40 protein-coding genes and 1 pseudogene are annotated in these 51,839 nt (G+C 56.2%); 20 read left to right on the plus strand and 21 right to left on the minus strand.

What is annotated here, in order from left to right:
- The 3 genes from ACSQ3I_RS25735 to gmd all read right to left on the minus strand — a co-directional run.
- On the minus strand, nt 1-1,207 hold a 1,207-nt coding region (locus tag ACSQ3I_RS25735; protein ID WP_436003687.1), incomplete at its 3' end, for a VCBS domain-containing protein.
- A 356-nt stretch (nt 1,208-1,563) separates the two neighbouring features.
- The gene (locus tag ACSQ3I_RS25740) at nt 1,564-2,508 is read right to left on the minus strand and encodes a GDP-mannose 4,6-dehydratase (RefSeq protein WP_436003689.1); all 945 of its coding nucleotides are present in this window, start codon (nt 2,506-2,508) and stop codon (nt 1,564-1,566) included.
- A gap of 75 nt (nt 2,509-2,583) precedes the next feature.
- Entirely contained in the window at nt 2,584-3,561 is a 978-nt protein-coding gene (gene gmd, locus ACSQ3I_RS25745; protein ID WP_436003691.1) for a GDP-mannose 4,6-dehydratase, read from the minus strand.
- Nucleotides 3,562-3,952: 391 nt separating this feature from the next.
- On the opposite strand from gmd, the gene ACSQ3I_RS25750 reads away from it, so the two are divergent.
- Both ACSQ3I_RS25750 and ACSQ3I_RS25755 read left to right on the plus strand, forming a co-directional pair.
- The gene (locus ACSQ3I_RS25750; protein WP_436003693.1) at nt 3,953-5,677 is read left to right on the plus strand and encodes a type I secretion system permease/ATPase; all 1,725 of its coding nucleotides are present in this window, start codon (nt 3,953-3,955) and stop codon (nt 5,675-5,677) included.
- 137 nt (nt 5,678-5,814) lie between these two features.
- On the plus strand, nt 5,815-7,128 hold the full coding sequence (locus ACSQ3I_RS25755) for an HlyD family type I secretion periplasmic adaptor subunit (RefSeq protein ID WP_436003695.1): 1,314 nt from the start codon (nt 5,815-5,817) through the stop codon (nt 7,126-7,128).
- Between the two features lie 58 nt (nt 7,129-7,186).
- On the opposite strand, the gene ACSQ3I_RS25760 is transcribed toward ACSQ3I_RS25755, so the two are convergent.
- Nucleotides 7,187-8,341 carry an acyltransferase family protein gene (locus tag ACSQ3I_RS25760; protein WP_436003697.1) on the minus strand — a complete coding sequence of 385 codons (1,155 nt, stop codon included), beginning with the start codon at nt 8,339-8,341 and terminating at the stop codon, nt 7,187-7,189.
- A gap of 241 nt (nt 8,342-8,582) precedes the next feature.
- On the opposite strand from ACSQ3I_RS25760, the gene ACSQ3I_RS25765 reads away from it, so the two are divergent.
- The gene (locus tag ACSQ3I_RS25765) at nt 8,583-10,517 is read left to right on the plus strand and encodes a DUF4214 domain-containing protein (RefSeq protein ID WP_436003699.1); all 1,935 of its coding nucleotides are present in this window, start codon (nt 8,583-8,585) and stop codon (nt 10,515-10,517) included.
- 83 nt (nt 10,518-10,600) lie between these two features.
- Here the strand turns inward: ACSQ3I_RS25765 and ACSQ3I_RS25770 are convergent, their stop codons facing one another.
- Nucleotides 10,601-12,526 carry a DUF4214 domain-containing protein gene (locus ACSQ3I_RS25770; RefSeq protein WP_436003701.1) on the minus strand — a complete coding sequence of 642 codons (1,926 nt, stop codon included), beginning with the start codon at nt 12,524-12,526 and terminating at the stop codon, nt 10,601-10,603.
- Between the two features lie 379 nt (nt 12,527-12,905).
- Between ACSQ3I_RS25770 and ACSQ3I_RS25775 the strand changes: the two genes are divergently transcribed.
- The 3 genes from ACSQ3I_RS25775 (at nt 12,906) to ACSQ3I_RS25785 (ending at nt 16,207) form a co-directional block, all read left to right on the plus strand.
- Nucleotides 12,906-14,060: a glycosyltransferase family 4 protein gene (locus ACSQ3I_RS25775; RefSeq protein WP_436003703.1), complete on the plus strand. Its 1,155-nt coding sequence runs from the start codon at nt 12,906-12,908 to the stop codon at nt 14,058-14,060.
- Between the two features lie 84 nt (nt 14,061-14,144).
- Entirely contained in the window at nt 14,145-14,945 is an 801-nt protein-coding gene (locus tag ACSQ3I_RS25780; protein WP_436003705.1) for an ABC transporter permease, read from the plus strand.
- Complete coding sequence (locus ACSQ3I_RS25785; protein WP_436003707.1) at nt 14,942-16,207, plus strand: ABC transporter ATP-binding protein; 1,266 nt, start codon at nt 14,942-14,944, stop codon at nt 16,205-16,207. Before ACSQ3I_RS25780 ends, ACSQ3I_RS25785 begins: the two co-directional genes overlap by 4 nt.
- Here the strand turns inward: ACSQ3I_RS25785 and ACSQ3I_RS25790 are convergent.
- Genes ACSQ3I_RS25790 through ACSQ3I_RS25805 form a run of 4 tightly spaced genes read right to left on the minus strand, consistent with a single transcriptional unit; the run spans nt 16,177 to nt 22,262 of the window.
- Entirely contained in the window at nt 16,177-17,271 is a 1,095-nt protein-coding gene (locus tag ACSQ3I_RS25790) for an acyltransferase family protein (protein WP_436003709.1), read from the minus strand. The two genes, ACSQ3I_RS25785 and ACSQ3I_RS25790, sit on opposite strands and share 31 nt — an antisense overlap.
- A 25-nt stretch (nt 17,272-17,296) precedes the next feature.
- On the minus strand, nt 17,297-19,699 hold the full coding sequence (locus tag ACSQ3I_RS25795) for a glycosyltransferase (RefSeq protein WP_436003711.1): 2,403 nt from the start codon (nt 19,697-19,699) through the stop codon (nt 17,297-17,299).
- Nucleotides 19,696-20,784, minus strand: coding sequence for a glycosyltransferase family 4 protein (locus ACSQ3I_RS25800; RefSeq protein WP_436003713.1), 1,089 nt, complete (start codon nt 20,782-20,784; stop codon nt 19,696-19,698). The genes ACSQ3I_RS25795 and ACSQ3I_RS25800 overlap by 4 nt, the downstream gene beginning before the upstream one ends.
- Entirely contained in the window at nt 20,784-22,262 is a 1,479-nt protein-coding gene (locus tag ACSQ3I_RS25805; protein WP_436003715.1) for a class I SAM-dependent methyltransferase, read from the minus strand. Before ACSQ3I_RS25805 ends, ACSQ3I_RS25800 begins: the two co-directional genes overlap by 1 nt.
- Nucleotides 22,263-22,712: 450 nt before the next feature.
- On the opposite strand from ACSQ3I_RS25805, the gene ACSQ3I_RS25810 reads away from it, so the two are divergent.
- Nucleotides 22,713-24,431: a DUF4214 domain-containing protein gene (locus tag ACSQ3I_RS25810; RefSeq protein ID WP_436003717.1), complete on the plus strand. Its 1,719-nt coding sequence runs from the start codon at nt 22,713-22,715 to the stop codon at nt 24,429-24,431.
- Between the two features lie 158 nt (nt 24,432-24,589).
- Nucleotides 24,590-25,652: pseudogene (locus ACSQ3I_RS25815) on the plus strand (IS3 family transposase); the annotation flags it as partial.
- 244 nt (nt 25,653-25,896) lie between these two features.
- Here ACSQ3I_RS25815 and ACSQ3I_RS25820 read toward each other — a convergent pair.
- Complete coding sequence (locus tag ACSQ3I_RS25820) at nt 25,897-27,738, minus strand: DUF4214 domain-containing protein (RefSeq protein WP_436003719.1); 1,842 nt, start codon at nt 27,736-27,738, stop codon at nt 25,897-25,899.
- Between the two features lie 379 nt (nt 27,739-28,117).
- Here ACSQ3I_RS25820 and ACSQ3I_RS25825 point away from each other — a divergent pair, with 379 nt between their 5' ends.
- On the plus strand, nt 28,118-28,483 hold the full coding sequence (locus tag ACSQ3I_RS25825; protein ID WP_436003721.1) for a helix-turn-helix domain-containing protein: 366 nt from the start codon (nt 28,118-28,120) through the stop codon (nt 28,481-28,483).
- 111 nt (nt 28,484-28,594) lie between these two features.
- Here the strand turns inward: ACSQ3I_RS25825 and ACSQ3I_RS25830 are convergent, their stop codons facing one another.
- Nucleotides 28,595-30,037, minus strand: coding sequence for a hypothetical protein (locus ACSQ3I_RS25830; RefSeq protein WP_436003723.1), 1,443 nt, complete (start codon nt 30,035-30,037; stop codon nt 28,595-28,597).
- 384 nt (nt 30,038-30,421) lie between these two features.
- Nucleotides 30,422-31,429 (minus strand): hypothetical protein, encoded by a 1,008-nt coding sequence (locus ACSQ3I_RS25835; RefSeq protein ID WP_436003725.1) that lies wholly within the window; start codon nt 31,427-31,429, stop codon nt 30,422-30,424.
- A 266-nt stretch (nt 31,430-31,695) separates the two neighbouring features.
- Here ACSQ3I_RS25835 and ACSQ3I_RS25840 point away from each other — a divergent pair, with 266 nt between their 5' ends.
- The 10 genes from ACSQ3I_RS25840 (at nt 31,696) to ACSQ3I_RS25885 (ending at nt 41,152) form a co-directional block, all read left to right on the plus strand.
- Nucleotides 31,696-32,238: a DNA methyltransferase gene (locus ACSQ3I_RS25840; protein ID WP_436003727.1), complete on the plus strand. Its 543-nt coding sequence runs from the start codon at nt 31,696-31,698 to the stop codon at nt 32,236-32,238.
- Nucleotides 32,239-32,298: 60 nt separating this feature from the next.
- Entirely contained in the window at nt 32,299-32,760 is a 462-nt protein-coding gene (locus tag ACSQ3I_RS25845; RefSeq protein WP_436003729.1) for a hypothetical protein, read from the plus strand.
- Nucleotides 32,757-33,212 (plus strand): hypothetical protein, encoded by a 456-nt coding sequence (locus ACSQ3I_RS25850; RefSeq protein ID WP_436003731.1) that lies wholly within the window; start codon nt 32,757-32,759, stop codon nt 33,210-33,212. The genes ACSQ3I_RS25845 and ACSQ3I_RS25850 overlap by 4 nt, the downstream gene beginning before the upstream one ends.
- Before the next feature lie 175 nt (nt 33,213-33,387).
- Nucleotides 33,388-34,473, plus strand: a complete 1,086-nt coding sequence (locus ACSQ3I_RS25855; protein ID WP_436003733.1) for a hypothetical protein — start codon at nt 33,388-33,390, stop codon at nt 34,471-34,473.
- A gap of 152 nt (nt 34,474-34,625) precedes the next feature.
- Nucleotides 34,626-35,429, plus strand: coding sequence for a hypothetical protein (locus ACSQ3I_RS25860; protein WP_436003735.1), 804 nt, complete (start codon nt 34,626-34,628; stop codon nt 35,427-35,429).
- Between the two features lie 538 nt (nt 35,430-35,967).
- On the plus strand, nt 35,968-36,984 hold the full coding sequence (locus ACSQ3I_RS25865; RefSeq protein WP_436003737.1) for a hypothetical protein: 1,017 nt from the start codon (nt 35,968-35,970) through the stop codon (nt 36,982-36,984).
- Nucleotides 36,985-37,071: 87 nt separating this feature from the next.
- Entirely contained in the window at nt 37,072-37,422 is a 351-nt protein-coding gene (locus ACSQ3I_RS25870; protein WP_436003739.1) for a hypothetical protein, read from the plus strand.
- Nucleotides 37,422-39,488, plus strand: a complete 2,067-nt coding sequence (locus ACSQ3I_RS25875) for an ATP-binding protein (RefSeq protein WP_436003741.1) — start codon at nt 37,422-37,424, stop codon at nt 39,486-39,488. Before ACSQ3I_RS25870 ends, ACSQ3I_RS25875 begins: the two co-directional genes overlap by 1 nt.
- Nucleotides 39,481-40,209, plus strand: coding sequence for an ATP-dependent Zn protease (locus ACSQ3I_RS25880; RefSeq protein WP_436003743.1), 729 nt, complete (start codon nt 39,481-39,483; stop codon nt 40,207-40,209). Before ACSQ3I_RS25875 ends, ACSQ3I_RS25880 begins: the two co-directional genes overlap by 8 nt.
- A gap of 604 nt (nt 40,210-40,813) precedes the next feature.
- Nucleotides 40,814-41,152 (plus strand): hypothetical protein, encoded by a 339-nt coding sequence (locus tag ACSQ3I_RS25885; RefSeq protein ID WP_436003745.1) that lies wholly within the window; start codon nt 40,814-40,816, stop codon nt 41,150-41,152.
- A 437-nt stretch (nt 41,153-41,589) separates the two neighbouring features.
- Here ACSQ3I_RS25885 and ACSQ3I_RS25890 read toward each other — a convergent pair whose 3' ends face one another.
- The 3 genes from ACSQ3I_RS25890 to ACSQ3I_RS25900 all read right to left on the minus strand — a co-directional run bounded on the left by ACSQ3I_RS25890 (nt 41,590) and on the right by ACSQ3I_RS25900 (nt 44,875).
- Nucleotides 41,590-42,792: a DUF4214 domain-containing protein gene (locus tag ACSQ3I_RS25890; RefSeq protein WP_436003747.1), complete on the minus strand. Its 1,203-nt coding sequence runs from the start codon at nt 42,790-42,792 to the stop codon at nt 41,590-41,592.
- A gap of 363 nt (nt 42,793-43,155) precedes the next feature.
- Nucleotides 43,156-43,500 (minus strand): ArsR/SmtB family transcription factor, encoded by a 345-nt coding sequence (locus ACSQ3I_RS25895; protein ID WP_436003749.1) that lies wholly within the window; start codon nt 43,498-43,500, stop codon nt 43,156-43,158.
- 82 nt (nt 43,501-43,582) lie between these two features.
- Nucleotides 43,583-44,875 (minus strand): GGDEF domain-containing protein, encoded by a 1,293-nt coding sequence (locus tag ACSQ3I_RS25900; RefSeq protein WP_436003751.1) that lies wholly within the window; start codon nt 44,873-44,875, stop codon nt 43,583-43,585.
- Nucleotides 44,876-45,324: 449 nt separating this feature from the next.
- On the opposite strand from ACSQ3I_RS25900, the gene ACSQ3I_RS25905 reads away from it, so the two are divergent.
- Nucleotides 45,325-46,506, plus strand: a complete 1,182-nt coding sequence (locus ACSQ3I_RS25905; protein WP_436003753.1) for a DUF4214 domain-containing protein — start codon at nt 45,325-45,327, stop codon at nt 46,504-46,506.
- Nucleotides 46,507-46,984: 478 nt separating this feature from the next.
- Here ACSQ3I_RS25905 and ACSQ3I_RS25910 read toward each other — a convergent pair whose 3' ends face one another.
- The 6 genes from ACSQ3I_RS25910 to ACSQ3I_RS25935 all read right to left on the minus strand — a co-directional run bounded on the left by ACSQ3I_RS25910 (nt 46,985) and on the right by ACSQ3I_RS25935 (nt 51,679).
- Complete coding sequence (locus tag ACSQ3I_RS25910; RefSeq protein WP_436003755.1) at nt 46,985-47,968, minus strand: replication initiator protein A; 984 nt, start codon at nt 47,966-47,968, stop codon at nt 46,985-46,987.
- Nucleotides 47,961-48,176 carry a hypothetical protein gene (locus ACSQ3I_RS25915; protein WP_436003757.1) on the minus strand — a complete coding sequence of 72 codons (216 nt, stop codon included), beginning with the start codon at nt 48,174-48,176 and terminating at the stop codon, nt 47,961-47,963. Before ACSQ3I_RS25915 ends, ACSQ3I_RS25910 begins: the two co-directional genes overlap by 8 nt.
- A 751-nt stretch (nt 48,177-48,927) precedes the next feature.
- The gene (locus ACSQ3I_RS25920) at nt 48,928-50,139 is read right to left on the minus strand and encodes a replication initiator protein A (protein WP_436003759.1); all 1,212 of its coding nucleotides are present in this window, start codon (nt 50,137-50,139) and stop codon (nt 48,928-48,930) included.
- 85 nt (nt 50,140-50,224) lie between these two features.
- The gene (locus tag ACSQ3I_RS25925; RefSeq protein ID WP_436003761.1) at nt 50,225-50,656 is read right to left on the minus strand and encodes a hypothetical protein; all 432 of its coding nucleotides are present in this window, start codon (nt 50,654-50,656) and stop codon (nt 50,225-50,227) included.
- 58 nt (nt 50,657-50,714) lie between these two features.
- Nucleotides 50,715-50,987 carry a hypothetical protein gene (locus tag ACSQ3I_RS25930; protein ID WP_436003762.1) on the minus strand — a complete coding sequence of 91 codons (273 nt, stop codon included), beginning with the start codon at nt 50,985-50,987 and terminating at the stop codon, nt 50,715-50,717.
- Nucleotides 50,987-51,679, minus strand: a complete 693-nt coding sequence (locus ACSQ3I_RS25935) for a division plane positioning ATPase MipZ (RefSeq protein WP_436003764.1) — start codon at nt 51,677-51,679, stop codon at nt 50,987-50,989. Before ACSQ3I_RS25935 ends, ACSQ3I_RS25930 begins: the two co-directional genes overlap by 1 nt.
- Nucleotides 51,680-51,839: the final 160 nt, after the last annotated feature.

Raw genomic sequence — 51,839 nt, forward strand, 5'->3', positions numbered from 1 at the left:
AAATCGTCACTTCAATTTTATGCGAGGTGCCGTCAGCAGACGTGACGGTCAGTGTTTCAGTAACTGTTTCGCCTTCTGAAAGTTTGTCGTAGGCAAGCTTCTTCTCGCCTTCTGTTGCGAGTTGATAGGTCCAATTGCCTTCACTTCCCTCGGAATTAAAGGTGAAACTACCATATACGCCATCCGTGCCCGAAGCCTCGCCAAAGGTTTCGGTACTATCCACATCGGCAACCGTCACAGTGCCTGACGCAACACCTTCAACGACTTCATAGCTTTCCGCATTATCGGTAAATGTCGCGTTGTCGTTGACGCCATGAACACTGATGGTGACAATCTGATTCGTGCCGTCAGCCGACTGAACAATGATGGCGTCCGTGACGGTAACGCCGCCATGCAGCGCTTGTACCGTGGACGAGTTGTTGTCGATCGTGTAGGTCCAGTTGCCTTTGATATCGATCGTCAGCGAACCGTAAGTGCCTTTATGAGTGGCTTCTCGGAAACCTTCGGTGCCGTTCGGGTCAGTAGCGGTCAACGAGCCCTTGGCGATACCAGTATATTCGACTTCACCCAAAGCAAGCTTGTCAATGCTTAGTTCTATGGCTGCACCGTCTTCGATGACGTCGCCAGTGATGGTACCTTTGATAACAGCAGGTGTGTTTACCGGGAGGCCGCCATTTCCGCCGTCTGGCCCCTGACCTTCATCGGGAAACAGGCGAAGGATAGCTTCGTCTGCATTCGCTGCGGTGCCTGGATTCTGCGTGTCGATGGAGGCGATGTATTCACGGCCAACCGTGATCGCGTCTGCACCATTATAAGCCGCAAGTTCGTTCGCCTGATCGAGATGGGTCGTGAACAGATCGGCTGCCGCGATTTTGGCATTTACGGTATCAAGGTCTTCGTTTTGGGCACCATCAAGAATCGCAATTGCGATGTTGTTGATGTTAAGGCGACCGGCTTCAAGCTCGCCCACAAAGTAAGCAACGCCTTCAGCTTCGCCATCGCGTTCAAACAGAGACTGATAGATCGAGTTCACGATCTGCTCGTTTGTCATACCAGAAAAGCGGCTCTGATATTCCTCAGTCGAGGCCAAGTCGCCGATTCCGGTCAAATCTGCTCCATTGCTCGTTTTACCGTTGTAAAATTCGAGGCCTGCCGGGTCGGCAGGACGACCGAAGAGCGCGACATAAATTCCCTGGATACTCGCCATGACTGGCCCCCTCAGACCATAAAATCCTTACGTGAGGAATTACTAAGCCCATCCGAATTGGTTAATCAATGGTAAAGTTTAGGATTGGTTAAGTGTCCCAAAAAAGGTTTTAGTGATGCTATCGACAGTGAGGGAAATCCATGTATTGCACGGTTTTTTGTAGATAATGATTTTTTATACAAACAACGATTTTTACTTGAATAAAACATTTTAAGCTTGAGAATGTTTTTTGAATATTTAATTACCTAAAAATTTTGCCGATAACAGCGAATAAATTTTCAAATATAGATGTTGACGGTTTGTGAGCGACGCCGAAATAGCGCAGCGCGCTAGGCAAGACTTATTATATTTATGATTCAATTGAGCTGTTTTAGACGGATGGCATCAAGAATATCCGCCAGCGTCTGCGCCAGCGGAATAATGGGACTCCAGCCGAGTAGCGTTTCCGCCTTTCCGCAGTCGCCGGACATTACCGGAATATTGTTGGGAAGATAGCGGTCTTGGTCGATTTCTACGGTGATGGGAACCCGCGCCATGCTGGTCAGAAGCGCCAGGATATCGGCGATCTGCATGGGTGCGCCGGTAGACAGATTGAAGGTCTCACCGGCAGCGAGGTCATCCCGGTCTGCCGCTTTAAGATATGCATGGACGATGTCGCGCACATCGAGAAAATCGCGGCGGGCCTCGAGATTCCCGACCCGTAGAATAGGGTCCTGCTGCCCCGCTTCGATCCGTGCGATCTGGTTGGCGAAGGCCGGCACGACATAAGATGGTAGCTGCCCGGGACCGGTATGGTTGAACGGCCGGAAGATCGCCGCCTGCAATCCATCGCCCGCCATCTGCCGCAGCATGATATCGGCGGCAGCCTTAGTCGCGCCGTAGGGCGACATCGGTTCGAGGGCAGCATCCTCGGAGAGCGGGACCTCGCTGCGGTTGAAGGCGGCGCCATAGGCTTCGGAGCTGCCGGCAAAGACGAAGCGCGCCGCCGGCACATGCCGCAGAACGGCCTGCGCCAGATGGAAGGTGCCCATGAGGTTCACCTGCCAGGCAGTGTGCGGCTCATCCTTAGCCTGGCGTGGTGCGGCAATGGCGGCGAGGTGAATGACCGCGTCCGGCCTGGCGGCGGCAACCGCCCGGTCGACGGCTTCGGCATCGCGCAGGTCGGCGGCGCTTGCCGTCTGCGGATCGACGAAATCGACCGGCTCGAACCTGTCGCCCCATAGAGGAGATGCGACCGCCCGGATCAGCGTGCCGCCGACGAAACCGCGAGCCCCGGTGACGAGAAGACGACGCTTTGACATGCCCGGACCTTTAGCTTCGGACCCCAAATGTTTTCCGCCGCCGGGGAGGGGAGGGCCTCCCGGCGGTGAAAAGTCTCAAGCCTTGCGGTGGCGCGCCATGTCGGCATCGACCATTTCGCGGATCAGCTCTTCCATGGAGATGCTGGTTTCCCAACCGAGCTTGGCCTTGGCCTTGGCCGGGTCGCCGAGCAGGATTTCCACTTCCGCCGGGCGAAACAGCGCCTCGTCGATGACCAGATGGTCGTCAATGTTGAGGCCGACATGCGAGAAGGCGATCTCGCACATGGTGCGCACGGTCGAGGTGCGGCCGGTGGCAACGACGTAATCGTCGGGCGTCTCCTGCTGCAGCATCAGCCACATGGCGCGGACGTAGTCCTTGGCATGGCCCCAGTCGCGCTTGGCGCTGGTATTGCCGAGGCGCAGCTCCTTGGAGAGACCGAGCTTGATGCGGGCAACGCTGTCGGTCACCTTGCGGGTGACGAACTCGATGCCACGCAGCGGCGATTCGTGATTGAAGAGGATGCCGCTCGAGGCGTGGATACCAAAGCTTTCACGATAATTGACGGTGATCCAGTGGCCGTAGAGCTTGGCGACGGCATAAGGCGAACGCGGATAGAAGGGTGTCGTTTCCGACTGCACCGGCTGCTGGACGAGACCATACATCTCAGAAGACGAGGCTTGGTAGAAGCGGGTATCTGGCTTGGCCAGGCGGATTGCCTCGAGCACGTTGGTGACACCGAGACCGGTGACGTTGCCAGTCAGGACCGGCTGCTGCCATGACGAGGCGACGAAGGACTGGGCGGCCAGATTATAAAGCTCGTCCGGCTTGATGTCCGTGACAGTGCGCACCAGGCCCGACAGGTCGAGCAGGTCGCCGTCGACGATGCGCACGTCCTTTTCGATACCGAGCCACTGCAGGCGGCTCAGATTGACGTCCGAAGTGCTGGAGCGCCGCGCCAGACCGTAAACGTCATAACCCTTCGACAGAAGAAGCTGCGCGAGATAGGCGCCGTCCTGTCCGGTGATACCCGTGATCAATGCCTTTTTTGCCACGTCAAACTCCTGATCGTCCTGCCTTAACTTTGCCCGACTGGTCGACAATAGCGGGCGCAAGGCTGTTGGCTTTGGGGGAGCCTGTTATAGAAAGCATATGCCATGTTCAAGCAGGAAGGCTTTATTCCAGGAAGATCCGGTTTCCCACGAGGTGGATGGGGTGGACGATTTGCCGCTGGCAGGATGGCGGCATTGCGCCGCGACCGCGTTGCCTTTATGGGAAATTAGTGATTGGCGGGCATCTTAACCGATTAATCAAATAAAGCAGCTACGCATAGCTTTCGTTTCTTAATAAACGGTGGAGCCTATGTTAGGCTGTTCAACAGTAAGCGGATTCTGAAGTTTACAGGCCGCGGCTCAGTTCTGGCATCGCGATTGGAAGAATTGCCGAATGAAAAATGAGAATCCGTTTCAGGTTGCACTGACGACATATCGTTCAATTCTCTTCGCAACGATCATGTTCAGTATCGCCATCAACGCTCTGATGTTCGTCGGTCCGCTCTACATGTTGCAGGTCTATGACCGCGTGCTGCACAGTCGGAGCGAGATGACGCTGGCGATGTTGACCTTGATTGCGCTGGCGATGCTGATGGTCTACGGCCTTCTGGAGTGGCTTCGTTCGCGCGTCTTGGTGCGCGCTGGCCTGCGGTTCGACCAGATGATCGCCAAAGGCGTCTTCACCCGTGTTGTCACCAGCACGCTAAAGCAGCCGCAGGCACGATCGGAATTTGCTCTCGGGGATATTGATCGCCTGCGCGAATTCTTCACCGGTTCCGGCCTTATCGCCATCTGCGATGTGCCGTGGATCCCCGTTTTCCTGGTCGTCTGTTTCCTCTTCCACCCGATTGTCGGCTGGATTGCAACTTGTGGCGCCCTGATCATCTTCGCCCTTGCCATCGCAAACGAGTTCATGACGAAGAAGCCACTGGCTGAAGCGGCCGGTCATTCCCAAGCGGCGCAGCACTTCTCTAACTCGACCCTGCAGAATGTTGAAGTAATCCGTGCCCTTGGCATGGAAACTAGCCTGCGTGGCCGTTGGAATGCCATGCATCGTAGTATGCTGGAAAAGCAGGCAAGTGCTAGCGATCGTGCTGGTGGACTACTGTCTACCTCCAAATTCGTACGTATGGCGCTGCAGACGATTATCCTCGGTGCCGGCGCCTATCTCGCGATCGAAGGCGAAATATCGCCCGGCTCGATGATCGCCGCATCGATCATGATGGGTCGCGCGCTGTCGCCGGTCGATCAGGTCGTCGGCCAGTGGAAACAGTTCATCGGCGCCCGCCTTGCCTACAAGCGTCTTAACCAGATCTTCCGCGAAGTTCCGGAGGAGATCGAGCGCACCGAATTGCCGGCTCCGACCGGCAATTTGACGGTAGACCAGCTGATCGTCGTTGCGCCTGGTTCGAGAACGCCGCTGCTTCAGGGTGTCACTTTTGCTGTCAAGCCGGGTGAAGCCGTTGCCGTCGTCGGCCCAAGTGGTGCAGGCAAATCCAGCCTGATCCGATCACTGGTCGGCGTATGGCAGCCTCTTTCCGGCGCCATCCGTATCGACGGTGCAGAACTCCAGCACTGGAACAGGGACGAACTCGGCAATCACTTGGGTTATCTGCCGCAAAGCGTCGAACTGTTCGCTGGTACGATTGCTGAAAACATCGCACGCTTCAAAGAGGGCGCAAAAGCAGAAGACATCATCAAGGCAGCCCAGCTCGCTCGCGTGCACCAGATGATCCAGAATCTGCCGGACGGATACGAAACCCAGATCGGTGTCGGCGGTCGTCAACTTTCGGGTGGCCAGCGCCAGCGCGTCGGCCTTGCCCGCGCCCTGTTCGGCGATCCGGCGCTCATAATCCTCGATGAGCCGAATTCGAACCTTGACAATGAAGGTGAAGAAGCATTGGCCCAAGCCATCGCCGAGCTAAAATTGCAGGGCAAGGCGATCATTGTCGTCAGCCACAAGATGAGCTTGGTCGCTCTGACAGACAAGACACTTATTCTGGCCGACGGCCGGATGCGCGCCTTTGGCCCGACACGCGACGTTCTCCAGCCGAAGCCAGCAGTTCCCGCGACCGCGCCGGCACAAATCGAAAACGGGCAAAACCGCAATATTGCCTGATCCGTCAGGTAGGATGATGACATGGCGAATGCGATCCCGGAGACGGGGTCGCCGGAGCTGCTCTCTCCATTTGTTGTTACGCAGTCCAAAGATAAACCGCATCGGGTTTTCCGGAGTTGCTTTAGATAGGCCGTAAGATGAAAAAGAAAGACGACAAGCAGAGCAAGAATTTCTCGCCCGCGCCCTATATCACGGCCGGATATGCGACGATCTTTCTTGGACTGGGTGCCTTGGGCACGTGGGCAGCGACAGCTCCCCTGGCAAGCGGCGTCGTCGCCGGCGGAACGGTTTCGGTAGAAACGAACCGCAAGACGATCCAGCACCTGGAAGGCGGTATCATATCCGAAATCGTCGCCAAGGAAGGTGAGGTCGTCAATGTCGGCGATCCCCTCATCAAGCTTGATCCGACGCAGGCACAGGGCAACTACACTGTTCTGCGGACGCGCCTGACGCTGCTGCGGGCGACGGAAGCCCGTCTTCTGGCGGAAAGCATCGATGCCTCCGAGGTCAAGTGGCCGGAGGGATTGGAAGAACTCGACGCCGCGTCCGCGAAGGATGCGATCGCCCTGCAACAGACGCTGTTCCAGGACCGGAAGCGGACCAAGGATGGTCAGACCGCAATCCTGAACGCCCGTATCGATCAGCTCAACGAAGCGGTGAAAGGGCTCGTCCAACAGCTCGGCGCCGTCAGTAAGCAGATCAACTCGATGCAGAGTGAGATCGACCGTCTCACCAAGGGCCAGAAGACCGGTGTCGTCGGCACGAACCAGTTGTCGCAGATGACGCGCGGTCAGCTCGAGCTCGACGGCAAGCATGGCGAAATCACTGCCGAGATCGCCAAGCTGCGCCAGACGATTTCCGAAACCGAACTACAGATCGTGCAGATCCGCCAGGAATTCGTGGAACGGGCCGGCGGCGAACTGCGCGACATCCGCGATCAGCTTGCCGAAGTCTACGAACGCACCACCGTTGCCAAGGATATCCTGAACCGCACCGTCATTCGCGCGCCGGTGCGTGGCATGGTTCAGAACATCCGCGTTCACACGACACACGGCGTCATCCGTGGCGCAGAACCGATCCTTGACGTCATTCCGCTCGACGACAACCTGATCGTCAACGCCAAGATCCGGCCGATCGATATCGACAGCGTCAAGCTCGACACGGAAGCGGAAGTGCGCTTCTCCGCCTTCTCCAGCCGCACGACTCCGGCGATCTTTGGAAAGCTGACCGTCCTTTCGCAAGACGTCATCGAACCGACCCAGCAGGGCCAGGAACCTTATTACATGGCTCGCATCGAGGTGGATGACAAGGACGTACCGCTGGAGATCCGCGGCCGCCTTCTCCCCGGCATGCCGGCCGACGTCATCATCGCCACGGGCGACCGGACCTTTGCGGAATACATCATCAAGCCGCTGACGGATGCCTTCCATAAAAGCATGCGCGAGAAATAATAGCTTGCTGATTATCTCCGGCCTAAAGCCATGATTGTGGCTTTAGGCAAAACCATTTTTAATTATTAAAAGCTGCTGTAATTTTGTATCGAATATATTCCTTAGCCCACACGAATTTTTCCTCGACAATGGAGAATATAATTGCGTTTTGCAATTTATCTACCAACCACTTCGAAAATTTTACCTCGACAAAATGATATGTAATTATAGATAATACGATAGATATTGAAAATACTAAAAATATAGCGAGCCATCCGCCGAACGGATTTATAATCCCAAATACATTTTTTGTATAAATGTAAATCCAAATTGCGGTTGGATGCGAAAGATAGAGTGAAAACGAAATATTTCCTAAAAATAGGACGGCTCTTGGAATGGCAAAATTCATATTTTTGCTTGCGATCGTCAATATAAATAAGAATATTATGACTGTCGTACCAACGCCATGAATACCATGATTAAGTTTCCAATGGAAAGTATATTGCGTTATCAGAGCTATTATGGCTGCTGCGCTGAGAGATATTGACCAATATTTGTTTGGAAAAGAAAAATTTGAACGGTAGATAAGCCCTATCGCCATTCCTGCCAGAAATAGAAAGTTCAGCGGATTGGTCGCAATAGCTAGAGCGGGAAAATTTTCCAACTGTTGATAGTAGGGGTCAAATAGAGGAATACCGGTAAGAATCCGAGGAGCAAGGATAGTCACTATCGATACAAAAACAAGGAATCTGAAAAAGCTCTCTTTAAAAAATAGAGAAACAAAAACCGCTATATAAAAATACACTTCATATTGGATCGACCACCCTACGATCAAAGAGGGTGAAAATATATTTGGATAAGCTGCATTATGCTCTGGATAAAAGGCTAGGCTGCGGATCAGCAGATCCCAACTATGCCGGTCTGAGGCCACCTCCATAGCCATGATTGTAAGAGTATAAACGGTATAGAGTGGAATGATCCGTGCCGCTCGCTTTATAAAAAAAAGGCGCGGCGATATCGTTAGTCCGTCGCTACTATAGCAAGAAACAACCATGACAAAGCCGCAGATCACAAAAAATAAATCTACAGCCATTGTTGAGGCTGGATAAAAAAGAAGCGTTCCCAGACCGCTTCCATATGGGCTGACAAAGAAACTGCAATGCCAGAGCAGGACTCCTATCGAAGCAATGCCCCTCAAGGCCTGGACGACCTCAATGCGTGATTTGTGATACATATGCCCAAGCCTTTTTGGGCCCATAAATAATGAGTAACCTTGCGCGAGACTGCAGTTCTTTTTTCCGTATCAAGCGCGGAGTAATTTAAAGCGTAAAAATCGTAATTTCATAAAATTTGAAAATATATTTAATTATTGTCGAAAATAAATATTGTTTAAAATTAATATTGATAATTTTTGTTTGACATTTTTATTAATTTAAATCTTATAATTCCATTATGTAATAATTAATGGGGCAGTTATGGCATCTTCCTATTTCTATCGTGAGGGTTATGCACCGGATTACGATCTCCTTACAATGATGTTGGATCCGATAAGTTTGAATTCTGCGCGATCTCTCGATTTTTCACAGCGTGGGACGCATTACATCAGAGTTGATAAGCCGCTTATAGGTGATGTTTACTCTATATTGAGCGACGCGCGCATCGAAAATGATGGAGATACATCTGTGATTCGCAATGAAACACAGATTAATAGCGTCCGATTGATTCAACTCTTTTTTGGTACTGGCGGCTATTACGCCGAGTTCGAAAACTCCAGTTCACAGAGAGTGCTAGACAATACATTGGGCATTTATAATCCTGGCGGAGACAATATGTCCTACATGGACAAGCTGACCGTCAATCCTGGTCAAGCCGGCGGGAGCTTTACGCCCTTCTTCTTTCTCGTCATCAACGGAGGAGCTATAGGCGGCGGTTCTGGTCGCGCGCTTGTGGTAGAAGGAGATGCTACCGGAGTCCGAGAGCAAAGCTGGGGCGATTGGCTGGACGGAAGTCCGAGTGGGCCGGGCGAGGATCCCGGCGGAGAGCAACCAGAGGAGCCGGTGAATGATGATACGCTGCATGACGCCCAGGATCTTCTTGCGGATATTCAGGCAGAAATTGCGTTTCGTGAGCAAATCAGCAACCAACTTTATTTGGAGCTGGAAGCTGCACGGGAGCTACAGGCACTTAATGAACTGCGATTGGAGGGGCTGTCTGATGAACAACTGGGGCTGATTGCTTTACAAACACTGGAAACTCTTGGGATTGCGGGCACTTGGGCAGAAGCATATCTCTCCGTTAGCCGAGCGCCGACCGGTGTATTTTATAAAAGCTTTGGCGACACGAAAACCGCGGTTGAACTGCATTATGCGCTTCTCGATGCCTCTCAAAATCCTGATTGGCAAAGCTACGCAAAACTCCATGAAAAGAACACAGCTTATGTAGCCAAAGCAGCCGAATACAAAGGCCAGCTTGGGAACTATCTGAAGGCGCTGCAGGTCACGAAGAAGACTGAAGAGTTTTATCAAAATACCAAGGACAATTACAAAGACGCCTCTTCTGTCCGTGACAACATGTATGTTGTGGAAACGGAGATCCAACGCTTAACGGCCCTACAGGAGAACCTGACTGCAACACTGATTGACAACCGAAACACGATCGTCGAACTTCAGCAAACTGCAAATACGATTGTCGAGAGATCTCCTGAAGCCACAAATACCTATCTTTTTGGCACCGGTCACCAACATACGACCGGCGGACGACCACTGCTTCACGAAGAGCGGGCGGCGGTAAACTCTGCAACTTTTGTTGAGATGGTAACGTTGACCGCCGACTATCAGTCAGTGCTAGCTTCGCAAGGCGATGTCATGGTTTTCGGAGCAGATTCTCGACATGATAGGGTCGATATTGGAGCTTCATTCACTGACTTCGAGATCACAACACCCGGTGGCGACTGGGGCATGTTTGAAAATAGCCGATTGAGCCTGATCACTCAGGATGTCGAGCGTGTTAGTTTCCGAGATTTGACGATCGCCTTTGATGACGATGGGATGGCCGGAATTGGCTACCGAATTTACCAGGCAGCTTTCGATCGGGTGCCCGATTACGTTGGCTTGGGTCATTGGATCCGTCAGCTCGATTCAGGCGTAAGTCTTTTGAACGTTGCTGCCGCATTCGTGGGATCCGACGAGTTTCGGGCTGTATATGGAACCAACCCGACAGCAAAAGCCTATATTGCGAAGCTTTATCAGAATGTCCTTGGACGCGAAGGAGAGGCTGATGGCGCGGCCTTCTGGGAAGAGCAACTTGCTTCCGGCGTCTCGGCAGCTCAAGTGCTTGCACACTTTTCTGAAAGTCCCGAGAACATTTCTGGCGTTGCATCATCCATTGCGGATGGGATCTGGTACATCTAGTTCAGCGATAATCATGACGGGAAAGCAAGACTGCCTTCCCGTCATGACCTAAAAATCCGCAACAACTTTGTCGCTAAACCCGATTAAGCCCAGACATCCACCCACTGCTGCTGGGTTACGGCAACCAGATCGATGCCATCCACCTGGATGGCGCCGTGAGATGGGGACTGTTCGTTTGCCAGGTTGGCGCGGTTCTCGTCGCTGACCGAGATCGCCACCAGCACGTCGGCGCGGCTCTGGCCTGCGGCCAGGGTATCGACCCAGTAGGCAACGCCGGCAGCCTCGCCGGCCCGGTCGAGCACGTTCTGATACAGTACGTTGACGAAGGCTGCGTCATCCATCCCGGCCGGATTGCCGAAGCGTTCCCCGAATTCGGCGCTGGCGACGATGCCGGAGGCCAGGACCGACAGGCTGGCGCCATGGTCGAGCACATCCGACCAGTACTGCAGGCCGGACGGATCGATCTCGCGGTCAAGACCGGCGCTGTAGACGAGGGAGATGTTTTCATGCACGGCGGAATTTGCATCCTCGGCGATCACCGCATCCGATCCGCCGATGGCATAGATGCCGTCCTTGAGGGCCAGATAATCGATATCCGTCGCCTTGATGGAGCCGCCCTGATACGTAAAGACCAGGTTGGCGCCCTGCTTGACGATGTCGAGGGCAGCCAGGGTGGTGTCGATCACCAGCGTGTTGAGGCCGGCATTGCCCTGCACCGTATCGTTGCCCCGGCTGGCGACGAAGACATCGTTGCCGGTGCCGCCGATCAGGGTGTCGTCGCCATCGGTGGTAATGGTCGGCAAGGTCGCGCTGATCCACTCGGCCTTGTTGAGGCCGAGGAGTGATAGTTCATTGCCGATCGTGCCGCCGGCGAGGATGTTGTTTCCTTCCAGGCCCTCGAGCCTGTCATTGCCGGCTCCACCGACGAGAACGTTGTCGGCGGCATTGCCCTTGATCGTATCGTTGCCCGAACCGCCGATGGCATTTTCGATCAGGGACCGTTCGTCACCCTGGTAGAGATAGGCGAAAGCGACATTGCCGGGCGCTGAATGGCCGTCCCCCAGATTGGCGACCTGGGAATTGCCGAAATTCGCCCAGCCGCCCGGCGCCAGGTCGATCTTCAGCGCGCTCGTATATTTCGAGAGGTCGACCGTATCGCGGCCGCCGCCGTCCCAGATCGTTTCAAAAACCTTGTTGCCGCCGGGAGCGCCCTGGCCGACGCCGTTGATGAATTTCTCACCGCTCGTCGCACTCCAGGAATAGACCGTGTCTTCGGACCGCGTGGTGTAGTTGGCGCCGTAGAGGTATTGGACGGCAGCGATGTCACGCAGCATCGGCGATTGGGCATAATCCCAGGTTCCGTTCGAATAACCGTCCCGACCGTCGTTGGCATAAGAAGAATAACTCATGATCGAGTAGGCCATGGCGTCGATCGTGCTTCCCGCCGTGCTGCCGCCGAAATTCAGCGTGGTCCCGGCTGCGGTGGCGGCCTCCACGTTGATGCTGGCATCGGTGGCACTGACCGTGCCGTGAACGAGACCTGCGCAGCAGGGGCACAGGCTTTTGCCGGTCACATCCTCGGCGCTGTAATTGCCGGTACCGAGTTTGTTTTCATGCGGATGCGACAGACCGAGCGCATGGCCGAGTTCATGGATGAAGGTGTGATAGGCATAGTTGCCCGCCTTGGGGGTGCCGTAATAACTCGCCGAGGTGCCGAACCAGACGTCACCGGCTTCGCCACTGGTTCCCGGCGCATAGGCCCAAGCCGTTTTGGGGGCGCTCGACATGGCAATGCGAATATCGGCGGTGGAGCCCGAGCTTTCCGAGATCTTCAGGTCGATGAGTTCTGCCCAGGCCGCCATGGCGTCCTTCGCCGCGGTAATCTGGACGCCGCTCAGCGCTTGATATCCCTTGGCCGTTTCGCCCTGACCGTACACGCTGGAATATTGGCTGGCCGATGTGGTGAAGCCGAAGGTGACGCCTTCATCTCCCCAAGAAGTCCTATTCAACAGAGCGTCAACAAAGGTTTGACCAGTTGCTTCAACTTTTATTGTTTTGACCATTACCCTGTTTCCGTCTGTTTTTGTTTGTACAAACAGTACAAGATAAAATTTGAGATACATTTTATCTCAACGATCGCATTTTATGATCGATATATACTTTAAATTAACTTTAAAAATATTGCTTCAATCAACCTTTATTTTGAATTTACAGCGAGCTTTGCTTACCCGTCGTTAAGCATGCCACGGTGCATCCGTTCGATATGACAGGCGGAAGGTAAAGGTGCCGGGACGGGAACCCGCCTTGTCACAACAGGCAGAGACGTTTAGAGAGCCTGCACACGCCGGCATCAGGCCGTTCTGAGCGAACCGACGGAGCACAGCTTTCATGAAGATCATCTTGTCGGTGCAGCCGATCCGGTTTCCGATGACCGGGATCGGACGCTATACGCTGGAGCTCGCCCGGCATCTCGCCGACATCGACGATATCGAAGACTTGAAATTTTTCGGGGACGAGCAATTCGTCGATGGCTTGCCGACGCCCGGCAACAGCCAGTCGCGGCCGGCCTCGGTGATCACCCGCATCAAGCATCGCCTGGCACGCAATCCGGTCCTGCTCGATATCTATCGCAAGCGGGTGCACAAGCGCCGCGGTAGGGCGCTCTCAGGCAAGGACGACTACCTCTACCATGGCCCGAATTTTTACCTGCCGCCGTTTCCCGGCCGCTCCGTCGTCACCATCCATGACCTGTCGGTCTTCACCATGCCGGAACATCATCCGGCCGAGCGGGTGATGTTCATCCGCAAGGAGGTGGAATTCGCGCTGAAACAGGCGACGATGCTGATCACCGATGCGGAATACACGCGGCATGAGGTGGCTAAGTATTTCGGCTGGCCGATCGAGAAGGTTCGGGCCGCAGCACTCGCCGGCGGCGCGGAGTTTTATCCGCGTGACGCCGAGACCACCGCACCGGTGCTTGCCCGCTACGACCTGACGCCGGGCGGTTACGGCCTTTACACCGGCACGATCGAGCCGCGGAAAAACCTCGTGCGACTGCTTGATGCCTATGGCCGCATGCCGCTTGCGCTGCGAAAGCGTTTCCCGCTCGTACTTGCCGGCTACAAGGGCTGGAACAACGAGGAGACGATGGCGCGTATCAACAAGGCGGAGAAGGAAGGCTGGGCGCGTTATCTCGGTTTCGTGCCGAACGACGACCTGCCCATCCTGTTTGCCGGTGCCCGGCTGTTCGCCTTCCCCTCACTCTATGAGGGTTTTGGCCTGCCGGTGCTGGAAGCCATGGCCTCCGGCATCCCGGTGGTGACCTCGACCAGTTCGACCTTGCCGGAAGTCGCCGGCGATGCGGCGGCGACCTGCGCGCCGGAAGATGTGGAAGCGCTGGCCGGCCTCCTCGAACGTGGCTTGGACGATGAGGCCTGGAGAAGCCAAGCCATCGAAAAAGGCTTCGCTCAGGCGGCAAAATTCAGCTGGCAACGTTGTGCGCAGGAGACTGCCGCGATTTACCGCAGCGCGCTGGCCCAATAATCCGTGCATGAACGGCCGTTTCGCACTAAGAAATCCCGAACCAAGCCGCGAGGCGAAAACCTGACGCATGCCCATGGGTAATTCATGACTGGCCGTTTTGCCGACAGTATCCTCTGGCGTTACCGCTATTTCATCCTGACATCAATCCAGTCGGATTTTCGCGCCCGGGTGGCGCGCAGCCGGCTCGGCCTTGTCTGGATCGTCATCGCACCGCTGTCGCAGGTGGTGATTTATGCCTTCGTGCTGTCGTCATTGATGACGCAGCGGCTGCCGGGCATCGATACGCCCTTTGCCTATTCGATCTACCTGATGGCCGGCTTCCAGGGGTGGTTCCTGTTCATCGAGATCGTCAACCGCTGTCTGACGATCTTCATCGACAACGGTAATGCGTTGAAGAAGATCTCATTCCCGCGCATGGCCCTGCCGGTCATCGCCGTCGGCGCGGCGATCCTCAACAACCTGATCTTTTTCGTGCTGGTGGTCGCCGCCTATCTTCTGGTGGGCTACCATCCCGGCTGGTCGCTTCTCTGGTTCCCCGTCCTGCTGATCGTCACCAGCGCGCTTGCGGCCGGTCTCGGACTGGTGCTCGGCGTGCTCAACGTGTTTATGCGCGACGTTGGGCAACTGGTCGCCATCCTCCTGCAGTTCGGCTTCTGGCTGACCCCGGTCGTCTATACGATCGACATCCTGCCGCCGCTCTTCCAAGATGTCGTGCGGCTCAATCCGATGTTCTGGATGATCGACAACTATCATCGGGTTCTTGCCTATGGTGAAGCGCCGAACCTCATAAGCCTGACAGCGATCGCCGCGGGTGCCGTGGCGCTGCTCGGCCTGGCGCTCGTTCTGTTCCGCAAGGCCAGCGGCGAAATGGTGGACGTCCTATGAGTAACGATCCGGTCCTGACCGTCAGCGGCCTCGGCAAGGTCTTCCGCCGCTACCGGCGCGAGTTGCACCGCGTGCTGAACTGGTTTTCCTTCAAGATTCCGGCTGCGGAAGAGCGCTGGGTGCTGCGCGACATTTCTTTCGAGGTCGGCGCCGGCCAGGCGCTCGGCATCGTCGGGCGCAACGGCGCCGGCAAATCCACACTGTTGAAGATGATCACCGGCACGACGCGGCCGAGCGAGGGCGGCGTGCACATCCGCGGCCGGATTGCCGCCATCCTCGAGCTCGGCATGGGCTTCAACTACGATTATACCGGCCGGCAGAACGTCTTCCACGCTTCCGGCCTGATGGGCTTCCAGCATGCCGAGATCGAGGCGGTGATGCCCGAGATCGAGGCCTTTGCCGAGCTTGGTGCCTATTTCGACCAGCCGATCCGGGTCTATTCCAGCGGCATGCAGGTGCGGCTTGCCTTTGCCGTGGCGACGGCGTTCCGGCCCGATATCCTGATCATCGACGAGGCACTCGCCGTCGGCGACACCTATTTCCAGCACAAGAGTTTCGACAAAATCAAGCAGTTCCGCGAGCAGGGAACGACGCTGATCCTGGTGTCGCACGATCGGCTTGCCTTGCTCAGCCTCTGCGACCGGGCGATCCTGCTCGACAACGGCCGGCTGGCGCTCGACGGCGATCCGGAAAGCGTGCTCGATTATTACAATGCGCTTCTCGGCCGCAAGGAGGGCGAGACGATCGAAACCCGGTTGCAGGAGAATGGCCGGATCCAGACGATTTCCGGATCGCGCCAGGCGACGATCGAAACTGCTGCCCTCCTGAACGGCGAGGGTGAGCCCGTCGATACGCTGGAAGTCGGCGCCGAGGCGGAAATCGTCGTCACCGCCAAGACCCATGCCGCCGTTCCGCGACTGGTGCTGGGCTACGCGGTCAAGGACCGGCTCGGCCAGACCATGTACGGCACCAATACCCATTACAGCGAGCAGGCGCTCGAAGGTCTCGAAGCCGGCGAAACGATCGAATACCGCATCCGTTTCCCCATGACGCTGGGGCCTGGCACCTATTCCGTGGCATTGGCGCTATCGGGTGCGGAAAACCATCTCGGCCAGAATTACGAATGGCGCGATCTCGCGCTGATCTTCAGCGTCGTCAATCTCCATGAGCAGGTTTTCGACGGCAAGATTTTTATGCCCTCGACCATCACGGTGGAGAAGGCGCCGAAATCTCAGCCGGCGAGATCGGCCGCACGCGTATAACGCAGCCGCATGTCTAGGAACGGCCGCTCGATGATGCCGTAGGACAGCCGCGCGAAGACGAGCGTGGCAACGAGCACCAATAGCCCGTTGAAGGCGAGCGCCGGATAACCGATGCCGCCGATCGGCCCCAAGAGCTCATGGGCGACGTAGATGATCATCGCGTGCCACATGTAGAAGGAAAAGCTCCATTCGCCGCCCTTGCCAAGCGCCCGGCCCAGCCATGCGGGCCAGGGCAACCGCGCTGCAAGGTAAGAAACCACAACGCCGGCCCAGAGAATGGCTTCCACCGTGCCCCAGATCACGCCGAGCGGCTGTTTCGGCTCTGCAGAAAAATAGCTGAGCCAGCGCGCCTGGAAGGCGGCTCCGAGGAAGACGAGGACGAGGGCGCCGGCGAGCAGCGGCTTGCCGTGACGCTCCAGCGCCGGCTTCAGCCTGTCATAGGCGATGGCGGCCAGCATGCCGACCAGGAACTGGTCGAAGCGGCCGACCAGGGTCGAATAGAGCATGTGCTTGCTGTTGTCCGTCGCGAAATAGGCGGCGAGCTTGATGACGAACAGCAATGCGATCGCCTGGAAGAGATAGGCAGGCCCACGTTCCCGGGTGAAGATCGCGAGGAAAGGGAAAACCAGGTAGAAGGCGAATTCGACCGAAATGCTCCAGGCCGGGCCGGTGGCGAAATGCCAGGAGGTCGGCGCATCGCCGATATTGGTGACGAAGAGATAAAGCAGGTCCGCCGCCTCGAAACGGTCGCGACCGATCGACACCGCGACGACGAAGACGATGACGAACAGCGGCGCGATGCGCAGGATGCGGTTGCGCAGGAAGGAAGCGTAACGGATCTCCTCGCTCGCCAGCGCGATGGTCATGAAGATGAAGCCGGAGAGCACGAAGAACAGGGCGACACCGGTATGGCCCTCGGTGATCAGGCCGAGATAGGGGCGGTCCGGATAAGGCTTCCAGTTGCCGGCATAAAAATGGAAGAAGTGGAAGCAGAAGACGAGCAGGGCGGCGAGCAGCCGCAGATGATCGATCTCCGGGATGTAGCCGATGTTGCGGGACTGCATGGCGCGCCCTTCCTTCTGCCGGCCGTCAGCCGCGCGTCAAACTGAAACCCGTTTCGACGAGCCGAGCGGCAAAACGTTCGGCAATCACCTTCCAGGAATAATGTTCCTCGACCAGATGGCGTGCCGCCGTGATCATGCTGTCCAGCTGCGTTTCTTCGAGGTTCTGCAGCTTTTCGAGCGCCCCGGCCAGCCCGCCATCGGCGGCGATGAAGTGCTGGTCCGGCTCGATGGCAAGCCCTCGGGAGCCGAACATCGTCGAGATGACCGGAATGCCGGCGGCGAAATAATCGAGCATCTTCAGGTTGGTACCGGAACCGGAGCGCATCGGATTGAGCGCCACGTCGGCGGCCGCCAGCAGGCTGTTGCGGGTCGCATCGTCGACCTGGCCCAGCAAATGAACATTGGCCGGCCGCTTGCGATCCTTGAACGGCGTGCAGGCGCTGCCCATGATGATGAACCGGGTTTTGGGCGCGGCCTCTGCGTCACGGAGGATGTCTTCCACGGCCTCCAGGTTGGGACCGTGCCAGCTGCCCATGAAGATTGCCGTCTGGCGCTCGCGGATGCCGGTGCGCTCCTGGATCTGCCGGCGCCGTGCAAGATTCGTATAGGGAATCTCGTCGAGGGCGACACCGTTCGGCACCTCGTAAAGATAGGCCCGGGTCGGCCCGTAGATCGACTGCAGCTCCTTCAGGTCGCGGTCGGCGCAGGCAAACACCCGGTCGGCGGAAATCCAGCACGTCCGTTCGGCCGCCTTCACCTCTTCGAGCAGCGGATCGGCGGCCGGCTTGCCGGCAAACATCGCCGATTTCAGCGTCAGCTCGACATCCTGCGCCTCGTACCAGAGCGGCTTGTCGGGTGCGGCCTTGCGCAACGCCTTGATCATGTAGGGATGGCAGGCGACGACGGCATTGCTGGTCATTGCCGACAGTTCGAGCGCATCGTCGAAGGCCGGCGTCAGGCCGATCAGCGTATGGGATGCAATATCGCCGATCGGAATATGGTCGATGACGTTGGAGATATCGCGCTCCGCCTCGGCATGCGCATCGCTTTTCGGGATATGGATCTCGACCAGGCCGGGGGCGATCTCCTTCTCGCTGCGGATATCGGTGGCGATGCCGAGCGAAATGATGTCGATATCGAAGGTCTCGGCCAGGTTCTTGTAGAGATGGTAGACGCGCGCCTGGCCGCCGTTCATCGGCGGGAAGACGCGGAAGGTGGTGGCAACCGTCAGTTTTGGGCGCGGGGCAGGGCGGGCGGCGACCGTGCGCGGCATGGCCTGCAGCAGGCCGGTTGCGACATTGTCCCAGGTAACGGCGGCAATCTCCTGCTTCGCCGTCTCGCCCATGCGTCTGGCCAGCGCCGGGTCGCGCGCAAGTTCGCTGATGCGTTCGCCGAGCGCCTTTGCCGAGGGCGCTGTGACGAAGCCGGTCTCGCCGTTACGGACGAATTCGCAGGGGCCGCCGGAATCGGCGAAGGTCAGGACCGGCTTGCCGCTCTTCATCGCCTCGATGGTAACGAGGCCATAATCCTCGTCATAGGGAACAAAGGGCACGGCCAGCGCATCGGCATAGAGTGCCGGCATGTCGTTATCTGCGACGAAGCCCAGGAACTGGATACGCTTGTCATCGCCGGCCAGCGCCTTCAGCCTCGCCTCATCAGGACCCGTACCGGCGATCAGCAGCGGGATATCCTCCGGCACATGCTTCATCGCCTCGACGATCAGGTCGACACGCTTCGGGCGATCCAGGCGGCTGCTGGTGAAGAAGTAACGGCTGTCGCCTTCACGATAATCCGTGCGGTGCGGCGGCGGATAAAGCACATCGACGATGGCGTCGGCGGGAAAATAGCCCTTGCGTTTGCGAACCGTGCCGGCGATCGTCGCATAACGGCGCATGCGCTGCGGCGAGAGCGCCGCGTTGTCGAGGAAATGCACGATGGCGCGAATGAGCGGCCCCGGGAAAGCAAAGACGCTGTCCGGCAGGCCGGCATCCTTCAGGGCGCGCAGCTTGTCGAACAGTTCCGGGATCTGTTCCGGATCCGGATAACGGCCGCCGGCATCCGACATCCATTCGACGAGGCCGCGCAGTTTCGGCTGGCTGAGCACGGCATTGTCATCGGCCGTTGGCGCATAGGTGTCGTAAAGGCCGCGCAGGCGATGCAGCATATAGCAGACATGATTAGGATGATTGACCATCCAGGCCGGATATTTGCCCGAGATCACGCAGTCATAGGCCGACAGGTCGAGCTTGAAGAAGGTCTCGTAGGAGGCGACCAGATCCCAGAAGGACCCTTCCGGCGACAAGAGCGCGACGATGTCGCACTCATGCTCCGTATGTTTCTGGAAATGATCCTGCAGCCCCGACCAGAGGTTTTCGGCACCGCCGAGTGCAAAAGGAACGGGATGCGGCGTGACGATGGCGATCTTCATGGCGCAACTCCGCTCTGTTCAATCGGCGGGATATCGGCAAGCAGAGTCTCGACCACGTGGCTCCAGGTGATATCCATGGCGTCGTAACGCGCCCGACCGTTGCGGCCGAGTTCGGCGGCCTTGCCGGCATTGGCCATCAGCGTTTCAAGCGCCTCGGCAATCGCCTGCGGCTCCGGCGCCGTGACGAAGCCGGTTTCACCGTCGAGCACAAATTCCAGCGGCCCGCCGGAATCGCTGCAGGTGATCACCGGCTTGCCCGACAGCATCGCCTCCAGCGTCACATAGCCGTAGTCCTCGTCGAGCGGCCCGAAGAATACCGCCGTCGCATGGGCATAGAGGTTGAGCATGTCGGCACGGCTCACGGCGCCGACGAACCGCACACGATCGGTGAGCCCAAGCGTCTCGGCCATGGCCTCGAGATGCTTACGCATACTGCCGGTTCCGGCAAACACCGCCTGCACCGGCGAGCGACAGGCCGCAAGCGCCTTCAGCATCAGGTCTTGGCGCTTCAGTCCCTCAAGGCGGCTCGGAACGAAGATGTAGGGCAGGGCCGGTTCGAGCCGGAATTCTTCGGCATTGGCTGGTGGATGGTACAGCGCCTTGGACTCGATGCCATTATACTGGCGCAAGCGGGCACAAACCCGTTCGGCAATAGTATAGACAGCGCGTGCACTGCCTGATGCTACACCGCCCAGGCTTTCATTGTCACCTTCGATGATGCGCTGGCGAAGCGCATCGGTTTCCTTCTTGCCACGCAGCCAGCCATAGGGGGTGCCGTAGAGATCGTAGGCCGAACGGTGCTGATGCAGCAGCCAGATACGCTTGTCGGGATGGCGGATCATGTAGGCCGGGAATTTCAGGCAGATCATCCGGTCGATCTGGCCGCCACCATAGGGCAGGAAATTGGCCGACAGGCAATGGTCCATGGTCTTCGCCGCCGCATCCATCGGCTCGAAATAGAAGGGCATGGAGATCTTGTGGACCGAATGCCCGGCCGCCCTGACGGCCTCGACCAACCCGTCGACCAGGAACTCGGCGCCGCCATGAATGCCGGGCGTATGAACCGTCGCGATCCCGACCCGCATCAGTTCTGCCCGCTATCGACCGGTTTCTGGGCGTAGACGGCGTAATCCGGCGGCTGCCGGAACCAGTCGTTGACCTCGCCGGGCGCAAAACCCGTTTCCGCTTGGCTCAGGTCGCAATCCGCCTCGCCGCGGATGATGCGGGTCTCGCCGTAACCGCGCGCCTCGGCGATGAAACGCAAGAGATCCGGCGGCAGGGGCTTGTTGTGGGTCGGGTCGTAATTGAAGGTACAGGCGCCAACCACGAGATTTTCCGGATTGGGCGTCTCGAACAGCACGATGCCGCCGGGCATCAGTGCCCGCCGCGCCTCGTCGAACAGCGTCACCAAGTCCTTGAAGGCAAGATGCTCGACGATATGGAAACCGGTAACCGCCGCCAGGCTGTTTTCCGGCAACGAGCGCAGATAGGCGATGGCATCGCCATCCAGCACGTCGAGGCCGAGCGCACGGGCCTCCGCCACCATCGAGACGTTGAGGTCGACGCCGCGGGTGGCGATGTTGTTCTTGCGCAGGAGCGACAGCCATTCGCCGCGACCACAGCCGATATCGAGCACCACGCCGCCGGCGGCAACCGGTGCCGTCTGCTTGAAGATCGGCAGGTAACGTTCCGACCGCTTGCCGATCTCGACCGTCGAGCCGCGAAAACGGTTTTCGAAGGCAACGTAGAGGCTGTCGAGGGTATGATCGTCGAGCGCCTCGACGGATTCCTGGATCGCCGGCTTTTCAGGCAGCACGGCGCGGGCCTCGTCGATCAGCCGACGGAGTTGCAGGCTTTCCTCGACGATGAGCTGGCGCGTCGCCTTGATCTCGGAGAGCGCCTTGGCGGCATCTTCGCGGGCGCTCAGCGAAAAATCCCTTGAATCGGCGGCATCGCGCTCGGTGATATCCATACGCATATCGACATGGGCCTGGTTCTTGCGAATGGCCGACAGCGAGGTATTGACCGACGAGATCAATTCGACATGCCGCTGCGCCACCGTCGCGAGGCGACGATTGGTCTGCGACCGCACGAGGAAATTCATGAAGGGCGCGAAAAACTTGCCGACGACGGGCAGGCCGGCAAGCCTGTCGAGGATGGCGGCCGGCATCAGCCAGCGGATCTTGACGCCCCGCTCCTTGCCTTCGGTCGAACGCCGGAGCGCCGACAGAACCCTGACGACGCCGATATGGCCGCTGCGCAACGCCGGCAGGTAATAGGAACCGCCGACACCATCCATCTCGCGGCCGAGCACGACACGATAGGCATTGCGCAGGAAGGCATCTTCATCGAGCGCTGCAAATTCCTCGATCGTATAGAAGGGCCGGCCGAGCGGGATGACTTCGCTGTCATCGGGCTCGACGATCATCGGAACGGAACCGAGCCCGCCCTGGCGCCGCAACTGCCGGCTTTGCTGCTCCGCCTGATCGACGGCCTCCACCTCGGTGCGGACACGCTCCAGGATCGCATCGATGGTTTCGGGGCGGTTTTGATCTGCGTCCATAGCTGGGCCGAACTCCATAGCAAGTCTTCTGCCATCGCTCTAGCGGGCTTGGGAGGAAGGCGCAACATTGGAACTATCATAAGGTTCGAATGAAATATCGGAGCGCGTTTCACGCTGATACAACCCATATCGATACATGGCCATGAATATATCGCATAGATTGGGTTTCATTTTTTGCTGTGACCAATCTCACAATCACTCTGAACTTTTAGACTAAACTTATATTTTATAATTCCAAATTAGGTACTTAAATTATTTAATAAATAAATTAAAAATACATACTCTCAAATCTTGGTCAGAAAAGATATTAATTTTTTATATTGTCAATATTTTTTTTCGCCTTTTTTTGGTAAGTTAACCAATCCTAAACTTTACAATTGATTAACTAAATCAGATGGGTTTAATAAAACCTCATCTCGCATGAAGCGAGCGTGTAAGAGGGAGTAAATCATGGCTACCATCCAAGGCATTTATGTCGCGCTCTTCGGTCGTCCTGCCGACCCGGCCGGCCTCGCATTCTTCAATGAAGCAACGAATAACGGCGCTGACCTGACCGCAATTGGCGACCTGGCATCGACCACTGAATATCAGGCTCGCTTTACCGGCATGACCAATGAGCAGATCGTTAACTCGATCTACCAGTCTCTGTTCGAGCGTGATGGCGAAGCCGCTGGCGTCGACTTCTACGTTGGCGAACTCGAAGCCGGCCGCCTCACCATCAACAACATCGCTATCGCTATCCTTGATGGAGCACAGAACGACGACCTGACGACCGTCAACGCCAAGATCGCCGCTGCTAACATCTTCACCACTCATCTCGACCAGCAGGTTGAGATCGACGCCTACGCTGGTGACGATGCTGCTGCTATCGGCCGCACCTTCATCGACGGCGTCACCAAGGACGATGCTGGCACTGAAGCTGAAGCTGATGCTGCAATCCTTCTGCTGCTCGGTCAGGGCGGTCAGGATCCGGATGGTGGTGATGGCGACGGCGCCGGCAACCCCGGTGGCATCATCTCCGAGATCAGCCTTCATCAGGGCCTTACCCTTGCTGAACTTCCTGCCCAGTACACGCTGGCAGTTGGCGCAACCGCTGAAGACCTTGGCGATATCTCTGTTGCCGATTACGGCAAAATTGCCGGCATCATTGCTGGAGCAGAAAACGCTGCTGACTACTCCGCTGTTGGCTATCTCTTCGAAGTCTCTGACTCGTTTGCCAACATCGAAGCCGACTCTTCGTTCCTGACCGATGCTGGCCTGAACACCGCTGGCGGCACCCAGAGCGGCTACTCGATCACCGACGCAACGCTCGACCTGACGCTTGACACGGACGACGCGACGCTTCTTCACGGCGCCGATAACTTCGATGCCGGCTTGCACGATTACGACATCGTTGATGACTTCGCTGACTTTGCCACGCTCGACGCCGCAGTCTATACTGATGCGGATTATGTCACAGTAAATGGCTCGGGTGATCCTGACGTTATTACGGGGCTGGGCGCCCGCAATGGTCTCACGATCAACGGCGGCGCTGGCGCTGACGTGATCACGTCTCCGTCTGGTGGTCCTGGCGGCGAAGATGATCACATCTTCGACGGTGGCGCAGGCGTAGATACCATCAACCTGGCGGTTAACGTAGGTGACGACATTATCGTTCTGGCAACATCCAATGCCAATCGCGACATCATCAACAACTTCGAAACCGGCTTTGACGACCTTCGGGTAGCTGATGCTAACGTTACGGCCGATATCAGCGGCGGTATTGCTTCTGGTCAGTTTGAAAGCTTTACGGCTACTCCGAACGGCTTCCTCAATTTTGGCAACTTCAATCTTGCATCCCGCACAACAAGCGCCGACGCAATTGTAGAGTTCAATAACAACTTTAGCTCTGCATTCGACGCCACGGTCACTGGGGCTGATATGCTTGATGCCCTGAATGACTCCATTTTGCCGACGTCGGCCGCAGGCATCGCCGTGGGCACTGCTGGCTGGGCTGGATACTTGATCGCATACGCTGACAACAATGCTTACGTGTTCTATGCGAACGATGCCAACAGCAATAGCACACTTGCAGAAGGTGAAATTCAGCTTGCAGCAACAATCACCGGTGTTGCCGCAGGCGGCCTGGGCGTCAGCAACTTCGTCAATGACGGCATGGCTGTAATCTGACCTTATGTGCATAAACTACGGAGGCGGCCCACGGGCCGCCTCTTTTTTGTTTTCATTCCTTCACCCTCGCCGACAGAGGTGGCTGGGGAAAATTGAACGGTTGAGATAAGTGGCTTTCGGCTTTTGAACACGGCAGTATGCCGGGAACAGGAGCCATGATGACGAAACGACCCTGGCGCAACCACAGCCCCGCCTTTAAGGCGAAAGTCGCGCTCGCCGCGATCAAGGGCTAAAAGACAATGGTCGAGCTCGCCCAGCAGTTCGACGTGCATCCGGACCAGATCAAGCAATGGAAAGATCATCTGCTCGACGGCGCTGTCAATGCCGCGTGAATTTTCTCCAGAAGTGCCGAAGTAAATTCCCCATTTGTGCCGACGTGGACGCCAGGGAGAATTGAGGATTTTTCGGCGGCCGCCCTTGTGGCTTTTGAGGTGGGGCAAAGGCCGGACTGCTGAGCGGAAAACGATGATCGACCGGAACCACAAACTGTCAGTCTCCCGCCAGACCAAGATACTCGGCATCAGCCGTGGCAGCGTCTACTACCTGCCGCAACCGGCCTCAGTTGTCGATCTGGCCCTCATGCGCCGGATTGACGAACTGCATCTGGATTATCCTTTCGCCGGCAGCCGGATGCTGTAGGGGCTTTTGAATGCTGAAGGCCATAACGTCGGTCGCCTGCACGTGCGGACGCTGATGCGGAAGATGGGCCTCAAGGCGATCTATCGCCTTCCAAACACCTCCAGACCCGCACCGGGTCACAAGGTCTATCCGTATCTACTCAAGAACCTCGCCCTCACCCGACCCAACCAGGTCTGGGCGATGGACATCAGTTATATGCCGATGGCACGGGGCTTCGTTTATCTCTGCGCTGTCGTCGACTGGTTCAGTCGTCGGGTTCTGTCATGGAAGCTGTCGATCACGCTGGAGATGGCGTTCTGCATCGAAGCTGTTGAGGAGGCGTTGTCCCGCTACGGAAAGCCGGAGATACTCAATAAGGACCAAGGCAGCCAGTTCACGTCCCTCGACTTCATCAAGCTGCTGAAGGATGCCGAAATCAGCATCTCGATGGACGGCAAGGGAGCGTGGCGGGACAACGTCTTCGTCGAGAGGCTCTGGAAATCGATCAAATACAAGGAGGTCTATCTCCACGCCTACAAGACCGTGTCCGAGGCCCGCACTGCCATTGCCCGGTATCTGACCTTTTACAATGGCATACGCCCGGATTTGTTGGTTTCCACGCGGAACTGAGCCGGTTTAACAAGCACACCGAAACTTATCTCAATTTATCAGTTTCGCTTATGCGTTCTACTTGGATGACATTGGTGAGAACGCCGGCCGCCCAAGAAATTAAACTTCATTTGCATGCTTCGATTGGCATGCATACCACGTTGCTGTGGTTTTTGACTGGTAAAAAACAAAAAGGGGGAGCCAATGCCCCCCCTTCTAACTTCATGTTCTAAGTATATTAGGCGATTACGCCGAAATCAGCAGCGCTGATATCGCCGAGGCCCTTACCGTCCAGGATACCAATGACGCTCACGCCACCTGCAGTGCCGGTGCCGTTCGCATCATAAACCAGCCAGGTTTCCGTGCCGATTGCAACTGCAGCAACGTAAGCAGCAGCAGCAGGAGCAGCTGCACCAGCAGCAGCAGTTTCAAAGTCGGAAACCAGTGCATCGGTGTCGGTCAGGGTAACTTCGACATAACGACCAGCAGCGAGTGCACCCGGGAGATCCAGGTTACCAGCGGCGACCGTCAGGCCAGCACCTGCAAAAGCAGTTGCATCGAGGATGATCTGATCGTCAGCAGACGTGAAGTCTGTGATGTGATCCTGGTTTGCCAGATCCTTGAATGCGACGCCTGCCGCACCTGCAGTACCGAGAACGTCGAATACGAACGAGTCAGCGCCAGCACCACCCGTTGCAGTGTCCGTATCGGTCGCAGAACCCGAAACGAAGATAACGTCGTTTCCAGTGCCACCATTCAGCGTATCATTGCCGAGGCCGCCATCAATGATGTCGTTGCCGGCGCCACCGTCGATCGTAACTTCGCTAGCAGCGGTCGCTGCAGCAAAGTTAAACGTGTCGTTGCCAGAACCACCCGTAACGGCAACTTCACCCGTGACGGCACCGCTCGTGTAGGTGATGTCGCCCGTTGCGGCAGATGCATCAAACTTCGTAAGATCAGTCGAAGTGTTGATGATCGTTGCATCACCTGCGCCGGTAACGGTGATGGATGCTACTTCCGTGAGGGAAGAAATATCCACGTCTGCAGTGTTTGCGGTACCAAGGGCAACAGTAGCTGCTTCAACCTTGTCGCCATCAGTTACAACGAAAGTTACGTCACCAGCAGCATTGGCATTGTTAGCGGCAAAGTTCGCCGTCGATGCACCAGCCAGATCAGCATATTCAATGTTTACGTTGTAAGCAGCGGTCGCACCCTCAAGACCAAAAACCGTAGCAAGCGCGGCGCCGGTATAGGTGTTGGCGGTGTTCTGAGCCCAAGCCTGCTGGAGGCCCGTAACCTTGCTCAGATCAAGAGTGTTGTTAGAGCTGTTGTTAATGCGCTCAATGCCGCTGATAACCGGAGCAGGAGAGGTGTTGATAAGGCCGTTGGCCGAAATGACCAGCGTATCAAAACCAGCACCGCCCGTCAGCGTATCGACAGAGTCAAGCGCGTCGGCCGTGATCGCACGGAAAGTGTCATCGCCGGCGGTACCGACTACGGTGTCAACACCACCTGTGGCGACGTTCGTCGTGCTGGTCAGCGTGAATACCTGACCCGGAGTGCCTTCGCCGGTAACAACGCCTTCGACTGCAGTAGCAACCTGTTCAGCCGTCGGAACCGTTGCTTCATCAGCAGTGATCGGAGACAGGAACTGGCGGCCGAGGTCGGCAGCGATATCGCCGCGATAGGCAGCAATTTCGTCCGGCGTATCAAGAGCAGCGGTGAAAGCGGTTGCAGCTGCGATCTTGTTGTTTACCGTTGCAAGGTCATCACCCTGAGCGCCATCAAGGATAGCGATAGCAACGTTGTTGATGTTCAGCTCGCCGCTGTTCAACGCGTTAACGAAGAACGTCAGACCAGCCAATTCCGGGTTACGGCCGAACAGCGACTGGAAGATTTCCGTTACAATACCGGCATTATCCATGCCTTCGAAGCGGGTCTGGTATTCAGCAGTCGATGCCAGATCGCCGATCGCCGTCAGGTCAGCGCCGTCGTTCGTGGCTTCGTTAAAATACTGAAGGCCAAGCGGATCAGCCGGACGGCCGAAGAGAGCGATATAAATACCTTGGATAGTTGCCATGGTAATAGGTTCCTCTAATGGTGAGACCAACTTAGGTCGAGTGTTTGATATCCCGATCATTGGCGCACGTCAATAATGTGGCTGACAAAAAAATGCATCGACCACGACGAGTAATCACTTTACCCCCCGCCTTACATATTTTTATGCGATCAGCCTGGAACAAAGGTCACATCAATGAGTTATATATAGCTATGCGACGATTTTCCGTGATATTTTATCAAGATTCGGAAATTCCGGGCTTCATTCACTGATACAGCCTTTAACCATTGCGGCTCAAATGTTGAGCGCGGCACTGGACAAGCGCTGTGCGCCGTGCTCTATATACAGTGAAATTATAACCCTTGGTGGCACTCTTTCCACACCTTGCAGGCACGCCGTTATGCAGTCTCAAAAAAAAGCTTTAGAAAGCAATGAAATCGCGCTATTGCGCCGCGAAGCCGGTAAGTGGCTTAAAGATAAACGAGAGGAGGCCGGCCTCAGCCAGCGTGCCCTCGCTGCTGCAATCGGCTTTGAATATTATACGTTCATTTCCCAGCTTGAATCTGGTCGTGGCCGTGTGCCTGCCGAACGTTACGAAGCATATGCCCGCGCACTCAACATCGAACCGCGGGAATTTGCCATTACAATGATGAAATATAATGATCCCCTGACCTACGAATTGATCTTCGGTAATTCGGAGCAAGGATCGAAGGTGGAAGAGATGGAGCGTCGATTGCGCCGCTTAGAAAGCGTGCTTGGCAAATAAATGCTCCCTGTGTAGCGATTGCTACATGCGTGTTCGTATTTTACTGATAAAAAGGCCGCCATTTTAGGCGGCCTTTTCTTTGCAATCTTTTTCGCGGATTTATTTGCAGGCTCAGGAAAACAACATCGCGATGTCGTCAATCAGGTCTGCCTGTCCGACCACTGAAATCGTGCTTCCGTCGGACATAACATTGGTCCAGAGGCCTATGTCTCCCGAGGAAAGGTCTGCCATGTGATCCTGCTCAATCAACACCTTTCCGCCGCTATATTCGACCTCGTAGCGTCCCATATTGTTCATAAAGTGTTGGAGCATATTCATCACCTCGGCATTCCCGAGTGTGGTCTGCATATAGAAACCTATGGATGTATCGAGATCATCCAAAGATGACAGTGAGATATCAAGTGGCTGAATACCAATTCCGCTACCCGGTAGAATATCTCCCTTATCGACCTGTGACGGCGAAACTGTGAGGGTTTCACCTTTCGTTAGCACTTGGAAATTTTGCCCCAGAAGATCTTGCAGTGTTTTAATCGATTCGGGTGTTGCGAGAACCGCAGTATTCGTATTTCCCTTCTCGACCTTGTCCGTTACTGCTTCCCCTTGGCTAATGGCCATCTGGCCAAGGCTGGCGATTGCAGGCTCGGAAACTTGATTCTGTACAGGCGCAACGGCGATTCGCAGGACTTCACCGGCAAAACCCTCTTCGAAGGCATGCTTGAGTTGAATTTCTTCGGCCGCGATGACAACTGGCGCCATCGTACGATTGGCTTCCGTCTCCTGCATGGTCGCGGAGTGCACAGCGTGTTCAACCCGCGCGTTTTCCGCCGTATCGTCATGAACGGCGATTTTACTAGCTTCCGGCAGCAAGGCTACCAGCTTTTCGCTTGAGAGAGATGCCGTTTCCTGCTGATGCTGTTGCTGCGCAGCATGAAGGTTTATCAGAATTTCACCAGTCAAGATGGCGCCGGCAAGCGAAGCCACGGCGCGTGGAGAATCAACCGTCTCAAACAAACGGCCCAGCGCGCTCTGCGCGCGAAGAAGCAAGGTCGGGTCGCTTTTCTTCACGACTTCGGGAGAAGCGATCTTCTCACCAGCCACGCCCATGTCCTTAGCATAGGCTACGCCACCGTTATCGAGCTTGAACAGCAAAAAGATCGCCGAAATCGACATGATGATCTTGGCTGCCGGATGCAGCACAACGTTGCTGTTGCGCTCGGTGCGGACTGCCAAATGCTCACGGACAGCGCTTTCAAAGTTGACGATGAGTTCGGCGATCGTTGAAGCCTTGAGTCGGATTCCCAGCGTCTCGCAGATCAGAATGCAACGGTTGTCTATGCGGGCGACGTGCATGAACACGTCCTGCGTGGTCAGATCGTAAAAAATGAGCCACGGTTCTTCTACGTCCGTCAATCCGCGATCGATTCCGATCCCGGCGCCGTTTTCGACCAAAAGCCGGTGAGCCCGGTAGAAATCGGCAATTTCCTGTTGCGACCAGTCCTGGCCTTTGGCTGGCGTCCGGTTTTTGGAAAAGCTGGGAAAAGAAAGAACGCGCATCTATCAAATTCTTTATTCGCCGCCTCATGGGCAAGCATGCCGAGAGGCGAAACCACAGGTCATTCAATATTTAAGCGAGAATGAACAGGATGGCAATCTCTCCAAATCTAGTTGCCTAAAGATCGGACATTGAACCGCGCCGGCTTTGCTGGAGACCCAGCTCGTGAGAAGCAGGGTCTATGAGAAGCAAGACGCCGAACAAATTCTCTTGAAGTCCGCGCACGGGCCGTTGAATCTTCCCCAGGTGCTGTGGCCACCGATCTTCCGGCGCGCGTCATCGCCAATATTCCTTCCGACGGTCGAAAGGGGATTTTGGTGATCAAGTGGCTCGCCAGACAGCCCGTCTTGACTGCCTGGTTCGACATCTCGCTCTCGGCGGGCTACTTAATCTTCGCAATATTCTTTAAGAACACCATTCAGATATCGTTTAAAAGAATCCTCGTCTGTGTGCCAATAGCCATCTGCCAACAGCTCTCTGATAGCTTGCAAGCGTTCACTATCGGACTTGTAGTGCAAGGGAAAACCGTCCGGGAAGGTCTTTGTAAGCAGCGAATATAGAAATCTTCGCTTGCCCTTAGGCTGTTTTTCGATATCAATTTTCCATCGACGGAAGCCAGTTATATTAGGTCGCTCTTGGGCAAAGCCGGATTTTTGTGAGAAGCAGCTCCTGACCTCGCGAGCGAGGAAGGTGATATCCTCATATATCGGAGCGTTCCCTGGCTTACAGAGGATAGTTCCGCCGTTTTCGCTCCGCCCGAACTCAAGAAACTGCCACTCGCCTGCCTTGATCTGAGTTAATTGGCCGTTGCTCCTCCTTCTGGCTGTAGCCTTTACCATTTCCCCTTCAACAAGCATTTCCCGTAACTTCTCAAACCACTTCATGTCGCTGTAGTCAAAACGATGGCCGTCAAAGTCGAAGCCTGCGGCGAACAAGCTGGTTTTGCCGAGCGCAACCAGGTCATATCCACGTCGGGATTGTTGTAGGAAAGCAGGCTTGTCAATGGGCCAGCGGTAGACATTCTGATTCTCGATCCAGATCGAGCGTCCCCTCCAAAACTCTTCACGGTGGCGCAACACAGAGTTCAGTTCTTTTCTGGATATCCAGGCGGCAACCATCTCAGGAGACCACATCGCGATTACAGGAGGTGAAGCCGGCGGACGAAATCTTACCTCCAGCGGTTCACCGCCATTTTTGATCGCCGCTTTCTCGGCGTCCTTAGGAGTGACTTCGCCGGTTCGGACTTTTTCAAGCAAATCGTTACGAAACTGAATGTATTTCACTGTTCCTTCCTGCGTGCCGCATTCTTGCTGCCAGCTCAAAATCGGAACGCCGTCATCGTCGTATTCGGTAGCACTGGGCGTACGGTTCATGGCCGAGAAGTCAAATTTCATGTGCAAGGGCTCCGATTGAAAGCACCTTGAACAAGCCATCCTAACAACCTCTCAATCGCTATCCTTACTAAAAAGCTGACAGGAAATCGGGACCATTTCTTGAATACGAAATGCGTTGAGACCGGTAAATCCCATTCTCCAGCGCGCATTTATGCGTCGGCAACGAAGTGCATTTCGGCATATTTCCCAAATTTTCCCAACCCGCCCCTGCGCATCGATCCTATTTCGGTATTTTACGTTCAGAAATTTAATAGTGAGGTTTCCAAATGGGAAAAAACTTTCTTGTAAATGCCGTTCTGCATTTGAACAAAACCATTCAATATAGTGATATTTACTCAGATTCACTTGATGATCATTATGCTCGCGTCCCCGGCGACGAGGGGAATGATATGAGAACCTCTTTTCCAGGCGAGCGGTCATCAGCGGTCGTGCATGATCTATGCACCATTCCCCACGATCAGTCTGAAACCATTTTGCTGCGGCTTGCAAGCGGAAGTGTCGATCTGATCTTTTCGAACCCGCCATACAACATCGGCAAGGAGCATAAGCGCTCCATGGTGGCCTATCTCGCTCAGATGAGGCCAATCGTCGAAGAATGCCAGCACGTCCTGTCGGACCATGAACCGATGTGCTGGCAGCTTGGAAACTATGTTCACGCCGGCGAGATGCTCGCGCTCGAATTCATCCCGATGCTTCGTGCCCTCGGAACGAAGATGCGCAACCGCGCCATTTGGTCGTTCCGTTTCAAGTCGCGGGTGGTCGGTCTTCGCAACACGTGGCAGGCAAGCGCCATTCACTCTCAACGCTAATCAAACCCAAAAATGACTGTGTCGTTAAACAAGTGCCCCCACGGCGCTGAAGGAGTATCTATGTCCTGGAATCTTCCTGCGATCACCGCCGAGCTTCACCGCAAGGTCAAATCAGAATTCTCGTGCGCACTCGACCCGGCGATGGATTTCGCTGCCGAACTCGCATTCCTGGGACTCGATTATCCGCTGGGTGGAGAGACGATCTACATTACGCGGCGGAACGGGATGAACATCTTCCCTATCCCGACCGACCCCGAAATCGCGCGCATTCGCCTGCCAAGGAAAACTTCGGCGGGGAACATCATCGCGGCACTGCATTTCTGCCCGCTGCCGGCACGCATTCTACAGACGACCCATGATTTGCAGATGACTGGGAACGGTTTGCCGGACTGCAGCACCGTGGTGATCGAACAGGCGACCCGGGCCTTTCTCGCGACGCTTCGGGAAACGCGAAGTGATGTGTTCCAAACCTGGTTCGGACAGGCGTTCGCTATCGCAACCGGCGGAAAGTACAGGGCATGATCTTCTCACCTGAAACCATGGCATTGGCAGACGAGGCTCACGAAATCACCGGCTCTTCTCGCGCTCTGCTCGATTACACGTCCGGCCGCAAAGGAGATCTCTGCCTGGACGGTATGACGCTGGTGGCTGCCCCGAACGATACATTGCATTTGCGCATCGGCCCTGCAAACCCAGGTTCGATCGCGATCGATATGCCGCCGGGCACGATGATCTCCGATTTGCGCGCTGCAATGTGGTTTTATCCGCTGCCAGCCCTCATCCTTGACATTCTGCGCCAGTCTCAAGCGGCCGGCAAAACGCTCTGCGCGCATGAGGAGGCGATAATCGCATCGTATCGGACTGCGTTTCTCGATTGCCTGGTCCGTGGTGACTGGGTCGCGCGGCGTGCCGCGTACATGCAGACGCAGGAGCACTGGCAGCATCGCTGCGTGACCGGGACCGGTCCGTCATGACCTGATTCTGTCGGTGCCCTGCTGCCACAGGCGTGAATTCGCACGGCGAAGCAGGGCCTGACGATCCATCCAACGTGAATGCTTCGTTTTGACGCCACCGGGCACGGGGAGGCGTGAGGGAGAAGCATTGCCAAATGCTTCGGCCACCAACGCATCAAGTTCAAAGGAGTATCCGATGCGCACCAAAATGCAGGCCCTGAGGGCGAAAGCAAACAAAGTCGTAAAACTCATGATCGAAGAAGAGCACCAGCCGTTGGTGACGGAAGTCGAAGGCAATATCGCTTCGATGGTCCGTAAAAACACGGATGGAGCATATCTTCTCGGCCAACAGCTTGCCCGGGTAAAGGCTGTATTGCCCGAGAAAACGTTCGGGAAATGGGTGAAGCAGCGCTGCGGCTACACACCCCGTCAGGCGCGCTACTATATCGCCATCCACGAACACCTCCAGGCGTTCCGTGATCGCCTGGTCGCAGCCGGAGTTTTGCCAACGGTACTGTTCGTGCTGTCGAGCGCTGAGCTTGAGAAGATCGAAGCTGTACTGGCTGCCTTCGAACGTGGCGAGCGATTGACCGTTGGTCAGGTCAAGCTGATGGTGAAGCCGCTGACGGACGCTCCCGAAAAATCGAGCGCGTCCGGTGGTGCGGCAGGTCTGCGCCGCGCGGTCGAAGCCAGGGTCAAGGTGGATCTGGGTGTCATCAACAAACTCGTCAAGCGATCATTGAAGGCTGTGGAGCTGCTGGTCACCGACATCCGCAAGGGCAAGCACGTGGCAAAAACCAAGCTCGCGGCAGCCGTCGAGACAGACTGCCAGAAAGCCGGCATTCTGCTGAGTGGCGTGATTTCTCCCCGCGGCTCGGACGCTCCGCTTGCGGTCGAATGGGAGAAGGCGCGACAGACTATTGCCCGCCTCGGCGATTCTCCCCGCTATCCCGGTCGAGAGGAGTTCGCGGACTGGCTCGTCGAGCAGGTGCTGCCGGCGCTGCGCTTTGTCGTTCACGGTGAAGCGCTTCCCGGGATTGGCATTGCCGACAAAATCGCTGAAGTCTCCAGCGATTCATCGATCGAGGATCAAGAAGCACATGCGGTGGCGCCCGCCCTCAATGCAGATCCGGCGATGCCCGAAGGCTTGTCGGAACTCGAGCCTGCGCTTCAGGCGAACGGCGAGCCAAAGGGATGGTGGCAGCACCGCCAAAGCCGTGAACTCGCCGTCACCAATGGCGCGGAAGATGTGCCACTCCTGACCGACGTCGCCGTGATCTGATCGGCTGCAACCCATGCCGCGCGGTGCGACCGCACAACGCGGCAACTCTCTCCAATTCCGCAATCACATAACCAACCCGACAATCATATTGCCGGCAAAGCCTCGCCGGCAGCTATCGACCAAGAACTCCCACGCAAACAGGACGACACAAAATGGCAATGAAAACGACAATCAAGGAAATGAGCATGAGGGACAAATCGACGAACAGGAAGGCTCCGAACGGCCCTGGGGAATTTCGTCGGCATACGCCGATCAGCGAACCAGAGGTAACGAACGGCAAGGACACACCGATCAGCTCTATTGTCGCGGAACTCTTCCGCATCATGGGAACCGATACGACGACCGATATCGGGCAACTCCCACGACCTGGACAGGGATTGCAACTGGTCGGACAAGCGTTGATGTGCGGGTCAAACGTCGCGCTGGTGTTTCATGCTGACGGTGAAATCGAGATCTATTACGAGCCGATGCTGCTCGCGTTTCTCGAGAAGTTCGAGATGTCCTCGCGTGCTCAACTGCGCGGTCTGCGTGCGTTCGAGCGTACCGAGAGACAAAGGGGGCTCGACACCGTGATCCTCGCGGGCCGCTGGACGCCACCGTTCACCACGCGGCGAAGCTGGATGTTCCCCTACCTGGTCGGCAGGAGGTTCCACGACGAAGTCACCTACGCACCGTTTCTCTACAATTCTTGGTGCATGAGTGAGGCCCTCCCATTCATACCTCAAATCTTGCAACTTGATGCTACGCCTGACCTGGAGTACCTCGTCAATCAGACCCAAGGTGTGATTGACGCGGGTAACTTCCGCTTTGAGGAGATCGACGGCATTCCCCTGATCGAGGGTATCCTATGGTCTGTCATATCCAATCGTCACCCGGATGGCCGGATGATTGCCGGTTTTCGCACGATGTCGAAACACAAGACGTTGCTGCCGGAACTCCGGTCGAAGATGCTCTGACACTGCAAACCAAATGACAGTTTGATGCCCGGATGCTCTGTTGTGTCCGGGCATTTTTGTGCCGCGTGCGCCGTTAACCATACCGGAGCTCTATGTGTTCCGGATGCGTTCTACCGGCTTGCCGGGATGGCTTCTCCGGGCTATGTCGACAGTGCCTTCAGGAAAATCGTGCTCCTGCAGTCACTTAGCAGCCCTCGCCGATGCGTCAACATCGAACGAGGGCCTGACCCGCAACCTTGGTAAGAAGGATTTGGGCTATGTTGACCCATACCTGCTTCGCTTCCGCTCCGGAAGCTCCTCCCGCGATTTCTCCTGCCGAAACCGATACCGTCGGGCAACTGGCCGCGCCGCGCGCCGCCTTGCTCCGTCCTGCGTCACTGCACGCCGCAGCAAGCACCAGCACGCCCGCGCGCTGATCGCAGCAATCCGACCGGCCTGTCTGTCCAGCTGATCGTTCCAAGCGGTCGATGCGGAAATTATTTCCGCATGCGCAGAGCTGTGCCGTGTCCGGATCGTCTCGTTTCTCAAGGAGATTTCCATGAACACCAATTCGTCTTCCGTCACATCGGCCACCCCGCCGGCCCCTATGCCAGGCGCCACGCCAAGCCCCGTACCGGGCTCGGCGATGTCGCCTTCAAAAGATGGGCTCGCCCGATCCACCGCCAACCTCTATCACCACAGCGTCGATCCCGATGCGATGGCAATCGTGTTCGAACAGCTGATCACCGAGGTCGCCTCGGCGCTTTCGGTCGAGGCACTGACAGACGCCCTCGATGCCGGGATCGACAGCATGTCGGTGATTTTGCGCGCCATCCCGATCCATGAAGGCCGGCTGATCGAACGCGGCATCAGCCTGATCGCATCAGGCAATCCCGATCTTGTGGTGCTCACCGACAATCTGCGTCTGCCGGTGACGACGGCAGCAATGCAGCTTGTCGAAAAGAACGCCGCCCATCTCTATCGCAGCCTGACGCTCGATGCCGATAGCGGCGGCCGCAAATCCTATACGCCGGATCTGCTGATCCTCAACCGTTCGACCAGGATCGCACATGTCGTCGACGTCAAACGCAGCCTGTCGTCCTACGAGGCATCGCGTATTGCGGCGCTCAAGGCCCGCATGCTCGCGGCAGCCCTGGTTGTTCCGGATCTTCTGTACAAGGAGCACCGGCGGCTGGTCGCAGAAGATGTCCGGATCGTGATCGTCAATGCCGAAGGCCAGAGGATGGATATCGACGGTGGGATCTGGCCACTCGGGCATCTCGATCATCTGCTCGAGATCAACGGCGCCGGTGAAGCCATGACGCGTCTGCGCAAACTGTTCCGCGAGAAGATCACCGAGAACTGGGCCGGAGCGCGACGGCAGCTCCAGGGCAAGCACCCGACCTCTCTGGATGCAAGCGGGCAGGGGCGAGACACCCTGCAGGCCGGAGATGGCGGACGGCAGCCTTCGACTATGATCGATGCCGCCAATGATGCACCGGGGCGCTCGGACGATGAGCGCGTGGCCATGCCTCGCATCGGCTTTGCCCGCATTCCGGTATCAGGATCGCGTTAGCGCCAACCCGGACCCGCATCTCAACCACTCCATTCGAACAGGCACGCACTGAGACACAGATCGTGTCCAGCATAGGGAGACGTCATCATGGCGACACCGACTTCCACCAACATCATCACTTTCCCGAAAGCATCGATCCGGCCCTCGCGATCAGAGACGGCTGCCTTGACAACCAATGCTGCCGCAATCGCGCTTGCCGTGTCGGCTTTTACCGAGGGGAATGACGATCAGGCATTGCATGCGGCATCTGTCGTCGGCGCCTCGATCCGCTTCGCCCGCCGCAAGGGCATCAGCATGAGCAGCCTACCCAAACAACTGCGGATCTGGCTCCTGCAGGAATGCGATCGCGGCGACCCAGCCTCTCTCATGGTTCGCGACTGGTTGACGGGCAACACCAGGTTCCTGGGAGTTTCCGAGCCGGGCGGGGAGGGGGCATAATGAAACGGCCTGTCACTCCTTATATGGCGGACGCTCTCACCGGGCGGCTGATGCGCTTCTTTCTGCGTCGCATTCGTCGCCTGTCGGTCCTCGATCTTTATACCCGTGCAGCAAAGATCGGGCTGCTGGAGGCCCATGGCACCGGAGACTTCGGCGAGAAGCTCACGTTCTGGAGCGCCACCACGCCCTGCGATCTCCTGAGCGGCGACCCGGAGCGTGATCGACGCGTCATCGCCCGCCTCCTCAAATCCCCGAGCACCGCCACGCAGAGCGCAGCACTTTTTGACGACGATCCGATCGATCGGATCGTCGATATCCCCTACGAACCGGATCCTCAGGACCGCTCGGAATCAAGAGCGGCAATCCTCAGGGCAGCTCGAGCCTTCGACACGGTTGACCAGAGCGGTGTGCCGATGGTCTTTGGCACATCGGCCGACAGTCAGTTGCGATTGGCGCTGATCCGCTCGCTGCTTCCACCACCTGATGTAACCAAGATTGCCGTTGCCCTGCTGGTCGCTCGTGCAGCCGGGACACGTCTTGCGGGGATCGATGATCTTCGCCAAGCCCTGTCGCCTACCGATCCGTTCGTGCTGATCAAGGTTCCGATCGAAGGTTTTGAAACGCGCTTCGGTCTGGCACTGGAGGAGGGCGTGATCTTGCCGTTCTGGCCCAAACCGACAGATCATCTCGGCAGCATCGCCCTCTCCAATCGTTATGGCGAAAAGCCGTCAGGCAAAAAACGTCGCAAGATCGTAACCGGCTCCGGCAAGGCAATTGCCAAAACGAAAGAGACATTGGTCCGTCGCCTGATCGGCAATGTTCTCTCCGACACCCACCTGCCGCTGATCATCGCGGATGAGACATCAACGGACCTGATGCCGAGCCTTGTCGAGACTGCCGATCTGGTGCTCGAATGCGGGGCGATCAACGAGGTCTTTCTCAGCGAGCTGTTGTCGATCTGCTGCGGCATTCCCTGTGCGGAAACGCTGCGTCAGTTCCGGGGCGCACCGTTCGACCTGACGCGGCTGCATCTCGACGACCTGACCATGGCAATCCGGCCGGGACGATCCATCGAGGCCATTCTCTTCACCCTCGAAACTCTTGCGCGGCCGATCGTTGACCGCGACGCGGCAAGCGATGATGGCGAAACGGAAGACCGCAAGGGTCGTGGCGGCTTGCGCAAGGCCGCTGACGCGCCATCGGCCGTCGATATCGTTTATCCCGAGCCGGAGATCGAAAAGGCCGGGGAGGGGGAGCATGTCCGATCCACATCTCACGCCGGCACATCCGGGCCAAAAGGTTCGGGCGGAAGGCTCTCCATCGAAACGCTGACGGGTTACGGCGATGCCACGTCCTGGGCCCTCGACCTGAAGACGGACCTGACCGTGTGGCGGGAAGGCGGTCTCGACTGGAGCGACATGAGCACAAAACTGCTTTTGTCCGGACCACCCGGGACCGGCAAGACGACGTTTGCGCGGGCGTTGTGCAACTCGTTGTGCGTGCCGCTGGTGATCAGCTCCGTCACATCCTGGCTCGAACCCGGTTATCTCGGTGATGTCCTGCAGCGCATGTCTTCCGCATTCAAGACGTCGCAGGCGAAGGCCCCGTGTATCCTGCTGATCGACGAGATCGACGGGATCGGCAGCAGGGCAGGGGGGAGCGACCGCACCCGGCCTTATGACGATTACTGGACGTCTTTGGTCAATCGCCTGCTAGAACTGCTCGACGGCGCCTTGAAATCGGAAGGGGTCATCGTCGTGGCGGCCACCAACTTCCCTGAGCGGATCGATCCAGCGTTGCTGCGCTCCGGGCGGCTGGAAAAACACATCGTGATCCCGATGCCCGATGTCGATGCCCTCACCGGCATTCTGGTGCACCATCTCGGTTCCGATCTGCAAAGCGTTCTGGCCTCGGCGCCTACAATGACAAAGAGGCCAACACATCAGTCGCCGGATCGGAAAACCAGCGTTCTTCCCAGAACAAACCGATCGCAACCACATGGCGCGACCTTCGACGATGGCAAGCACGCCGAAAACTCCAACAACAGGACACCTCTCCATGACTGATACGACCAATACACTCTCGCAAACATTGCGACCCCTGGCGGTTCAGGCGATGGGGCACACCGGCGCCGATATCGAACGTATCGTGCGCGAGGCGCGTCAGGTTGCCAGGCGCAAGAGACGGCCGTTGACCTGGCAGGATATCGAAACCAGTCTGGCCGGCAGACAAGCGCGCATGCCTGAGGACCTGTTATGGCGGGTTTGTCTGCACGAAGCAGGACATGCTGTCGCCTGGTCGGTCCTTGGTGTGGGCGAGGTTCTGTCCGTTACAATCGGCATCGAGACCATGGGACAGGTTGTCACCCGCCGCGTGTCCGATGTTGCTCAGACCGAATGCTGGTTGACCAGGATGATCGCCTGTATTCTTGCCGGACGCGTTTGCGAACATCTCCTTCTCGGAGATTTCGTAGCCGGGGCAGGCGGCAACCAGGCCAGCGATCTGGCAAAGGCGACAGAGTATGCGCTTGCGGCGGAAACCACGCTCGGGTTCTCCAGCGTCGATCCGCTGCTCTACCGCAACTCGTCCGGCAGTCTCGATTTGCTGAGCATCGACCGGGCATTGGCGGATCGGGTGCACACGCGTCTGGTCTTGGGTGAGACCCTGGCACGGGATGTTCTGCAAACCCACCGAGATCCATTGCTGCAGATTGCTGAGCGGCTGCGGGGCAAGGGGGTCATGGAAGGTACCGAGGTCCGGCAGATGCTTGGTCTGACTGAAGAATAGCGGTTGGGGATGATGGAGAAGACAAGGGCTTCAGTTGCCGGAGTAAGGATTATCGATTCCGCACGCGCGGTAACCGATTCCTCCTCAGGAGTTGCGATTCCCGAGCCCGGCTCCGCGATTCTTGTGCAAACGGCGTGACAAGACCACGCATTCGACATGAGAATTTACAGAAAGGTGCCAAGGCGGCCTGCCTCATCGATTTGCTTGACCGGCATCTTGGACCGATCAATCGAAACGAAGCAGGACGCTTTGGGTCAGGTTACTGTGACGTGCTCGTAACGCACGTCGATATTCCCGCACATTAAGTCAGATTATCTCAATTTACCCTGACGCGATTCCTAGTCAGGATCTGTCGATTCTTGTCTCCGGATTTGCGATTCTGCTGCAAACGGCGTGACGCAACCGAGGTTCGGCCGAGATGTAATCCCCGTTCTGGCAACACTCCCTCGTCGGCGGCGCTGGCTGCCAGATTGGCAGGCACGCACCCTTGAGACAGCATTAACAGGCATGGGTTATCACACCTCTATGCACGTGTTCCGGATTGTCAACATTGCAACGACATCCGGCCTTGATCCGTGATGCAATCGATGCTGGAGACCCGAGCATGCCGAAGAAATCAAAGAACCAGCGTGAAGCCGAGCAGCGGGTCCGTCAGCAAGGGGTTCGCGATAACGCTAGAGAGGCGCGCCGGCCGTCCCGCGACGACATTGCCCGCATGTTGCTTTGGAAAACGATTTCGGACGCGCACAAAAGCGGCAAAGCTGGCCCTCCGTTTCTGAAGGAGATAGCCGACGATATCGTCGACGGCCTCACGCGTCTGGGGTTTGACGACCAACAGAGCTACGATGTGTTCGACGAATTGGTCCGAAAATATGCTGATGGCCTGTTTCCGTTTCGGCCCAAACGACATCTTGGCCGCGGCCCCGAGAAGTTCACTTCCTGACCTTGCTTACTCTGCTACTCGCTCTTCCCGTCTCCCCTTGCCTATGCACACCAGCTTCATCTCGTTTCATGCCGTCCAAGCTCTTCTCATCTGGCGATCGAAATCATCAATCCCTGCAAACGACGTTCTTGAAAATGTGACGTATTCCCCCCATTACTTCCTATAACGACGTTTGCAGAGGAATCGAGTTTCGGGAGCCAATCGGCAGCCAGCGATTGGAATTGGTTGCGTCAAGCATATAAAACTTGGAAGGCAATCCATCGTCACAATATCAAAGTTGTCTCCGATCAAGGCCGTTTGAGATCAAACGGGTTTAATTGAGAACAGAGGATTTTCGGCCCGTCGGCAATGAGCGTCGGCAAGCCAAGCCTGCGGATTGACCTGCGTCCGAGGGGTTAATTCTACCTTAGCCACGAAGAAAGACATAAGGACTTACTCTAAAAATACCAGAAACCACTCTGAATAGCTGGCGCCACACCGGCCATATTTTCCGGGCTTTCGGAAAAGCTGGCAAGCATAGCTGCTTTGTCCATTTTTTCACTGCTGAGCAGGTCGCCCCAAAATTGAAGCCCAGCGCTTTCACCGTCGCGGCCGAGCACATTATTGTAGAGTTTAGCTACGAAGCTCGCATTTGAAGCGCCGTAGCCGTAAATGTCTCCAAACTCCTGTGAGGCAACAAAACCTCTGCTTACCTCGTAGAGGCTTAGCCCTGCGTCCATTTCGCGGATCCAGAAGCCCAGTCCAGCCGGATCTGGTGCACGATCAAAGGCCGCCTGATAAACACGATATGCTTGGCCGGCTATGCCGTCGATATCTAGGGCGAGTGTGAAGTCTGGAAAAGCGACTCGCTCAATATTGGAGAGCAAATCCGTGCCATCCTGGCCCATCCGATGTGCGACGCTGAGAGTACCGGAGCCCTGGTAATGCAGATCATAGTTAAAGGCGCTATCGACATAGATTGCGAAATCAAGCCCGTCGCCGCCGTCGATGTTGTCATTGCCTCCATTGCCGCGCAGGCGATCATCGCCACCATGACCTTTGATAGCCTCCCCTGCGGCACCACCTTCATAACTGTCATCCCAGCTACTACCGTCCCAGCCAACGGGGGTATCAGTACCGTTCGCCGAACCATAGATAAACTGAGCACCTGCAATGTCACCCACTGATAAGGCCGAAATGTAGACGATCGGGTTCATGATCAAGCTTTGATCATCAATATGATCCAACCCAATCGCGTGACCGATCTCATGCATCGCTAAGCCGAGGAAGGTCTCGGCGGTTATGTTTGCAGTTTTTACCGGGTCAAAGCGTATCTCAGACGTAATCTCGAACGTGCCATTAACGGTGTACGCCGTATGAACTTGCTGTGCGAAATGAGCAGGTACGTCAATTTCGTCCCACCCAAGCCTGATGTCGGATGCCGCGCTGTCAGCGACTTGCACAAAGTCGATATCCGCTACATTCTCCCACGCCTGAAAAGCTTGCACGATCATGTTCTGGTAGTAGGGTTGTGATATTATGGCATCGAAGGCAAAGAAAACTCCAACGGTTGAGGCAAAGCTCCAAGTGACCTGACCTCCGCTCGTCCCCCATTCTGGTGAACCGAACTTGAAGTCTCTAAGAACATATCCATTTTCCATGCTTTTTCTCCACCAATTATAAAGAAAATTCCACAAATTCTCTGATAATTTGTCGGAGATACATAGAAAAATCAAACAACATCTATCTATTCGCCAAGAGAGATCGAGCCAACATCGATAACAACGAAATTCTGGAGTTCTGCAAGTTGGCAAATGCTTGCGTAGACGGAAATATAAATTGCCGAAAACTGCATTTTTTCAAGAATATAACATATCGACAAGCCAAGATAAATGGTCACTGATCCCGGATTTGGCATACCGGTCGCTGGCTCAAAAGCTTTATAATCAGGCTTAATCGCCTCACCGCTGCGGGCAAATCAATTGAGAAATTTGATCTAAACCGCACGCGCCAATTTCATTGAATTATGTCTGATAAGATTTGATTATCGGCGGCTCGCCTTTCGCGATTGGGGAGCCAGGGTCAGAATTGGAAAATTCCTCAACAATTTTATCTAGCGCATGAAGAATTCGGAAAACTCGTTTATCATTCGATGAGTAATAACAAATTTCATCTGAAATTTTTCTTTTTACCAAATTTTGTCGTTGCAATACTGATAAATGCTGTGAAAGCGCGGATGGGCTTAGGTCTAAAATTTTTACAAGTGACTGAAAAGAATATGGCTTTTTTATTAAGCGCCTTAGGATTTCTAATCTCTTTTTATTCGCCATTGCTGATAAAATTTTTGCTTTTCTTTCTAGGTGTAGCATGCGTCATTCCAACTGTTAAACAATGGATTCCACAAATTAACGCTTAAAAATGGCGCATTTCCAGAAAAAACGCGACCACAATTTAGCCGTCGATTACCTTATTACGTCCTGTCGCTTTGGCATTGTAGAGAGCTTTGTCCGCGCGGGATAGTAATTGCTCCACGTCCTCTTGTGGCTCGTGGTAGGCAAGGCCGATGCTAACTGTCACGGCAAGATCGAAGTGGGGCTGCAGGAATTTACTTTCCGCGACGGCAAGACGGATTCTTTCGGCGATATGACTTGCATGTTGCGAATGGTTGCGGAGTAGAACAATAAATTCTTCTCCTCCGAACCGAGCAAAAATGTCAGTTTCTGCGACTAAAGAACGACACCGCGCCGTGAACTCCTGCAAGACCAAATCGCCGACGGCGTGTCCGTGGGTGTCGTTGATGGATTTGAAGTGATCGATATCGAGTGCCAAGACAGCAGTTCGGTGGGCGTTGCCTGCCCCGAAATATTGATGAGCTTCTTCAAAGAACTGGCGGCGATTCATTGCGCCGGTCAGAGGGTCTGTTTCCGATAAAGTCTTCAACCTGCGGGCGACAGACCGCTCGAATGTGACGTCAAGATAAAGATTGGTGTTGAACTCACCGATTGTGCGATGACGAAATTGGATGGTGCGAACCATTCCGGAACGGGTCACAACATCCAGATCGAAGGGCGTCATTTCCCGATTTTCCGCTCGTGCCTGAGCAATTTCCGTCGCCCATTTCTGCTTTGCAAAAGCTCTGTAGTCCGGATCGGGATAAGCGAGGCACCACCAGTCTTCGATATTTTCGATTTCGTGGGGTGAATATCCGAAAAGCTCCGTGAACTGGGAATTCGCAAACTGAATCTGATCGTCCGTCGTCGCAATCTCGAAACCGAACGGCAGCCAGTTCAGCATGTCGATGATCTTTTCCTGCCAGCTGACCAGCGCCACCGAGCCGTCAGGGGGAGCATCCATAAAGGTGAAAAGGCGTACGTCTTGCTGTTCTACGATCAGCTTGCTCACCTGGACCATCAGAAGCCGTTGCTGTTGCTGCACAACGGAGCGCAGCATAAAAGGCTCGCCGGGCACTCCTACCGGAGCATTACTCCAGATCTGGCCGAGCATTTGATTGGCCTCGGCTCCCACTAGCTGCGCAATCTGCAGGCCGGGAAACTTGTCCTGACCGATCGCAAAAAAGCGTTCAGCTCCCCTGTTGCCACATATGACGGTCAGGCTGTGTTTCTCGACGACGAGCAGCGGCGAGCCGATCGACTGTATCCAGAAGTCAAGCTCACTCCGGCTCTTATTGAACCTATTCAAGTCTTCAATCCGGCTTGAAGCTTTCTCTCGTTGAGTTTGGTTCATTCCTGCTGGCTTTCAAAAGGAACACACAACGCCGATGCCTTTTTGTCAGGGAGTCGTAAACTCATCCAGGCCCGAAGCTAATTCACCATTTCTAATACAAGCTTAAAGATCGATATGCCTTGAGGTTTTCTTCTCATATCCAACAGGAGATATTCGAGAACATAACGTAGTCGGTTTTGCGAAATGTTCGTTGTTGCACTCCAGGATGGTAAAATTTCTGAATGCTTCAAGAAGGAACAGAACCCTCATGTCTCGCAACTCGAGATGCAGAATGTCGAGGATTGCAGCAGCAATATGAACTGCACCCCATTTCGACCGGACAGTCGGCATAAGCCGGAGGGCTTGTCGCCTTTCTAAACAGGTTCCTCCATTAACCAAACCCAGCGTTAATATTTGATTAACACCCTCGTTTAAGCTTTTGTTAGCAATGCGGAACGAGGCGGCTATTCATGACCAGTCTTCAGGAAATCTATATTGCGTTTTTCGGGCGACCGGCGGATCCGGAAGGATTGCGTTATTGGGAAGAACAGCTCGGGACAGGTAGCACGCTGACAGCGGTCGCCGGCCGCATGTCGGCGCAAGCCGAATTCCAGGAGGCTTTTGCCGGCTTGTCGAACACCGACATGGTCAAGACCATTTTCGAAAATCTCTTCGGTCGCAGTCCCGACGCCGAAGGTCTTCGTTTCTATCTTGCCGAACTGGAAGCCGGACATGCGACGGCCGATACGATCGCCATCCGCATCGTCGACGCGGCCAGGGATGCCGATCTTTCCACCCTGCAGGCGAAGGTAGCGGCAGCCGGTCTCTTCACCGGCCAGCTCGATACTGCGGTGGAGATCGCTGCCTATCGCGGCGACAGTGCCGCCGACGTGGCCCGTCTTTTCCTCAAGGATATCGACGGCAAAAAGGGTGCAACCTCTGAAACGGTCGATGCGGCCATTACAAAGCTCGTCAGTGCCAGTGGCGGTGCTCAATTTCCGGGACATGGCGGCGGAGAGACGGTTGACGGCGTGACCTATGCGCTCGATACCGTCATCACGCCCCACAAGCTCCTGAACGGCAAGGAGAGCCTGCTGATCGGCGAAGGTTCTGCCGATGGTTTTGCCGTGGCCACCAGCAACGCGACCCATCTCGAACTCGGCATCAGCGTTCGCGATCTCTATGGCACGGTGCTTTCAAGCGACGGCTATGCCGAAGACCATGTCGCCGGTTTCGATCCTGCCGGTAGCGATACGGTCCTGGCGCTGTCCATCGCCTCGCTCGGCCAGCGGGAACTATCGGACTTTTCCTTCAAGCTGAGTATCGATACGGATCCGTCGGAGGCCGTTGCCTCGAAACATTACCTGCTGCAGGGCGATGCCGAGCTCGGCTATTCCTGGGCGCTCGATGCCAACAATGACGGCGTTGCCAACGGCGCCGGCGATACCGTTCACGAGACGATCGCCATCGGCAACGAGCAGGGATACTTCATGATGCTCGACATGCTGGCCATGCACGACCAGACGGGCGTGATCGATGTCCATCTCGGGGCTTTCGAGAATGGCGCCCTGCTGGCGGAGACTGGCGTGCGCCTCGATTTCGACCATGGCGTCAACCCGGTCGGCCTTCCTGCCTCCGAGGCTTCATTCTAAAGCCGATCATCTGGCTTCACCAATTTCCTGCAGAGGCAGCCATTCTGGATGGCTGCCTTGTTCTATTAAGTGTGCCGGCCTTTCCTGTTAATCACTTTGTTAAAGATGTTAAACGCGCCCGCGTGTTAGCATTCCTCATGCTTTTGTTTTTGCTTGGAAAAATCCACTAATCTATCCGTAGAGTGACGAATGGCGACATCCGCGGAATGCCGAAGGATTATCCGTAGAGTGACGAATCCCAGCACCCCGGAGTGACGAAGACGCATCCCTAGAGTGACGAAGTTTTATCCCTGGAGTGACGAATTGAGGCTCTCTTCATCCGGAAGCCGACAGAATCCACGGGTGGTGCGGGAATGCAGGGCCGATGGCTCTTACTCCGCTTTCCGGCAGGATGTCAGGAAATGGAAAATAGCGCTTTGGAGTCAAGGAGATATCGAAAGCCATCCGCAGAGTGACGAGTCAGGGCAAATCCTTGGTGTCACTCCGGTTGCTTTTTGCGGCGGACCCGCGGTGCCTGTGGCTTGGCGATAGAATCCGCCTGCATCGCTTCCAGGCCCGCCTGGCTGCGCCCGTAGAAGATGACGGAATCGTCGGTGTGCAGGAAAACCATGTGATAGCCGGGCAAGGTACCGGCATCGCTGATGGCACGGACGGCGGCGCGAAACTTGAAGAGCGGCTGGCGCGATCCGACCTTCTTCTGCAGCAGTTCCAGCCCGATCTTCCAGCGTCCCTGGTCGCCGCAATGTTTGCGCGCCAGTTCGTAGAGGCGTTTTTCCGTTCCCTTGCGCAGCTTGAAATAATCGGGGTCGATGCTCAACACTTCCAGCGCCAGTGCGGCGTCGAAGGTGAATTCGCTGAGCGTGATGCGCAGTTCCTCAAGCCGGTTTTCCGGCCCGCGGGTCACGGCTTCGTAGGCGTCGATGAGGCCAAACGCCTTCGTGCGGCGCCTGGCCGGCTTGCCCGTGGCGAGCGAGGTCTTGATACGGGTGCCTGCGAGCCGGTCCAGCGCCTGTTCCAGCAGATAATAACCGCGGCCGGAGGTGCTCCGGTTGGTGAATTTCAAGAGATCGTGGGCGGTGATGCTGACGGTGCGCGACACCGCTTCGCCATGATTGATGGCATCGACGAGCTTTGAGACACAGCACAGCACGATGTCCTTGTCGTGGATGGTCGCCCTGCCCTTGACCGACGGCGTGACCTCCAGCGTCTGGCCATTATGCTCGTAGGAGAGAATCCGCTGGTCGCCATCCTCGATCGCGTAGACGGGATGTTCCATGGTCGCCAGCTCATCCTTGGGGGATGCGGCCCGGCCGGTGGCAATGAAAAGGTCTAGTTGCGGCCCGGCCGTCAGGTCCGGCAGCTCCTGTGCTGCCGTATCGGCCTTTTTCGCCTTCATCGACGCCTCCAGGCGCTCCAGCGCCTTGCCGATCGGGCCGGACACGGTCTTTTGCCGCTCAGTCATCGCGTTCCCCCTTGATGCCGGTGAAGCCGGCTTCAAGGCCCTGGAAAATGCAGGTGTTGATCCAAGCGGCGCGGCTGAGGCCCATGCGGCTTGCCCTTTCGTCGACACGGTCGAGAATGGGGGGAGCAATGGTGATCGTCACCTGTTCCTTGCGGCCCTTGCGGATGCCGCGTCCCGATGGCGTGGTTTTTCCTGAAGGAGATGGCATTGGCTTCTCTTCCGAATATTGGAAAGGGCTTAGACGCCCTCACTTCCATCAGGAAGACATCAATTTCATATTAAAAAGGCAGGAAGAGAGCAGGAAAAGTTGCGCCGAAAGGTTTGAGAACAGGCGGTTTTTGTCAAAATTGCCGGAATGAAACACGGTTTTTTTGTCAGGTAGAGGCGGACCGTTGTACAGAGTTTTTGACAATCAGCCGATAGCTTGCCAAAGAGCCTGATTTTCCAAGCAAACAGCAAGAAATGATTCGCATATTTTCATGAGAAAAAAGAACAGGGAGGGCGGATCGAAGGATATCGGAATATTTCTTCACTATATCCCTGATGACGAGATGGATGTTGCCGATTTTCTCGAAAATTTCAACAGGAAAATTTTTTGTCACGTTTGAAGTTTTGAATCTCGTTTTTATAGTTTTTACGAAGATAGTTTTAGCCTGGAAATTCATTTATTGAATCATATGGTTATAAGGTGCTAGTGGCACTGATGTACGATTCTGACGGATTGATGTACGGCTCTGACAGAATGATGTACGATTCCGGTGGCACCGATGTACGACGAATTTTGTCATGCCGGATGCGCGACTCGCTCCTCGTCAAAACAGAAACCGATTCCCGATTCTCTGTGACTGCAGGAATTGTGATTCTTTTCAGAGACTTGGCGTGGAGGATTTTTGTCAGGCGGGCCGGATCGATACACGGTGTTTTTGGCAAAAGCCGCGGATCGAAATACGCGACTTTTGTCAGATGTCGAGGGTGGCCTGTTCGAGGGATGCGATCATCAGCCGCTTGCGCATATAGAGGACCGTGCCTTCCCGGCCTTCGCGCAGTTCCAGGTCGTAGTCCGGCAGGGGATCGGAGACAGTGCTTTTGACCACTTCCTCGACGGTCTGGCGGAACTTGCGCAGCGGCAATTGCGAACCGCTGCGGTAGTGCAGGTCCTTCATCTTGTAAAAGGCTTCCGTCTGGCCGGCCGCCTTGCGGGCAAGACGGTAGATGAAGCGGGCGATCGGTTTGGTGATCAGGAAGTAGTCGGGGTTGAGCGTCAGGATGCTCGGCTTGCCCAGGGGCTGCACGACGCCGTCATAGACCCAGTTGGGAATCTCGATCTCCACCTGGTCGATATTGTCCTGGGCCGTGCGGCTGACGACCTTGTAGCGGCCGATAAAGGGAAAACTTTCGGCATCCCGGCGCTTGCCGTCGCCGAGGTTGACGATCTTGATGCGGGTCGCCTGCAGCCGGTCGAGGGCGCGTTCGAGTTCGAGATATTGTTTCCCCCCCTGCCCGCGCCGACAGAATTTCAGGATTTGCGCCGCCGTCGGCCGGTAGACTCGGCCGGGCAGGCTGGGGCGCAGGTGCTTCTTCTCGCTGGCGACGTAACGGCGCATTTCTTCGGCGAGATAAGAGACCATGTTGAGAAAAATGTCGTAATCATAGGCATTGGCGATGCCGACCTCAGCGCCGCCTTCCACGGTGATGATGCTGTCGCCGAGCTCGTAGCGGATGATGCCGTCACGCTTGGTCTTGCTCAGCGAAAAGGGCGCGACGTCCATCAGGTTGATTTCGTCCTTCAGCGGCGCGTCATGGACGCTCGGCACGAAAAACATCAGCTGGTCGTCGTCGATCGGCGGCGCCCGCTTCAGCGGCGCGGCACTGGGCGGGATCTCGCTTTCGATCGCCCGCTTCAGCTCCTTGCCGTAGATCGCTTCGCTCAGCCGCGTCAGCGCATCGCGCATGAGATCGTCTTCGACCTGCTCCAGCTTCAGGTCGGCAAAACTGCGGCGCAGGTAAAAACGGCGCAGGCGGCTGAGCGCATCTTTGGTCAGCGGCACGTAATCCTGCTTCTTGGCTTCCATATAGGATTGGGTCGCCTGCTGCAGGTAGGCATTCTTGTCGTGCAGCGAGAGCTGCGCGAACTCGCTGCGGGGCATGAAGGACAAAGCAGTGCGTTTCATGGCGGACCCGGGCATATCGATTCTCTCCTGCCTTTTTAGCAGCCCAGACCCTGGTGCGCATAGTTTTGGCGCTGAGAACCTCCGATTATGAGAGGTAACGACCGGTAAAGAGATCTCCGATGGCGCGGGTAAGAAGAAAACTGATCCGCCGCCGGCGCAGATGTTCTTCTCGGTCATGAAGCATATGGCACCGCTGGCAGAAAGCCTTCAGGTTGCGCACGTCGTTGTTGGTCGGATCGTGGTCGAGATGGGCAGTGGCCAGGATGACGCGGGTGGAGCGGAACGCCGGATCGTCGTCGACGGGTATGGCTTTCATGCGCAATCGCCGCCCCTGCCCGTCCCGCCAGCGCTCCTCGTCCTCGTCCCACCAGCGACCGTCGCCGAGATGATAGACGTGTTTTCCATGTGGGCGGCAACATTGCTCGCAGCGGCCTTTTGCCCGCTCGAAGCGGATCATGTCTGTCAACTGCTGCCAGTCGATCGGGTAGAGCCAGCGATGCTGCCGCCTGATGGGCATGCGTTTCCCTGTCGTTTGAGATCTATCCGAAAAGCCTGCAACTTTTCGAGATTGTGTCTTATCGCGTCTCGCGTTTTTCGTAGGCGTCCATGAGAAGCTCTAGAAATTCCCCATGGCGGTAGCGTTCGGCCTTGGCCATGGCCCGGAAGCGGGCAATGCTTGTGCTCGAGGCCTTGATGTTGATCTGGGCGTCTTCGTCGGTCTCCCGGCTCGGGAAAGAAGAAACCTTATCGACCGCCTTGTGCACGGCGGGCGGATTGGCCGCCGGCTTCGGGCGCGGCTGAAAATCGTCGAGCCCACCAAAATCGAGATTCTTGCGCGAGTCGGACATCAGGCGACCTCCCTGCCCTGGCGATCACGGTTGGCGCGCAGCCTGGCGATGACCTCCGTCGTGAAATTTTCGACATTCTTCAATGCGGCGTCGATGTTGTTGACGTCGCCGGCTGCCATCGAGCGCACGGTGCCGCCGACGGCAAACAGCGCGGCAAAGGCGTCGCGCTCGAAAATCTCGACCTCGAAGGCATCGATCCGCGGATTGTCGCGAAACTGCTGGGCAATAAAACGCGCCGTGCGCGATTTCGCCACGACCTTGGATTGGGTAAACAGCACGGCATAAGGGATCTCGCGCCGCACGGCCTTCATATCGCGGTGTATTTCCTTGATGACGTCAATCGCGGCCAGCGCATCCTGCTGCTGCTCCTTTAGCGGGATGATGACGAGATCGGCCTGCGAGATGGCGTAGCTCATCAGGCGTGAGGCCGTGCCTTCAAGGTCTATGACCACGAAGGGATCGCGGGCTGCAGCCTCCTCGATTTCGTCGAGGATGGTCTTTTCAGAAGCGTTGGTGACGACGGTCAGGCGTTCAGGCACGCCGGGCATTTTTGCCCATGTGGAAATCGGATGCCTTGGATCTGCGTCGATGATGGTGACTGGTGTGGTGTTTGCAAGTTCACTAGCAAGCAGCAAAGCGCTTGTCGTCTTGCCCGATCCACCTTTGGAGTTTGCGAATGCGATAACAGCCATCTGGGTCTCCTTGTGATTCGAGAGAAGCTTACGCGCCTAAGCTAAACGGGAGGTATCATATCATAGGATATAGAAAGGTACCATATGATATTTTAATATACCCTACCTTATTATATCTTACAATAAGGTAGGGTACCAGGCGGTATATGTTAGGTATCAT

It is taken from the genome of Rhizobium sp. LjRoot30, assembly GCF_964253915.1.
GTDB lineage: Bacteria > Pseudomonadota > Alphaproteobacteria > Rhizobiales > Rhizobiaceae > Metarhizobium.

Bases quoted from the DNA above. Each gene is read 5' to 3' on its own strand.
- ACSQ3I_RS25740 (WP_436003689.1), bottom strand. From the start codon at position 2,508: ATGTCAAAGCGTCGTCTTCTCGTCACCGGGGCTCGCGGTTTCGTCGGC.
- ACSQ3I_RS25750 (WP_436003693.1), top strand. From the start codon at position 3,953: ATGAAAAATGAGAATCCGTTTCAGGTTGCACTGACGACATATCGTTCA.
- ACSQ3I_RS25755 (WP_436003695.1), top strand. From the start codon at position 5,815: ATGAAAAAGAAAGACGACAAGCAGAGCAAGAATTTCTCGCCCGCGCCC.
- ACSQ3I_RS25760 (WP_436003697.1), bottom strand. From the start codon at position 8,341: ATGTATCACAAATCACGCATTGAGGTCGTCCAGGCCTTGAGGGGCATT.
- ACSQ3I_RS25765 (WP_436003699.1), top strand. From the start codon at position 8,583: ATGGCATCTTCCTATTTCTATCGTGAGGGTTATGCACCGGATTACGAT.
- ACSQ3I_RS25775 (WP_436003703.1), top strand. From the start codon at position 12,906: ATGAAGATCATCTTGTCGGTGCAGCCGATCCGGTTTCCGATGACCGGG.
- ACSQ3I_RS25780 (WP_436003705.1), top strand. From the start codon at position 14,145: ATGACTGGCCGTTTTGCCGACAGTATCCTCTGGCGTTACCGCTATTTC.
- ACSQ3I_RS25785 (WP_436003707.1), top strand. From the start codon at position 14,942: ATGAGTAACGATCCGGTCCTGACCGTCAGCGGCCTCGGCAAGGTCTTC.
- ACSQ3I_RS25790 (WP_436003709.1), bottom strand. From the start codon at position 17,271: ATGCAGTCCCGCAACATCGGCTACATCCCGGAGATCGATCATCTGCGG.
- ACSQ3I_RS25795 (WP_436003711.1), bottom strand. From the start codon at position 19,699: ATGAAGATCGCCATCGTCACGCCGCATCCCGTTCCTTTTGCACTCGGC.
- ACSQ3I_RS25800 (WP_436003713.1), bottom strand. From the start codon at position 20,784: ATGCGGGTCGGGATCGCGACGGTTCATACGCCCGGCATTCATGGCGGC.
- ACSQ3I_RS25805 (WP_436003715.1), bottom strand. From the start codon at position 22,262: ATGGACGCAGATCAAAACCGCCCCGAAACCATCGATGCGATCCTGGAG.
- ACSQ3I_RS25810 (WP_436003717.1), top strand. From the start codon at position 22,713: ATGGCTACCATCCAAGGCATTTATGTCGCGCTCTTCGGTCGTCCTGCC.
- ACSQ3I_RS25820 (WP_436003719.1), bottom strand. From the start codon at position 27,738: ATGGCAACTATCCAAGGTATTTATATCGCTCTCTTCGGCCGTCCGGCT.
- ACSQ3I_RS25825 (WP_436003721.1), top strand. From the start codon at position 28,118: ATGCAGTCTCAAAAAAAAGCTTTAGAAAGCAATGAAATCGCGCTATTG.
- ACSQ3I_RS25830 (WP_436003723.1), bottom strand. From the start codon at position 30,037: ATGCGCGTTCTTTCTTTTCCCAGCTTTTCCAAAAACCGGACGCCAGCC.
- ACSQ3I_RS25835 (WP_436003725.1), bottom strand. From the start codon at position 31,429: ATGAAATTTGACTTCTCGGCCATGAACCGTACGCCCAGTGCTACCGAA.
- ACSQ3I_RS25840 (WP_436003727.1), top strand. From the start codon at position 31,696: ATGGGAAAAAACTTTCTTGTAAATGCCGTTCTGCATTTGAACAAAACC.
- ACSQ3I_RS25845 (WP_436003729.1), top strand. From the start codon at position 32,299: ATGTCCTGGAATCTTCCTGCGATCACCGCCGAGCTTCACCGCAAGGTC.
- ACSQ3I_RS25850 (WP_436003731.1), top strand. From the start codon at position 32,757: ATGATCTTCTCACCTGAAACCATGGCATTGGCAGACGAGGCTCACGAA.
- ACSQ3I_RS25855 (WP_436003733.1), top strand. From the start codon at position 33,388: ATGCGCACCAAAATGCAGGCCCTGAGGGCGAAAGCAAACAAAGTCGTA.
- ACSQ3I_RS25860 (WP_436003735.1), top strand. From the start codon at position 34,626: ATGGCAATGAAAACGACAATCAAGGAAATGAGCATGAGGGACAAATCG.
- ACSQ3I_RS25865 (WP_436003737.1), top strand. From the start codon at position 35,968: ATGAACACCAATTCGTCTTCCGTCACATCGGCCACCCCGCCGGCCCCT.
- ACSQ3I_RS25870 (WP_436003739.1), top strand. From the start codon at position 37,072: ATGGCGACACCGACTTCCACCAACATCATCACTTTCCCGAAAGCATCG.
- ACSQ3I_RS25875 (WP_436003741.1), top strand. From the start codon at position 37,422: ATGAAACGGCCTGTCACTCCTTATATGGCGGACGCTCTCACCGGGCGG.
- ACSQ3I_RS25880 (WP_436003743.1), top strand. From the start codon at position 39,481: ATGACTGATACGACCAATACACTCTCGCAAACATTGCGACCCCTGGCG.
- ACSQ3I_RS25885 (WP_436003745.1), top strand. From the start codon at position 40,814: ATGCCGAAGAAATCAAAGAACCAGCGTGAAGCCGAGCAGCGGGTCCGT.
- ACSQ3I_RS25890 (WP_436003747.1), bottom strand. From the start codon at position 42,792: ATGGAAAATGGATATGTTCTTAGAGACTTCAAGTTCGGTTCACCAGAA.
- ACSQ3I_RS25895 (WP_436003749.1), bottom strand. From the start codon at position 43,500: ATGCTACACCTAGAAAGAAAAGCAAAAATTTTATCAGCAATGGCGAAT.
- ACSQ3I_RS25900 (WP_436003751.1), bottom strand. From the start codon at position 44,875: ATGAACCAAACTCAACGAGAGAAAGCTTCAAGCCGGATTGAAGACTTG.
- ACSQ3I_RS25905 (WP_436003753.1), top strand. From the start codon at position 45,325: ATGACCAGTCTTCAGGAAATCTATATTGCGTTTTTCGGGCGACCGGCG.
- ACSQ3I_RS25910 (WP_436003755.1), bottom strand. From the start codon at position 47,968: ATGACTGAGCGGCAAAAGACCGTGTCCGGCCCGATCGGCAAGGCGCTG.
- ACSQ3I_RS25915 (WP_436003757.1), bottom strand. From the start codon at position 48,176: ATGCCATCTCCTTCAGGAAAAACCACGCCATCGGGACGCGGCATCCGC.
- ACSQ3I_RS25920 (WP_436003759.1), bottom strand. From the start codon at position 50,139: ATGAAACGCACTGCTTTGTCCTTCATGCCCCGCAGCGAGTTCGCGCAG.
- ACSQ3I_RS25925 (WP_436003761.1), bottom strand. From the start codon at position 50,656: ATGCCCATCAGGCGGCAGCATCGCTGGCTCTACCCGATCGACTGGCAG.
- ACSQ3I_RS25930 (WP_436003762.1), bottom strand. From the start codon at position 50,987: ATGTCCGACTCGCGCAAGAATCTCGATTTTGGTGGGCTCGACGATTTT.
- ACSQ3I_RS25935 (WP_436003764.1), bottom strand. From the start codon at position 51,679: ATGGCTGTTATCGCATTCGCAAACTCCAAAGGTGGATCGGGCAAGACG.